We start from the raw sequence: 57671 nt of genomic DNA on the forward strand, positions 1-57671 counted from the left end.
ATCGTGACAGTGCATTGGAAGTCATAGAAACAGAAAATGGATATAGTTTGCAACTTCGTCCAGTTTTCAATGATCTTACCGATAATATAATTCCTGCTGAATTAGGAAAAGCAGTTTTGAGAACTTTAGCAGCAATTGCTCTTAAAAACCCTATTATCCAAACTGAATTAATTGAGCTAAGAGGAAGTAGTGCTTATCAACATGTACAAGAATTAGTAGAGTTAGGTTTTGTTCGAAAATATCGTCAAAAAACCGGACGTTCATATCTTTTAGAAATTACTTCTCAATTCCATCAGTATTTTGAAATTGATCAGCTTCCAAAATCAATGAACTAAATCTTTAGCTATTTTTTCCAGTAAGGTTTATATTGTAATAACACATAAAAACAACAAAAATATAAGTAAATTAAACTCAAATTTGGAGTTATAGTGAATGGTATTTAATTTTGATTTCCTCTCAGAAGAACAAGAGCCGAATCCCCTCATACAATACCTGAAACAACAGCAGCCTGAAACATTATCACGTATAGCGCAATCTGCTAGCCCAGAAATTCAGCAAATTATCACCAAAAATGTACAAGGATTACTGGGAATGCTTTCTTCTGGAGACTTTAATATACAAATAGCTACTGATCGAGAAAATTTAGCTAGTCTTCTTGCTTCTGCGATGATGACAGGATATTTCCTTAGTCAAATGGAACAACGGAAAAATCTAGAAGTTAATTTTTCTACTGCTGAATTCTTGAACTCGAATTCATCCTCTAATCAAGCAGAAACAAAAAAAGAAGAGGGGTAAGAGGAATCATAAAAGAACCGAGATATTAAATTCTCTTGCGATTTTTTTATGATTTCTCTTAATAAAATTTTATCCGCCTCTAGAAAAGCTCCCCATAACAAAAGCAGATAATAATATTCCTGGACTTAGTAAGGCAATTAATAGCAGTAATTGTTCGATAGTCATTTTAGTTCAGATTGTAATATCTTCCATTTGTTAAACTAACGCAATTTTTCTTAAATTTCGCTAAATTAACTAAATTTTAATATTATTCATTCATATTTTTATATGTAGCTACAGCCGAAGGAGAAATACGATTAAGATAGCGGAATATCCAATACTTAAGAACTGTATCTAAAATAACTGGAAATGTTGCGATAAAAAGAAAATTAAATTCTTGATTTTCTGGTAATCCAAAATGATGAGAGATTCCTTCTAAGATAACTTCCCATCCATGAGGAGAATGGAATCCAACAAACATATCTGTGAATAAAATAATTAGAAATGCCTTGGCTGGATCACTTAATCCATATAAAATCTCGTCTAGAAAAGCTTTTAGAATTTCTATCTCTTTTCTACTAAATCCAACAACTACCATAAAAGCAATTACAGAAAAAAGATCAGCAAAAACATTACCAACTGAATTTATACCCTGTGTCCGATATTGTTGTGTTATTTCTTGAGCTTTTTCTTTAACTTTTTCTTCAACTTTTTCTTCATTTAAGGGTTCTCTTAATCCTATCAAACCTTGGAATCTAAGAATTTCCTCATAATGGCTTAATTCTTCGAAAGCTTCTTCCTCTAAATCTTTATTGATAAATACTACTTGTCCATGATCCTGAAAATATTGACGAATTACTGGAGTTAATAAAAATGTCTTAGTGAGTTGGTGAGTTAATAAAGGAACTATTATTAGTAATAAGATAAATTTAATAGAAAGAGCAGTCCTCAGTCTAGATTTACGATGTTTATTCAGAACTTTTTCTTCGCTATCTTCTGATTTAGGATCTATTTCTTGTCTAAGTCTGTTTAGTGTATCAACAAAAGATCTTGGTAAAACACCTATATTTTTATTGCTCGATGCTAAGCGATAGTTATTCTTTTGAGATATATTTTCTGAATAGTATATATTCTCAGTTTCTTCTTTCTTTTTCGAAGCAGTTTCTTCTGAAATTATCGAGCTTTCAAGATTATCATTATCTTTTCTTAATTCATACTTAAATATAATTTTGTCAATAAATTTTAATTTTTCAAAAAAAATTGTGTTATTTATGAGACTATGTCGTCCTTTTTCACTTGATATTTTTTCATCATTAAGATCTTGTGAAATATTCATAACTTTTAAAAATAGTCGACTAGTTTTAAAAATATTTAACTCTAAATTGATCTTTTTAAGATAACTGTCAATTTCTGTCTTAAAATATGAGACAACGCTGCTGCCATAACTAGTATTATCTTGAGATATTATTTTTCCACCAAAATATTTATCTTCAATTTCTTTTATTTTTAAAGCCATTTTATAGGCGCGATCTAAAGATCTTTCTGGAGTTGATGTCAGCCAATCAAAAGTTTTTTTAATCGAGAACTGAATTTTCATAGTAACTAGTACGCTTATTTATAATAAAAAAATAAAGAATAAAAATATTTTAGGAATAATTGTATGTTAACTAATTTGATTGAGGAATGTTTGTGAAGTTAACCTCCTTATGGATTGAAGGAACCACTCATGCTGGAAAAACGACCCAGTTGGTTAAGAATTTTTTTCATTGGGTTGAAAATAGATGCTATAAACAAAGTTTATCTCCCATACAATCGATTACTCAAAATCTTGCTTCATCAGTATTAGTTTTATCTGCAAATGATGACAACCGTCGTAAACTATTTGATAAACTTTCTTCTGTAACTAGAGGAAAATATGCTATTCATTGTAAGACACCTTTAGGATTCATGAGAGATGAATTAAAGTTATTTTGGCCTCTTTTATTTGAAAGACTAAAGCTGAAAGAAGAATTTCCATTGTTCTTAAGAACTGAAACTGAGCAGGAATTTGCAACCAAACTATGGAAACCGTATCTGGAAAAGTACCAAATATCGTTTACTAAAAGTAACGAGTTTCGATTTATTCGTCAAACTCTAGATTTACTACAACTAGCTAGTGCTAGTGGAGTTATGGTTGAGGATATATCTTCTATCTTAGAGTATGGTTTACAAGAAGAATACTACTTTTTAAAAGAAATTCATAACTTTATTAATACTAAACAAACATTACCAAAACTGCAGCAAGAATTAATTACAGAATGGCAACAATGGTGCTTTAGCCGTGGCATAGTAACTTATGGACTTATTTATAATTTATATTGGCAATACTTATTGCCTAACTCTCAATACAGAGAATGTTTAATAAATCGTTATCATGGAGTTTTCGCAGACGATATTGATGATTATCCTGCTATAACTAAAGATTTATTTCAATTTTTTATAAATCATCAAAAATTTTGTGTCTTTACCTATAATCCATATGGTCAAGTTCGGCTAGGACTTAGTGCCGATCCCGATTATTTAAGGCTTATAAAACCTTATTGCAACACACTGATACTGCCTACATTCCCAAAACTTTTTGGTATCAGTAGTCAAATTATTTTAGAACAAATAGATAACCCTTTATCTTCAAAAAAACTTCCTTATTTTTTTACATCAATTGAGACCAGCTCAAGAGCTAAGCTTCTTAAAAAAACAGCAAATTTTATAATCAATGCTATCGAGAACCACCAAGTTACCCCTAAAGAAATTGTAATCATAGCACCTGGCTTGGATGAAATTGCTCGTTACACTCTAATTGAAACTCTATCAATAGCTAATATTCCTGTTAGACTTTTGAACGAACAACGTCCCCTTATAAGTTTTCCGATCATTCGTGCATTGTTAACCCTTTTAGGACTGGTTTTTCCTGGATTAGGGAAATTTGTCGAAATACATGATATCGCACAAATGTTAACTACTTTAAGTTATGATTACGAAAATCATATAATGACAATTGATCCTGTTAGAGCAGGAATTTTGGCCGACAATTGTTTTTATATGGATAAGCAGTATCCTAAGCTACTACCTTTGGAACAATATTCTAGATGGGATAGAATAGGAGCCCAGGCGGCTGAAGCTTATAAAAAGTTATATCTTTGGGTAAAAGAGACAAGGTATAAAATAGAAAAAGAACAACCTTCTAATCCTATAGAGATAATTGATTCAGCAATCAAAATATTTATAGAGTCTAGATATCAACTACCCCATGAACAATTGTTAGCTTTGCAAGAACTTACAGAAACTGTTCAACACTTTTGGGAAATAGATTATCGTTTACAAAAATATAATACAAACACGAAGTCTCTAACAAATAATTTAATTGATTTTATTCAATTACTTAAAAAAGGCATAGTTACAGCTAATCCTAAACCTGAGGATTATTTTAGCGAAAAAACTGACTATGTAACTTTAACTACAATTTTTCAATATCGTTCTTTAAGAAGTTCTCATAATTGGCATCTATGGTTAGATACATCGTCTCATCTATGGGAAACAGCTGGAGCATCAGTTTTGTTTTGTGCTCAATTATTTTTAAGGAATCAACTAAGTAACTTAGTTGAATCAGAAGAAAATAAGAAACGTTTAAAACGTATCCTTATGGATTTATTAGGAAGAGTAAACAATGAGGTTATTTTATGCCATAGTGATCTAAATATTAAAGGCATGTATCAATCTGGGCCATTGTCAAACCTTATTAATAATTCGAAGATAAGATAAAACTTTTATAGTTATCGTTTCAATCAATATGTTTCAGCTAATAATAAAAAAAACCCTAACTAAAATCTAAAGTTAGGGTCTTATTGACTATCTAAACTTGAATTAATCTTAGATAGTAGAAATTATATGGTTGTTTAAATTTGATATCTTATCAAACTTAATTTCGACGAGATCTTTGTCTTTGCCGAGTAGCTTCTTTTCGCTTACGCTTTTCTTCTGGCGTTTCGAAAAATTGATGCTTTTTATAGTCTGTATAAATTCCAACTCTAGCAACCTGTCTCTTAAATCGACGTAATGCAGATTCTATAGGTTCGCTTTGACCAACAACTACTTGAGTCATTATGAAAATTAACACCTCCTTTTTTGTTTGGTAAATTAATTATTTTTTATTAAAGCCTATTTAAGACCATTCTCTCAAGCTTAAAAGATATCTTTGTTATAAATTTAGACAAGTAGTAATGGAAATTTAATTAATAACATCAATTTCTTGAATTAGCCAACGATTATTTCTACGAAGCAAAGTATATTGTACTCTTAGAATATCATCATAAGAATAACTCATAGTACCTTGGTGATAGTATTGACCGGTTTCCTTGATGTCAGCTTCGCCAGTAACTTGATCTAAATTATTTTGATTAGATTTCAGAGAATTAACTGTAATGTTATGGCTATAAACCCAATAACTTTGACTCTGTTTTAGTTTTTGGGCATGATTACGCCATTTTGAAAGTAAAGGATCAACTAAAATTTTATTTAATGAATCAATATCATGATTTTCTCCAAATGCTTTAGATTTACTTGATAACCATACCTTAATTAATTGATGAAAACCTCTTGGTGTCAATACACCTGTTGTCTTGACAATTTGTTTATTAGCCAGAGGTATATTAATCAAAGGTTGGATAAGAGATACTTTGTATTGATTCCTCTCTAAAGCAAACAATGGAGAATTTATCTTATATGCTAAAACTAGACAAGTACTTGTTAAACTCACTCCACCCAAAATAATTAAAATATTTTTTCTAGATTTCAGGATAAAGTAACAACTCTCAACATAATTATTTTTGAGTAGTATTTTTAAAAGTTGAGTAGTAGATAGAACTCCTTTATTAAACTGAACTCTAATAACTTTTTTTGTAAAGTTTCGTACGTAGTTTTTAACGTTTGATACGGAAAGGTTATTTTGTACCTTATAAGTTTTTTTAGTTTTTGAAGATAAAGGAATAGTGGGATTTTCCGTGGATAGAGAGTTCGGGAATGAAGTTAGGCTAGTTGGTTGAAATTTCTGTAAATTTTGTCTGTAGTTATAGTATTGGGAACTTTTTTTGAATGTATCAGTTGCAGGGGTTAAATCATCTTTTCTATCAAGCTTTACAAAACCATCTAAATAGGTTTGAACTTGCTTGTCAAGAAAGTACTCTTGTAAAGAAATTGGTAATTCTTTTAGGTCTCTAAAAGAATTATAAACTTCAGTTTTTAACCATATTTCACTGTAAAGACATAAACCAGGTAATAAATCAGGAGAACCTTGAGAGTTGACTCTAATAAAATTTAAGATTGGCTCGTTTTTTACCTTATTCAATAAAATTTTCTCAGCCAATTGCGTCTGCCCTAATAGTAGAGCTACAACAGTTTGTTCTATAGCAACTTTTTGATGAGATTCTAGATTCTCAAGTATCGTTTGAGCTTCTAAAATTAAAAAAGGTTTTTTTCTAAAAAATCCAAGGGCTATTAAGATATATACTTTTAAGTAAGATGCTACAAGAGAAGAAGAGTTTTTATAAGTATCTACAAAAATTTGTTTTTGTTCATCAATGGTCAAATGAATTCTAATTTGTTGAAGAAAGCTTAAAAAATCATTGGTTTTAAGATTAGAAAGGCTTTTGGTTTGTTCATTAATTTTATGCCGATCTTCGAGCATACTTTTTAATAAATTAATTCCTTTTTGCCTGAGAGTTTGATAATGAATAGGGTAAGCTAGCAACTCTAAGATGCGATAAGGTCGTAGCTTATTAAGCTCTGAACAAATTTCTTCTTGTATAGACAAGAAAAAGCGATTTTTTTCTAAAAATGCTAATCCTTTTAATCCAGCAGCAGCAGCTTTTTCATATGTCTTATCATGCCAAAGCTGCCGAGTAATTTCTAAATAAGCTAAAGAAATACTAAGGATTACATCCATTTTAATACTCTTTAAGCCACTGTCTTCTACATTCTTGGGGAAAGATTGAAGATGATTCTCTCCGTATTGTATGACCAATTCATATTCGCTTAGTTCATAAAGTATTAAAAGAGCTCCAGAAAAATAATCTTCATGAATGTCAATACTTGAACTTTTTATAGAATTTTGTTCCTGGGTTACTATGTCTGATTGTTTATGATCAGGTACGAAGCTTTTATTGGTACTAGAGAAAACTAGTTTTAAAAAATTTGACTCGTAATCCGTTCTTGTAATTGGATCAGATAGAACTTGATAAGCTTCGTTTAATAAACTTATACGTTTTTGAATTACATCCTCACTATATTCACAGTGAGGAAGTTGTGTAGTTCTATCTTGATAAGCTTGATGAAGTTGCTCATCTATTGTATCTGGAGAAACTCCTAATATTCTGTAATAGTCTAAAGGTATATGCACGTTTGATTTCCTCAAATCAAAGTAGTCCAAATTAATACTTGATAGTTAAATGTGAATATAGGCAATAAAATTTCTATTAGAAAGTACTGCTTTTCTTAAATCTTTTATGGCTATTCAAGTATAATAAAAGTTTTAAAAATTGTAACTAAAATTATAACTATAGTATAGGTTTCTCCAATATAGCAATTGTATCTACATAACATTAAAATATTTGTTGAGATCAAACTATGACTAAATAGAGTTTATTGATTGTTTAGTTAATTAAAATAACTTATCTTAGTATGAATATAACAATATTCTTAAGTCTCATCATTTGAGTTGTTTACTTATCCCATTATTCAATTTATTTTAGCTATTATGGTATCTGAACGTATTTTACCTACATTTGATACAATGTCTATACAACTGAGCAAAGATGAAGGATTGATGCTCTATGAAGATATGATTTTAGGCCGTTTGTTTGAAGACAAATGTGCTGAAATGTACTATAGAGGAAAAATGTTCGGATTTGTTCACCTTTATAATGGTCAAGAAGCTATCTCTACAGGCATTATCAAAGCTTTACGTTCTGGTGAAGACTATATCGCTAGTACCTATAGGGATCATGTTCATGCTTTAAGTTGTGGAATTCCTCCTCGTGAAATTATGGCAGAATTATTTGGTAAGGAAACAGGATGCAGCAAAGGTAGAGGAGGCTCAATGCACTTGTTTTCGAAAAAACACCGCTTTTTAGGAGGATACGCCTTTGTCGCAGAAGGAATTCCTGTCGCTACAGGAGCTGCATTCCAAAATAAATATCGTCATCAAGTCATGGGTGATGATAATGCTGATCAGGTGACAGCTTGTTTTTTTGGAGATGGTGCAAGTAATAATGGCCAGTTTTATGAATGCTTAAACATGGCTGCACTTTGGAAATTACCGATTATTTATGTGGTAGAAAATAATAAATGGGCAATTGGAATGTCTCATGATCGTGCTACTTCGCAACCTGAAATTTATAAAAAAGCAAGTGTTTTTAACATGGTAGGAGTAGAAGTTGATGGAATGGATGTTTTAGCAGTAAGACAAGTAGCAAAAGAAGCTGTTGCCCGTGCTCGCGCAGGGGAAGGTCCTACTTTAATTGAAGCTTTGACTTATCGTTTTCGAGGACATTCTCTAGCTGACCCAGATGAATTAAGAAAATTAGATGAGAAAAAATTCTGGGAACAAAAGGATCCTATTCAAAAACTAAGTAATTATTTAATTAATCAAAATATAGCTAGTCAAACTGAATTAGATACTATTCAAGAGAAAGTTAAGATAATTATTGATGATGCAGTAGAGTTTGCTGAAAATAGTCCTGACCCCAAAACGAACGAACTTTACCGTTACGTTTTTACTCAAGACTAAAATCTTATAAGTTGTTGATTGATATTTACTAATTCATGTGATTTAAATCTAAAAATTTATAAAATTAGTTTTTCTCATACATTAAATAAATCGTTAATATGTTTAAAGAACACTCTAAATGAACCTATAGTGTTTAGTAAGTAATACAAACCATTTAGTATCACTTCATTCCTTCTTATTAAAAAAAGGAAATTGTTTTATGTTTAATTAATTGTGGAGAATAAAATATTTTTTAGTATTTCTTCCGACTTTTCTTTAATCTTTAAAAATAAGTAGGAAAAATGTTTAAGCCATAATAAGCTTTATTCGTACTACTTAAATACAAATTAAAATTTATATTTAACAAAATGTCTACCTTTATAAATCTTTCAAATTATTTTGAATGGTCTTTGCTAATTACAATTATTTCACTTTTACTTGTAATTTTATCTTTTATATTAAGTTGGAAAAATCGTTTTAGATTGGTTGGAATTTCAGGGTTCATGATAGTCCTAACTGTAGGATTGTTTGGACTAAATATAGGTTTGCTCAATCGTCATAGAATTATCACATCAAGCTCATCATCTCGTGTATACGATAATGCTAGCGATCAAATAGTAATTTCTGTTGAACCCTCTATCACCGAAGAAGAATTATTCATGGCATTAAGAGAAGCAGCTCAAAATTATTTTGTTTACGGAAGATCTGCAGGGAAAGATAATCAGTTAACCTTGAGAGCACGAGTCCTTCTACATGTAAATGAAAAAGAAGATCTTCCTTTGTATCTTGGAAAAGCTGAGCAAAAACTAAATTTTCACAATGACAATCATCCAGAGATAAATATTCAAATCGATAAAAATGCATTTCAAACTTTATCTCAATATCTAAATAATATGAATTTATCTTAAATATATTTTTTAGCTATACTTTGCGTTATTGTTATTGAATAATTGAACTAGGTATATTGATGAGCCAGGACTTATTTTTAAACCATCCTATTACAACTAAAAGCTTTGCTATTATTGATCAAGAAATAGGTCAACATGACTTCGATGCATTAGAGTATAAGGTTGTTCGTCGTGTTATTCACTCTACAGCTGACTTTGAACTTATTAATTCACTAAGTTTTAGTCCGAACGCAATTAAAAAAGGTATTAATGCGCTTAAAAAGAAGACTCCCATAGTGACAGATGTCACTATGGTAAAACAAGGAGTTCTTAGTTTGGTGAACAAAACTTTTAAAAACCTAGTTATTGCTTCAGTTAATCAAACATCAGGTTCTAATCCTGGTAAAACTCTTACGGAAACAGGACTATTAAAATGCTGCAATACTTATCCTAGAGGAATTTATGTAATAGGCAACGCTCCAACTGCGTTACTTACTTTATGTCAGCAAATCCTTTTGAATAAGATACAACCAAGTTTAATTATTGGTGCACCAGTAGGTTTTGTTTCTGTTTTAGAAGCCAAACAAGCTTTAAAAAGGGTTAATGTTCCCAAGATTATTGTACAAGGGAGAAAAGGTGGTTCTCCTGTTGCAGCTTCTATATTGAATGCTTTAATTACTTTGGCTTACAAAAACGAATTACCATAGCTTATAAACATACTTTTTAAATACAATAATGATTAGGGTTGTAGGAATTGGATTAAACGGGAAGGATAGCTTAACCATAGAAGTTAAAAGTATTGTGGAAAATGCTTCTATACTAATGGGTAGCCAGAGACATCTTAAATATTTCCCTGACTACCTTGGAGTTGCAATAACTTTAGAAAATTTTATTAAAGATATAAAAAATTTAAAAGAACTCAATAAAGATAATAAATCTATCGTTATTTTAGTTAGTGGAGATCCTCTTTTTTTTGGTTTAGGTCGTTTATTACTGCAAGAAATAAATAATAAAGACTTAGAATTTTATCCGAATCTTACATCAATTCAACTAGCATTTAGTTATATAAAAGTTCCTTGGCATGATGCTCACTTTATTAGTATTCACGGCCGTAATTTAGATGAGTTAATACTTAGCTTTAGAAAAGGAGAGAAAAAAATTGCTATTCTTACCGATAGTTATAATAGTCCACAAGTAATTGCAAATATTTATTTAAGTTTAAATCTCTCTAAAAATTATGATATTTGGGTATGCGAAAATTTAGGTAAGATTGATCAAAAAATTAATTGTTTTTCTCCTCAAAAACTAATCAATCTTGAACAGTACGAATTTTCATCTTTAAATGTTGTTATTTTCATAGAAAATAATAATGTTATTTTAAACAAACAAGAATACAAACAATTACCTATTCTAGGTATTGAGGATAAATATTTTTTAACATTCAAAGATCGCCCTGGACTTATGACAAAGCGAGAAGTCCGAATAGCCATATTAGGAGAATTAAATTTACAACCTAAGCAAATTATTTGGGATATTGGTGCAGGAACAGGATCAGTCTCTATAGAAATATCTCGTTTGTCAAATACATCAAAAGTCTATGCAATTGAAAAAACCGCAGTAGGTATTAATATAATTACTCAAAATTGTAAAAGATTCCGAACTCATAATGTTATACCTATGCCATTAATGAGTCTTGAAGAATTATATGAACTTCCAAGCCCTGACAGGATTTTCATAGGAGGTAGTGGAGGAAAGTTAATTGATATTTTAGAGATTTGTCAACAAAAGTTAAGAAAAAAAGGTTGTTTAGTTATTTCTTTAGCAACTATAGAAAACCTCGGAATAAGTATAAATTGGTTTAAAAATAATTCTTGGTACTATAGTCTTTTTAGTATTCAGGTATCTAGATCTTTAGCTATTGCAAATTTAACTCGTTTATATCCTACAAATCCAGTTTTTTTATTAAAAGCTAGTCGCAAATATGAGTAGTTACCAAAAAACTGTAAGATCTATATTACTGATTTAAACTAGAGTATTTTAGCGATCAAATCCAAAATATTGCTATTCGTTCACATTTAATGTAGTGTCGATAATTATTCATACTACCAATTAAAATTCATATGAAACAAAATGGCGTAACTATCTGGTTGACAGGATTAAGCGGAGCTGGAAAATCTACCATTTCTGATGCTTTAGGAAAAAAAATCAAAAATTTTGGTTATTCATTAGAAGTGTTAGATGGTGATGTAGTAAGAACTAATCTAACAAAAGGATTAGGATTTTCTAAAGAAGATCGAGATACTAATATCCGTCGTATTGGTTTTGTTTGCCAATTATTAACACGTAATAATGTAATAGTTTTAGTTGCTGCTATTTCTCCTTACAGAGATATTCGTAATGAAGTTAGAGAAAAGATCGGAAATTTCATGGAAGTATACATTAATGCACCATTAACGATTTGTGAAACAAGAGATGTAAAAGGTTTATATAAAAAGGCTAGGTCTGGTGAAATTAAATCGTTTACTGGAATTGATGATCCTTATGAAGCTCCTATAAATCCTGAAGTTGAGTGTCGTACAGACATTGAAACACTTGAAGAGAGTGTCGATAAGATTTTAAGAAAACTCAAGGAAATGAACTATATAGAATAATAAACTTATAGGAATCATGTTAGATATGTTGCTTTTTTAGTAGTATTTTTTAAGAGCTGTACTGTATTACTTAGTGGCACTTAAACAATGCCACTTTTGGAAATCAAACAATTATTAACTTGCTTCCATAAATCTAAATAGTCAATATGATTAGTCTTTCATTAACTTTTTGATAAAGATTATAATTATCAAATATGAAATGTCAGGAGAATAAGAATGAAATGGCTTAATAAAATTAATCGTAATATAAGAAAGAAGCTAGATCGGTGGGTGAATAAATCAAATAGTCCTGAAAAAATTCTAGAGATAGCAACTACACAGATAGAGAATGAATTGATTAACATGAGAGGAGCATTGGCAGAAGCAATTGCTAGCCACAAATTTTCAGAACGTCAATTATTACACTATGAAAGCTTATCTGATAAATTATATCAAAAAGCCGAATTAGCCATATCTCAGAATAACGATTCTTTAGCAAGAAAATCATTGATGAATCGCCAATCTTATCAGAAACAAGCTTATGACATTAAAACTGAACTAGAAAGTCAACAGATAATGATTCAAGAGCTTAAAAGAAAATTACGAGTATTAGAAAGTAAAGGACAAGAAGTAAAAACAAAGAAAAATATCTATCTTGCACGGTTACGTTCAGCGACTGCAAAGCAAAAACTTAATGAAATACTAAATGACTTTGAAGAAGACAGCTCTAATAATTTATTTGAAATAATTGACAATAAAATTATGGAATTATCGATACAGCCGGAAGCTATAAGTATAAAAAAGGAACCTAATATTTTAGAAAGTCACTCTACCAAGCTAGAAAGTAAAAATTCCCAAGCACGATTACCTCATACTAAATCAAATATAGAAAATTTAGACTAGTTTGGACTTTACTTTCTACTTTACTAGAGTTAGAACTATAAAAGATTTATATAGTTTTCTATTTACGCTGAATTAAATAAAAAGACTATAACTGAGTTACCTAATTGAGTTAGTACTGTTGGTAATAGTCTATTTTTACAAACTTTTTCATAGCAATTAATTGTTTCTCGTTATACAAAATAATTATTACGTAATTACTTTTAAGTATAGTAAGTAAAATTATTTAACTAAATTATTTTTTCTAGTATTCTAGTGGTAATATGGATGCTAGATATATAATCTTAGTCAAAGAGTTCAGTCTTGTGTTATCTACTATAGTTACTGATTTTCGTATAATTTTTGATCGAGACCCTGCAGCTCGTAATTGGCTAGAAGTTCTTTTCTGCTACCCTGGTTTACAAGCTATTATTTTATATCGTTTTGCTCATTGGCTAAATAAATTAAATATTCGATTTTTACCAAGACTGATTTCCCATTTTGCACGTTTTTTTACTGGAATTGAGATTCACCCAGCAGCTCAAATCGGTACTGGAGTATTTATCGATCATGGGATGGGTGTAGTTATTGGAGAAACAGCAAAGATAGGAGACTATAGTTTAATTTATCAAGGTGTTACTCTTGGAGGAACAGGGAAAGGAAGCGGTAAAAGGCATCCAACAATTGGAAAAAATGTGGTTATAGGAGCAGGAGCAAAAGTTCTTGGAAATCTAAACATAGGTAATAATGTTCGCATAGGAGCTGGTTCTGTTTTACTTCGTGATGTACCTTCAAACTGCACTGTTGTTGGTATTCCCGGAAAAATAGTTTACCAATCAGGAGTAAGGGTTAATCCTCTCGAACATGGAAACTTACCTGATTCAGAAGCTAAAGTTATTAGATTATTATTAGATAGAATTGACTTGTTAGAAAAACAGTTTCAACTGTTAAAAAGTAACAAGTCAGAAGAGTGGGAGTTTATAAAAGAACCTGACGAAATATTGCACTTAAAATCAACTTATAACAATAAATAAGTCTTAAATATTAAAAAACAGACTAAAACAAAACTTCTGTAACCTTTTGACTTTATTTACGAATTAAAAAATAGAAATACGTTTAAAAGGAGAAAAACGAAAAATGGCACGTCCAATAATATTTTTTTCTGACAAAAAACCCCATACATGAGAATCATTACTATTATTTCGATTATCTCCCATAACAAAAAGATATCCTTTTGGCACTGTAATTGGTTGCAAATTATAATATGGCTTCTGTAAAATGTAATCTTCTTCTAGTAAAATATCATTAACATATACTTTTCCGTCTTTGACTGCAACAGTCTCTCCACTGATTGCAATTATTCTTTTAATAAAAGCCTGGTTATTTTTATAGCCCTGTAGTTTTAATTGGATTGGGGGTTTAAACACGACTATATCTTTTGCTTTAGAAGTATAAAAATAGCGAGAAACCTTTTCGATAATTAATCGATCACCTGTTTGCAAAGTAGGATGCATAGATTCAGAAGGAATATAGCGAGGTTCAGCGATAAATGTACGAATAAAAAAAGCTAAAGCAATAGCAATTAATAAAATTTGCATATTTTCCCAAATAACTGCTAACAAACTTTTATATGGATTAGATTTATTAAAAAAATTATACTTATTCAGGTTCCAGGACATACACAATTGTCATTTAATTTATAAATTACTGTAAATAATTAATTGCTTAAACTATATTTTACTTAAGAATGCAAATATATTAATCTAAGACAATCATATAAATTCTAAAATAATTTTTGCTTAATATTTGTATGATTTCAAATACTGTACGTAACTAACTATGATTAAACAGCTATTGATTAACTAATACTACTTTAAAAAGGTTAAGAAGTGATATATATCTATAGTAATTAAACTATTTAATTTAAAAGCCTATTTACATTATTGTTAAATGCATATTTAAAATTATTTATTAGAAATCAATAGTATATTCTATTAGCAACAAAAAAATTTTTAATAATGGCATAGTTGCCATACAGCTTAATATAATTATTAACCAATTCCCCATTCTTACATATAAAGTTTGTGTATTTCTCGCATAGATTATTCCTTTATGTATTTCGTACATATTCATTTTAGATATCCATAAAGTATCTCCATTAGGGTTGATAATAGCAGAATAACCTGTGTTGGTTACTTTAGCCATCCATCTATCAGTCTCGATTGCGCGAATTACATCCTGAGAATGATGCTGGCTAGGCATAATTCTAGTAAAATGGGCATTATTAGAAGCCGTGACTATATATTCTCCACCTAAACTTGCTTGATATCGAAAATGTTCACTAAATGCAGATTCATAGCAAATACCCACGATGGCTTGGCTTACAGAAGTGTCAAAAACTTGTTTATTTTTTCCTGTAATTAAATGATTTTCTAACGGAGATAAATAATTAATAAGTTTTCCAAAAATATTTTCTAAAGGAATATATTCTCCCAAAGGAACTAATTTAACCTTGTCAAAACGACTTAATATTTTCCCAGTATCCGTTATTGTAAAAAGACTATTTGTATATCCATTTTTTTGGTCACCTAATGCACCTAAGATAATGGGGACTTTATATTTCATGATTTTCTGAGATAAAGCACTATTATCAAGTACATATTGTATGTTAAAAGGTAAGGCAACTTCTGGGGTTATTATTAAATCAACTTTTTGTTTCGCTAGAACCTCGTAACCATAACTATAATTCTTAAGAGCTCTAACTTTTCCCTCAGGGCTTAATTTAATAGTATTAGGGATATTCCCTTGTATCATTCCAATTTTTATTTTTTTATCATTAGAATCTAAAGCCCTGTGGTTATACAAAAATAAACCATATAAATGTGAAAATAATATAGTGATTATACTTAAAAAATTTAATAAAAAGAATTGCTTTCTATTCTTATTAATTATTAATATTGATTCTGATATCAAACCGTTAATTGCGACAATTAGTGCTGTTACTGTGGAATAGCCAGAAAGTTTTGTTAGTTGTAGAATCGCTAAGTTGCTTGGACTTTGTGTATAAGATAGAGAAGTCCACCATAAAGGACTTTGGCTCCAAATCATTTCTAAAATACACCAAATCGCAATTCCAAAAATAATTCTCTTAAGAGACTGGAATAATGAAGATGCCAGAAATGTATTACTTTCTATACATTTACTGGTTATTTTTTTATAATTAATCTCTTTTGTTTGGTTAACAGTAAAACAACACATCAGGAATGACCAAATAAGTACTAAGACAATTCCCCAACATGTTACAAATAGCCAACAAAAAGTTGTAATTATAAAACTTGATATCCAAGAAATTCCTATCCATGTCATAGGATGTAAACTTGTTACCCAAAATAAGCTAAAACCATGATAAGAAAAGCCCCAAACTATTGCTATTAGGGTTTTCTCGTTAATTTTCCTTCTAAGCTTTAACTTATTCTTTTTATTTTTAAATTTTTTATGTGTTATATGTTTAGTTGTTTCGGATACCAGAAATACCCACAATGGAACTAATGCTATCCATGCAAAATAAAAGTTGGAAAATGGGGCAGTAGATAATCCCATTAACAAGCCACCAAACCCTACTAATAAAATTCTCATATGAACGTTTTAATTTTTATATCGAGATATTTTCAAACAGGAAAATTATATTTAAAACATATTTTCTGCTGTTAAACAAATAGACATTGCCTTAATATGAGTAATATTTTCTACTTCTTTTATTGTAGCAATCACGCATTCAGAATAAAGTTTTGGGTTTAAACTAGAACGACAAGAATCTAATAAGGTTAATGAATTTGTTTTATTTATGTCTAAGTTAGTATTAATATACGTTTGACTAGGGAATATTTGATAAATATTAGCAACACAATTTCCTAAATCTACAGGCCTTCTTACTTGAAAACATGCTCTTAAAGAATCATTTCCGTTGATTTGTGTTGTATTTCCTATAATACTGACACATTTAGACAATTCTTTCGGAATAAGTGCATCAGAGCAAGCAGTTGCTGCATCTTCTCCTTCTATTTCAAATTTTTTTAATTGATTAATACAAACACTGTATTGATTCCAAGAATTTTGTGCGTTTGTATAAATATTCAACGGAATAATATAGAGATTAATGATTAACGATCCAATACAAACTTTTAATAGATTAAATTTATGTTTAAGAAGAATCATCAGGAAAAAATGAAAAATATTTGTATTTAATAAATCCTAATATTTAAAAAAAATTAAATCAACTTATTTGTTTGAATTTAAAAGAATTTTTTAAGTAATAATAAATTACATAAACAATCTTACGGAATATTATTAATCAATATAATGTAATGAAACCTAATAAATATTCTTTTTATTGAATTTTGTATGTAAATGATTCAAGAAATTTTTAATTTAAAATAATATTTCTTTTTTCCATCTTAAAATATGATTATTAAATAAAAAAATAAATTTCATAGTAGTGGATCAAGACGGAAAAAAGTAGCAACTTTTAACATATTGTTATTAATATGTAACTCTAAAATTCTTGCCACTATTCCTTGCTTTTCAAGATTTTTTAAGTTCAATTTTTCATTAATTCCTATTGTCAAAAAGTTTAAAAAACGTTTTGATAATTTTCTCTTGTTAAGAGTAGCACTCAAATTTGTTAATTTTACTAAATATCCTTTTTCAACATTAAAACCAACTTCTGTTGTAATTATTAGTTCATTTTTTGTTTTCTTAGAAGTTGAATCTTCTTCTAATTCAACTTCTAAACCTAGATAGTTCTCCCTTACAAAATTTACACGTAATGCGATGATTTTGAACTTAGGAGCTTGACGAGGTAATAAATCATTTATTAATTCTTGTAATTTAGATTTAATATTCTGTGATTCCAATGCTTCATTAAAATTTTCTTCTTTTATTGTTATTTTAAAAGCACCTTGAAATGGTTTGTTTAAAAATGACCTTAAATTTTTAGCTTTTTCTAATTGCTGAATCTTTTTAATATCAATATCAACTGAATCAGTTTCTAGTTCAAAAGAATCTATTGTAAGATTTTTGATAACTTCAACCTTGCGACTTGCAATATAAATATGATCAACTTTACCGTTCACGATTTTATAGCTTGGCGTATTATCAATACGAACTAGTAATTTTTCTGCATTTACAACTTGAGAGCGTAATTCATTTTCAATAACATTATCAACAATAAGTCCAATAGGCGAAATAGTAGTAATCAAACCCGATAAAAAAATAGTGAACCATTCCATAAAATAATGACTTTATTAGATATATTTAAATAAAAATAAATTAGTCGTCTAAAATCCATTCAGAGTCTTTATCTCTAAAGCTTAAAGGTATGCTAACAGGCTTTCCTAAACGAGGTCTTTCTTTAGTAGCTTGTAAATATGCAATAATTTCTTGTTCACTGTTCCAAGTGGTTATGTAATTAGCTACAGCATCAAGATGCTTAAAGTATTCTTGTTCTGTCATGGGGAACGATGCTTGCTCTAAGTATTTCCACATTATTTGACAAAAAAATTGCTCTTTAACTTTTTTTAACTGTATGTCATAGGATTTACTCCATTTACTATAAATTAATTCATATAATTCTTTCCCAATCATATTTTTCAGCACCCCCTAACTAAAGACCTTTCTAATAGGTTATAACAAAAGTTTAGAAAACGTGGTTAATATACATTCTAAATTATTTGATTAAACAAACTACATATAAAATAATTTTAGATGTAACCAATAATTTTTCATTAATCTTATAACTAAGTTCTAGTTTGTCGTTATTTATGCATATTAAAGTTTAACTAAAATACTTACAGATCTGTTCAACTAATGATTTCAGTTTAACAGAGTTAGAAGCCTTGAAAAGTATACGATCCCCTTCCGAAATATCATTAATTAACTGTTCAAATAATTTTTCTGGACTTAAACAACAAATTACTTTAATGTTTCTAACTCCATCAATATTTTTAATCCCATTAGGAATAGCTCGAGCTTCTTCATCTCTTATTAGTATGTATAGTACATCAATTCCTAATGCTTGGGCTGTTTCCCCAACTTCACGATGAAATTGAGAAGAATTTACGCCCAATTCTTTCATCGCTCCTAAAACAGCAATATGCCTTTTCCCCGGAGTATCTTTAAGCATATTTAAGGCTGCTTTCATTGATTCCAGTCCAGCATTGTATGTTTCATCTAATAAAATGATATCTCCTGGTAAATAATTTTTTTGTGATCGTCCTTGGGGCATCTCAACTTTAATTTGTTTTGTAAATTTTTTCCAATCTAAATTTAAACTTTTGGTTACTGCTAAGGCTGCTAAATAATTAATTGCATTATGACGACCAGATAAAGGTAAAGGAAAATTTAAACCTTCAACTCTTAAAGTTCTATCATTAATCAATTTCCCAATAATATCTCCTTTATTTAAACCATAAGTAATTGTTTTACCTTTCCATATTCGCATTGCTGTTTTCATCAGTAATTCATCATCATTGTTAAGAATAGCTATGCTATCAAGTGACATTTCGGATAATAATTCACATTTTGCTTGAGCAATAGCCTCCTTAGAGCCTAATCTTCCAATATGGGCTGTTCCAATATTAGTAATAATACCAATAGTAGGCTGAATAATTTTTGTTAATAAACGAATCTCTTCTAAGTCTCTCATGCCCATTTCAATTACAGCATAGTCATGATGTTTAGATAATTTCAGAAGAGTACGAGGTACACCAATTTCATTATTATAATTATCATAAGTCTTATGAACTTGTCCGTACATACCTAGAGAGGCAGCTATTAACTCTTTTGTGGTAGTTTTTCCAACTGATCCAGTAATAGCAATAATAGGAATTTTATATTTGTTTCTCCACCAATTCGCTATCTGTTGATAGGCTTTTAATGCGCTGCCAACAACTATATGTGAAACCTTATATGTAGAATTTACCAGAGCTTCCTGTTCAAGAATAACAATGCTTGCCCCTTTCTCTATAGCTTCTCTAATAAATAAATGTCCATCGAAGTTCTTCCCACTCAATGCTATAAATACATCACCTTTTTGAATCTCACGAGTGTCTGTATTAATTACTTTGATATCATCAAACGATGATAAGTTAAAATAGGATTTTTGTTTTTGAAAATTACTCCCTAAAACAGTAACAAGCTCATTAACATTCATCTAATAGTCCTAAATATTTTGATTATGATTATTAATATTTTTATTCTTAAAAAAACAAGTAAATTTTATAGTCATCATATATCTTGGTTTAAAAGATATCAACATTTAAATAAGGATATATAAAAATATTAGTTTTCCTTCTACTTTTAAATACTGCATTTATGTTTTATAAATTCTAACTAATTATTGTTACGTTTAATAAAAGACTACATGTTTAATATATGGTTCTTTGTATCTTTTATCTTAGGAATAATATCGATTTTTTAATTCACAATACTTGAATAATTTTTCCACCAGGATCCTATTGAAATTTATATGGAAGAATTATTGACTTTGATATATATGTAGAAACTTAAAAAGTTAGTAATAGTCTAATATGTACATATTATAAACTTCAAATAAATAATTATGGTAAAACTTTACGAACTATTGAAAAAGGTTCCTAGTATTATCGAAATACCAACACATAAAGCTTTAAACGAAGAAGTTAAAGGAATTTCTACCAATTCTCACTCTTGTAAGCAAGAAGAAATTTTTATTGGTATGCCAGGAACTCGTGTAGATGGAGGTGAGTTTTGGCAAAGTGCGATAAAAGCTGGTGCTGTTGCAGTTGTAATTAGTCCTCAAGCAGCCATTAAATTTCCCATAAATGATCTTCATTGTGTAATTATTGTTGAAGATGTAATACTTACGGCGTCCGAAATTGCTACAGCTTTTTATTCTTATCCTTCTGAAGATATAAAAATGATAGGAGTAACGGGTACGAATGGTAAAACCACTACTACACACTTAATTGAATATTTTTTAACTGAATGTAAAAAAAATACTGCTCTTATCGGGACTTTGTATTCTCGTTGGAACGGTTTTAAGCAAACTTCAATTCATACCACTCCCTTTTCTCCTGAATTGCAAGCACAACTATCTCAAGCAGTAATTGATAAAAATGAATACTGCGTAATTGAAGTCAGCTCTCATGCCTTAGTTCAAGGGAGAGTTAAAGGATGTGGTTTCAATGTAAGTATATTCACTAATTTGACACAGGATCATCTAGATTTTCATAAAAATCTAGAAAATTACTTCCTTGCAAAGCAATTATTATTTAGTCCAGAATATTTACAAGGAAAGGCAGTTGTTAATATAGATGATTCCTATGGAGAGAGGTTGATTCAGTACCTAGGCCCTCAGAAGGTATACAGCTATAGTATTGAAAATACTATGGCTGATTTTCATACAACTAATCTTAATTACAAACATGACCGAATTGAAGGGATCTTAAAAACACCTGGTGGAAATTTTGAATTTCAGTCTCCTTTAGTCGGTAAATTTAATTTATCAAATTTACTAGCTGCGATCGCAACATTGTTTCATTTAAATATTGACTTAGAAACAGTTATTAACAAATTACCTCAATTTCCTGGTGTTCCTGGAAGAGTGGAAAAAATAGAAGTTAGCGAAGTACAAGATATTAGCGTAATTGTTGACTATGCCCATACCCCAGATAGTTTGGAAAATCTTTTGAAAGCTACTCGCCCTTTCATTAGTGGAAAAGTGATATGTGTTTTTGGATGTGGCGGTGATCGTGATAGAAGTAAGCGTTCAATAATGGGAAAAATATGTGCAAAATTAGCTGATATTTCAGTTTTAACTTCCGATAATCCCAGGACTGAGGAACCTGAACAAATCTTGTCCGATATATTAGAAGGCGTGCCTAAGAATGCTAACTTTTGGGTAATTAGTAATCGTACTGAAGCTATCAAAACAGCTATTTTAAAAGCTGATCCAGGAGATGGAGTTTTAATTGTAGGTAAAGGACATGAAAACTATCAAATCTTGGGTACAGAAAAAATTTATTTTGACGATAGAGAACAAGCAAAAGAATCATTAAAAATTAGATTTCAGTAAGGTATAGTAATCATGATTGAGTAGGCTATGGTTATTATATTTTACCTGCAACCTTAAAGATATATAAACCTATAGAGGTGAAAGCTTTAAACCACCAAATATTTCTTTTTATCTAAGGAAATATTTGGTAATAATAAAATCTTTTGTTTTTTATTCAGCAGGCTATTAAGTAAAGCTTCATCTGTTTGATATAGTTATTTTGTAAATATCATATATCTAGATTTATTGCCTGGTATTTTGTACATCTCATGCCTTATAAATTATGAGTGTTAAAGATAATATTATGACATCTCTTGATATTCTGGTCTTTCTTCAGCTATGATGGCACCTTTTACAGGACAGACTTGCAAACATATTCCACAATCAATACAAACTGAGAAATCAATCCAATACCAAGAAGTTCCTTTAAGATTTTTACCTGGACCTTCATGAATACAGGCAACGGGACAAGCCTCTGCACAATCAGCAACTCCTTCACAAACTTTAGTAACAATAGTATGAGACAAAATCGAACTCCTTTTCATCATGTTGATGATAATTTTAAACTATTTTATAACTATATGTTCTTAGCCTTGTTTAAATTATTTTTCATAAAACTTTGACTAATAAAATCGATTAATACATGATGTCCAAAAAAAATATAAACGTATTATCTTCAGAATTTTTAAGTTTTGTCTTTACTTTAATTGTAGTGATTTTAGTTGCGACATATCTTTACTTTATTAAATTTGACCATAACATTACAGGATTTTTTCGTATTGGTTCTGTTTTACCTATCTCTCCCTATCTTCACAACACAAAATTATTTATTTATCAAAAAGAAATTGGCTATGATGGTCAACAATTTTTAAATTTAGCTCTTGATCCATTTTTAAATCATCCAGAAACACTCAATTCGCTTGACCATCCAGTCTATCGTTATCGAAGAATTTTATATCCATTAATAAGTTATTTATTCTCATTAGGGAATAAATTTTTAATTCCTTACATAATGATTGGAATTAATATTATTTCAATAAGTCTGATAGTCTATATCATGGGCTTGCACTATAAAAAAAATGAGTTTATATCTCCATATAATTCTTTATTAACTTTATGTGTTCCAAGTATTTGGATAGTACTATCTCTGGGAACATCTGACTTGCTCAGTAGCTTATTTTTAGTTACTTCTTTTTATTACTATCATAGAAATAATTATAAGCTCACAGCTTTGATGATTTCACTTGGTTGCCTAACTAGAGAAACTTTATTGATCGCTTGGTTCTCACTCTTCATATCAAGCCTTGTAGAGAATAAACACAAACAAATACGATATTTATTGTATGGAATAATTCCTCCTACTTTATGGACATTCTATATAACATTGTTAGATCTACCCGGGAAAACAAGAATTGATGATAATTTTGGTATTCCTTTTTTAGGTATTTTCCATAAACTTGTTAATATCCTGACAAATGGAGTTAATGTAAGTAATTTATTTGAGCTCTATATGTTTGTTGTATTACTTGCAAGTTTTATCATTATTCCTTTATCAACGATTAAAAATAATAAGAATAATTTATTAATACAAATTTGTAATATTTTTTATGGAATAGTCTTTATGTTTAGTAGCTTCACAGTACTTGGTTATTATTTAGATTATTCAAGGGTTTTTATGGATATTTATTTTTTAATGCTATTTAATCTAAATAGTATCGAAATCTATAGAAGAAATTTTTTAATTTCTTCTATAGGTCTAGGAAGTTCTTTATTTTTAATATTTTATTCTTGATTTAGCAAATAACTTAACTGGAATCTACTTTAATAAGGTACCTTTATCGGTAAAAATTTCCTGATATGAGTAATTTTTATGTTTGAAAAATAAGACTCTAATTGTTAAGTTAGTCTGTAATTTATTGTGATTCTTTCAAGATATGTGTATGATTATTGATAATTTTTATCTTTTTAATAGAAATTACAACCTTTTTAGAGATAGATCACATCTTCCATGAAGTTGTTATTCTATATTTTTATATGACTCTCCACTATACTAGGACTTAATTTATAGATACAAAAATTAAGTTTTGTGTCTAAATTTCTATTCTTTTTTAATTAGGAATAAAAACTTTATTAATTTTTTTAAGTTTATTGTTTCCTATAAACTTAAGTAATAGTTTTAAAGGTTTATTCATAATTCAACTAATGAATATAAATACTTATTAATTAATGTTTAGCCTACATTGGAATTCTTCGCTCTTTGCCTCATAATTTGATTAACAAGATTTATGCATTTGCTCTTTTTTAGAGTATTAGATTTAAGATCTTATTTCATCGATAATAACAGGAGATTTAATTAATGACTTTAACGCTTGCAGTTTATGGAAAAGGTGGTATTGGAAAATCAACAACAAGCTGTAATATTTCTACAGCACTAGCTAAAAGGGGGAAAAAGGTATTGCAAATAGGTTGTGATCCAAAACATGATAGTACTTTTACTTTAACTGGATTTTTAATACCAACTATTATTGATACTTTGCAAGAAAAAGATTTTCATTATGAAGATATTTGGCCTGAAGATGTTATTTACAAAGGATATGCCGGGGTAGATTGTGTAGAGGCGGGAGGGCCTCCTGCAGGAGCAGGCTGTGGTGGTTATGTTGTTGGTGAAACAGTAAAGCTACTTAAAGAATTAAATGCTTTTGATGAATATGATGTCATCTTATTTGATGTTTTAGGTGATGTAGTATGCGGAGGATTCGCAGCACCTTTAAATTACTCAGATTACTGTTTAATAGTAACAGACAATGGTTTTGATGCTTTATTCGCGGCAAATCGTATTGCAGCATCTGTTAGAGAGAAAGCAAGAACTCATCCATTACGTTTAGCTGGTTTAATAGGAAATCGTACTTCTCAACGTGACTTAATTGATAAATATATAGAATCAGTACCAATTCCTGTATTAGAAATACTTCCACTTATTGAAGAAATTCGAGTATCTCGTGTTAAGGGAAAGACCTTGTTTGAAATGGCCGATAAAGATCCTTCACTTGAGTATGTTTGTGAATTTTATTTAAATATTGCAGATCAGTTGTTAGCAATGCCTGAAGGAGTCATTCCTAACGATGCTCAAGATAGAGAGTTATTTACTTTATTATCTGATTTTTACCTTAATCCTCCGGAATCTTCTTCGGGTACCCAAGATCAGGAATTAGATTTAATGATGGTTTAGACTTAAAAGTGCACTTTATTATTTACTAAGTATTTTCTGAAAGATCTCAAAGTGCACATTTTAGATATTAATAAAAAATTTATAGAGATATTTTGTAAGATTATCTTTAACTTTAATCAGAGTACTTTTTATTTTATATAAAACTTAAAAATAGGAGAAATGTAAATAATGACTTCTGTAACAGAAACAACATCAATACAGTTTGAATGCGAGACAGGCAACTATCATACCTTTTGTCCTATTAGTTGTGTTGCTTGGTTATACCAAAAAATAGAGGATAGTTTTTTTCTAGTAATAGGAACCAAAACCTGTGGTTATTTTTTGCAAAATGCTATGGGAGTAATGATTTTTGCTGAACCTCGTTACGCTATGGCAGAATTAGAAGAAGGAGATATTTCTGCTCAATTAAAAGATTATGAAGAACTTAAAAGGCTATGTTTACAAATTAAACGAGACAGAAATCCTAGTGTAATTGTTTGGATTGGTACTTGTACAACTGAAATTATTAAAATGGATTTAGAAGGATTGGCACCACAATTAGAAGCAGATTTGGGCATTCCTATCGTAACGGCAAGAGCTAATGGATTAGACTATGCTTTTACGCAAGGTGAAGATACTGTTTTAGCTGCCATGGCTCATAAATGTCCCAGAGTTGTAAAAGAAGAAGAAAAAGAAGAAAGAAACTCTATTTATAAATTATTAAATTTTGGAAAGAAGAAAGAAGCGATAGTATTAGAAGATTCTGAATATGCTGAACATCATCCTTTAGTCTTATTTGGATCCTTGCCTGATCCTGTAGTTACTTCTTTAACTTTAGAATTGAAGAAGCAAGGTATTAAAATTTCTGGATGGTTACCATCTAAACGATATACAGAATTACCTGTTATTAATGAAGGATATTATGTATGTGGTATTAATCCCTTCTTGTCAAGAACTGCTACCACTCTTATGCGCCGTCGCAAATGTAAATTAATCGGTGCTCCTTTTCCTATAGGACCAGATGGAACTCGTGCATGGGTTGAAAAAATTTGTTCTGTATTTAATATTGAGCCAAAGGGATTAGAGGAAAGAGAAGCACAAAATTGGAAAAATTTAGAAGACTATACTAAATTAATTAGAGGTAAATCAGTCTTCTTCATGGGAGATAATTTATTAGAAATTTCTTTGGCAAGATTTTTAATACGCTGCGGTATGAACTGTCAGGAAATTGGTATACCTTACATGGATAAGCGCTATCAAAAAGCAGAATTAGATTTTCTTGAACAAACTTGTAAAGAAATGGGAGTTTCTGTTCCAAGAATAGTTGAAAAACCTGATAACTACAATCAAGTCCAACGTATTTATAAACTAAAGCCTGATTTGGTTATTACTGGAATGGCTCATGCGAATCCATTAGAGGCAAGAGGAATTAATACAAAATGGTCAGTTGAATTTACTTTTGCACAAATCCACGGATTTGCTAATACTAGAGATGTTTTAGAGCTGGTAACTCGCCCACTACGCCGTAATAATAATTTAAAAGATCTTGGATGGGAGAAATTAGTTAAAGAAGAGGTGAAAATATAAGTTTATAAAGTGGTTTTATTTATAAATATTAAATCTTTACAAATAAAATTTTAATTAATATTCTGAAATTATAAAGAAATAAAAAGCGTGATAAAACTATATCTTTTATAGAAAAGTAAAAGATATAGTTTTATTTTTGAATTGAGTATTTATGCATATGTATTAAAATCTTAGATTATGTATCCAGAAGAATCGTATTAAATATTACCATCCTATATCAGTATATAAATTGATATTTACATATTTACTCCCTGAAGGTATTGCACTAATACAAGCGCAAATACTTTCACCTTCGTCCAACTCTACTTCACATGCATGACAATATCCCATCAAACATCCCGTAGGAATGCTAATACCAGCTCGCTTTGCCACCTCAAGTATTGGCTCTCCAATTTCAGCTTCAACAATAATATTATCAGGTAAAAAACTAACTTGAACTTTCATAAAGTATTTTTTAGGTAGCTATTTTAATAGTGGTGTTAAATCTACGAAATCTTCAACTAAATTTGCTATGTTATCAAGTTCTTTTTCACGTTGTTCTAGATGATTTACAACCTCTGTTGAAAGAGGAGGTAAGCGTTTTTTCCTCCTTAAATTATTTAACCACATTCTTCTCCACGTACCATTTTCAAAGATTCCGTGCAAATAACATCCCCATATAGTCAGGTTTTTATTGACAACTCCTAATGTAGAATCATCAAATAAATAATATAATTGACTATCCTGAGTAGTTTCTAAATCTTTTGAAAAACTTGTAACTCCTTGATGTATTTCATATCCCATAGCACTAAAGCCTGCATAGGGATAATTTGAAAAAGTTTCTCGTTTACATACTATTTTCTTGGAAGTTATTTCAGTCTCCATAGGCAATAGTTCTAGTCCTGAGCATATTTTATATTCTCCTTCGATCTTATTAGGATCGAAAATTGCTTCTCCCAACATTTGAAATCCTCCACAGATTCCTAGGATAACTCCTCCCCTCTTCAAATATTCTTTTATTTGTATAGCCATTCTGCTTTCATGAAGAGCCATTAAATCACTGATAGTAGTTTTTGAACCTGGAATAATGAGAACATCAGGATTGCCTATATTTTGATTCAAATCTAGATATTTTACTTCAACAGACCTTTCATATTCTAGAGGCTCAAAATCCGTAAAATTAGCTATATGAGGTAGTTTTAGGATTGTAACACTAATATCTTTTGAACTGTTTTCTGGAACCCTATTTAATAGATCAAGAGAATCTTCAGAAGGAAACATAATATCTTTCCAAGGAATTACTCCTAAAACAGGAATTTTAGTATAATTTTCTAACCATTTAATTCCTGAATTTAAAAGTCGTCTTTGACCTCGAAATTTATTAATAATAATACCTTTAATGAGCGAACGTTCAGTTTTATCTAATAATTGTAATGTTCCTACAACATGAGCAAATGCTCCCCCTCTATCAATATCTACTATTAGTACAGTACTAGCGTGCAAATATTTAGCAATCCTCATATTTGTTAAGTCTCTATACTTCAAGTTAATTTCTGCTGGGCTTCCTGCACCTTCACATACACAAAAATCAAATTCTGATTGTAAACTTCTCAAAGATGTTTTAATAGCTTTCCACCCTACTTTGAAATAATTTTGGTAGTAGTCTTCTGCTGAGGTTACTCCAACTACTTCACCATTAAGAATAACTTGTGATGTCATATTTCCTTGTGGCTTTAGTAAAATTGGATTATTTTCCACCCTAGGTTCAATTTTTGCAGCCCAAGCCTGTACTGCTTGAGCATAACCAATTTCTTTCCCATCTTGGGTGACATAGGCATTAAGTGCCATGTTTTGTCCCTTAAATGGCGAAACTTTCCATCCTTGACGAACTAAAATTCTACAAAGAGCAGTAGTGAGAAAAGATTTACCTGCATGAGACGTAGTTCCTACAACCATGATGGTTTTCATTGCAAACTCTTAGCTCCGTAATTGAAATTATTATTTTTCATTTTAAATATTAAATAAAAGAGTTTAAATAATATAGAAACTTATCAGACATTTGATCCAGTAGCGATAGTTTAGGTATATTTGTGCTCTTAGTTTGCCATTTTTCCACTATTTTTTTTCCTAGAGGAGTTAGACGAAAACTATCTGTGATACCTTGTCCATCAACCTCTCTTCTCAAGATACCTACTTTTATTAACCATATTAACTTTTGTTCTATCTTTTGTTCAGATAAGAATTTTAAAGTTTGTCTTTCTTTTGTTTTTCTTGTATTAACAATTTTAGAGAAGGAAACACTTTCTTTTTTCATTGTTATAAATAAGTCTAGAGAAAAAGGAGAACATAATAATGCTCTTTCTGCTCGAAATATTGAACCCTTGGTATCAAAATTACTAAAAAATAAGGTCACAATCTTTATAATTATTAATTTGGAAGAGATTCTTTATTATGAAAGGTTTTCTATCTTCATGTAAAGTTTTATATTTAAACTAATAACTTTATTGTTTATGAAAAAATATTATGACTTTATCTGTTAAAACCATTGCACCCGATTTTGTTGCTTTTGATGAGGAAGGAAAAAGAGTTTGCTTATCAGAATACAAGGGTAAAAACATTGTTCTGTATTTTTATCCAAAAGATGATACTCCTGGTTGTACGCAAGAGGCTCAAAGTTTTCGGGATAATTATAAGAAATATGAAGATAAAAATATAATTATTTTTGGTGTAAGTATGGATAATCAAAAATCTCATAAAGCTTTTAAGGAAAAACTCAATTTACCTTTTCAACTTTTAGTAGATGAGCAAGGAAAATTAACTGATCTTTATGATGTTGCGGGAGGGGATTATTCTAAGCGAGTTACATATATTATTGATAAAGAAGGAGTAATTTGCCATATTGATGACAAAGTTATTACTAATACTCATGCCCAAGATATTTTAGAGAAAATGAGCTAGATCAGGCAGTTTTAGATTAGCTTTTTTCATAAAAACCATCTCTAAGTTAATACTGTAGATAGTATTTCTAAAAAGTAATATCTATAGTATTGAGAATATCTATAAAACTTTATATCTAAGTTTATTATTTTTGGCTTATGAGAAATTTATATTTTAGACAATTGATTTATTTTTAATCCTTGCAAATTCAACTAATATATGAGATTATAATGGCTTGTGTATAAATATAAACCAATAGCTTAAGTTGTTAGGTTAAATTATGGCTAGTAAAAAAGGTGTTCGACTTATTATCACTCTTGAGTGTACAGAATGTCGGACGAATACAACAAAGCGTTCATCTGGAGTTAACCGTTATACTACCAGTAAAAATCGTCGTAATACTACTGCACGGTTAGAACTTAAGAAGTTTTGTCCCCATTGCAACAAACATACTACTCATAAAGAAATTAAGTAGTATCTTAATAAAAAATATAAAGAAAGTTAAGCATGAGCTATTATCGTAAACGTCTATCCCCTATACCTCCTAAACAACCAATAGATTATAAAGATACTGAATTGCTTAGGAAGTTTATTACTGAACGAGGCAAAATTCTTCCTCGACGCATTACGGGTCTGACAGCAAAACAACAGAGAGCGTTAACGACAGCAGTTAAACGAGCAAGAATTCTTGCCTTATTGCCTTTTGTTAATAAGGAAGCCTAATTTATCTCTCTTTTAGATATCAAGGGGTTGATATTTCAGAATATTTCTTCAAAAATTAACCCCTTAAATATCAGAATAAGTCTAAAAAACTAATTAAAGACATGAAGCTATAGACAATTAAAGACAAATATTAAAAAAATTAAGGCACGAAGCGGGTGGAAAAAGGTAAGCTAATTGAGTTTAGGATCAACGGAGAACGTCGCTTAGCTGTCGTTGATCGTCCAGAAGGAAAAAAAGATTGGATTGTAATTGATAGTGAAGGAAGTTCATACAAATTAAGGCAACAAAAAATAGAATACGAAGTGATAGGTGGACCTTATATTGCTAGTCAAATTCTTGAATTTATTGAAGATGCTAACTCTTATCTAGATCCATCCAGCCTAGAAGTAGCGTGGGAGTTACTAGTAGAGGAGAAAAGAACTTTTACATCAGAAGAAATGGCAAATTTTCTTTTTTCTGTACATTCTTCTGAGGCTTGCTATGCCGCTTATTGCTTACTTTCTGACGATAAGATTTATTTTAAAAAGAAAGGGGAGGTCTATGAAGCTCGCTCTCCTGGACAAGTTGAAGAAATCAAACACCAAATTGAGATCGAGAATCAACGTCAGCGAGATAAAGAGGTCTTTTTTAATAACATCCATCGCAGAATAGCTGGGGAAGAAATAAAATGGACTGAAAAAGATTGTAGTAAGCTAGAACTATTAGAAAAATTTGTTCTACAGCCTGATCAAAATCATCGAAATGCGCAAGATCTTCTTAAGGAGTTAGGACAAATTATTAGTCCAAATGCTGCATTTGATTTTTTAGTAAGTATTGGGTGGTGGAGTCCAAATGAAAATTTATTCTTAAAGCGTAGCTCTTATCCTATTAATTTCCCTAAAAAGGTACTAGACGTGGCTTCTTCTTCTCTAGAAAATCTACCCTTAAATTTTAACAATGAACGTATAGATTTGACCCATTTGAAAGTCTATACTATAGATGACGAAAGTACTGAAGAAATTGATGATGGACTAAGTGTGGAAGTCTTAGAAAATAATATTATCAAGTTATGGATACATATAGCTGATCCTACTTACTTAATCAGTCCAGGAGACGAACTCGATTTAGAAGCGAGAAAACGAAGTACAACTTTATATTTGCCAACAGGGACAATTTCTATGTTTCCGACAGAATTAGCAACTGGTCCTATGAGTTTAAGACAAGGTCAATTATGTCCTTCATTAAGTTTTGGGGTCATTCTGGATGAAAATGGTGCTGTTCTTGACTACTCTATTAATACTAGCTTTATTAAGCCCACTTATCGTTTAACCTATAATGACGTTAATGAAATATTGCAATTAGGTATAACTGCTGAACCAGAATTAGCCATTTTAGCTAAAGCATCAAAACAAAGATATTGTTGGAGAAAATCTCAAGGATCAATTACTATTAAAATGCCAGAGGCATCTATTAAAGTTAAGTCTGAAGATGAAATTATAATTGATTTATTAGAAACATCTGTTTCTCGGCAGCTAGTGGCAGAAATGATGATTCTTGCTGGTGAAGTAGCTGGAGATTATTGTAAAAAAAATAATATTCCTGTCCCTTTTAGAGGACAGCCACAGCCGGAGTTACCTTCAGAAGAGGAACTGTTACTATTGCCTGCTGGGCCAGTTAGATCATGCGCATTACGCCGTTGTATGCCTAAAGGAGAGATGGCAACTATCCCATATCGTCATTCAAGCTTAGGGTTAGATTATTATACTCAAGTAACTTCTCCTATACGACGCTATACAGATTTGTTAACCCATTTCCAGATAAAAGCTCATCTTAGCAATCAATCATTACCATTTACACTAGATATGATGCAAAACATACTATATAGTGTTACTCTTTCTGCACAAGAAGCATCATTTGTTGAAAGGCAAACTAACAGATATTGGGGATTAGAATTTCTACGCCGTAATACTGATCAGGTATGGCAGGGATTAGTACTACGCTGGCTAAGAGAGGACGAAGGCTTAGGAATAATTCTCTTAGAAGAATTAGGATTAGAATTACCTCATTATTTTGAGCGATCAGTTCAGTTAGGTGACCATATTAATGTGCAAGTAAGTCGTTCTGATCCATATCGAGATGAAATCCGTTTCCGCGAAGTATTCAAAGATGAAGTTGAAATGCAAAAAATTTAATACTATATGACTAGAACCAATTAATGTTTTCTTAAATAAGTTTAAAAAAACAATTTCTAATGTAATTTTTATGAATAAAAGTTTATCTCAATCAAGAATAGTAATGATTTTAGAAGAGATAAAGAGGAAATCAAGACTTTCCATGTTTCGTCTTGGTTTCCTCTTCTAATTCACTCTTCACACCATGTATTAGTTTATATGAAAATTTTAATGTTGAAGTATTACTTAAGTCTTTTTTAATTTTAGAAGCAACTACAAAGCATATTTTAAATTTTATTAGAATATAATTGCTGCAATAGATCTTTTACCATAGCCACTAAATTTAATCTTGCTTGAGATTTTTTTATGTCTTCCAATTTGTTATACGAGAAAATACGACAAGAACGCTCAAATTCTAAAAAATAATAACTAAGTATTAGTGTTTGTTTAATGTTATTTTTTTTATGTTCATCTGTCTTAGAGTCTAGCATTATGAAAATTTGAGAAATCAATTGCCTCTCTGCAAAAGAATTTAATAATAATTCTTTAGACTCTATATCATGAACAAAAGTATACTCTTTATCATTTGAATTCGAAAATTCAATATTTGCTTTTACTATTATTTCTTGCTCTTGTGCCAAATGTATCAAGTTACAACAACGCATATAGGCATATTGAATAATATACAAAGAATTATATAGTTCATTATTGTGAATAGTCTGTTTTGTTGATATTTGAGAAATATAATTATTTTTTAGCCATGAGAATAAACATTCATCATCTAATGTGAATTCTAAAAAACCCGGTTCAATTAGTTTTAAAATAAATTTCAGATATAGTGAACTTAGAGTATGGCCTATATATTTTTGCTCTTTCTTTACTAAGGTATAGGAATTCTCTATCCATTCAAAAATTTCTTCAGCTAGTACTATTGGCGGATAAGATGATTTATTGGTTAGGTGAAAAGCTATAGTACAATGATATGTTATTGAGTAAGGATAAGATGAAAAAGAATAATTGAAGCGGTTGATAGGAATAGACCTTTTTAAGTGAATAACATCAATATCTTTTATTTTTTCAAGTTTTACTAGCTGTGAATATACGAAAAATCTGAGATGTTGTTGAATTGAAATATTAGTTTGTTTGATAAGTATAGGATAAATAGCTCTTATAACTTTATCATTTTTCATATATGTTATGAGGTAATTAATGTAGTTAAAGAATTGATATAAATATCTTCCATAATTATCAAATAATATTTATATTAGTAATTTATTTTGCCCTTAAAAACACTAATATGCAGTTATGTTATAGTAGATATTGTGAATCTATTATGTAAATGAGACTGATCATAGTAGAGTAATGTTTTCGAGCAAAAAATCTATCAACTAAATTAGCAACTGTTCTGAAAAGTAATTATTTAATAGGAGAATTTCATCTGATGGATTACCTAAAAGAAATTATAGAAAAGCTTAAAGAATTAGCACAAAAATTAATAGAAACACTTTTAGAACCTAATAAAGAACCAGAAATAGAACTCATACCAATACCAGTTAATGATCCTCAAGATTATTATGGTAATTAGCAATTCAAAAAAAACTAGCATACTAGTACTTCATGGACCTAATTTAAATTTACTAGGAAAGCGTGAGCCTAAAGTTTATGGTTCTACTTCTTTAAAAGAAATTAATACTTTACTAAATAAAAGAGCTTTATCTTTAGGCGTAAAAATATCTATATTCCAATCTAATTACGAAGGCACTATTGTTGAACTAATACATCAATCTTTGGGGAAACACCAAGGAATATTAATTAATGCTGGGGCATACACACATAGCAGCCTTGCAATAGCTGATTCTCTTCTTGCTGTTGAGATTCCAGCGATAGAAGTACATTTAAGTAATATATACAAAAGAGAAAATATACGTCATTGTTCTCATATCGCTCCTATCGCTATAGGACAAATAGTTGGATTTGGTGCTAACAGTTATTTACTAGGTTTAAATGCCTTGTGCGATCATATCTCTCAATAGATTTTCACCTTTTACAAATAAAATTAAATCTCTAATCAACCTTTAGAAAATATTTTTGATTTTTACTGAAAGTATTATAGTATTTTCAGTTATTTTCCATAAATGGTTCTGCTCTACAAACTATTTCAATAATTTGAAACTCGAATCATTTTTTATTCAGATTATGACTAAAAATCATTATGATTAGAAATAGTTTCCAGAATGCTTTTCATAAAATCATTAATAGGCATTAAACCTAATTCTCCTGATTTTCGAGTGCGAATATTCAAGGAGTTAGTTTCCATTTCTTTTGATCCTATAATTGCCATAACAGGAATCTTTTCTTTTTCTCCTTTTCGAATCATCTTCCCAAGCCTTTCTCCCGAAGTATCAACTTCTGCCCTTATTTTTGACATAAGCATTGTTTGCATTACACCCTTAGCATAGTCAAGATATAAATCACTTACAGGTAAAATACGAACCTGAACTGGAGATAACCATAAAGGAAAGTCACCAACGTATTCTTCAATTAGAATGCCAATCAGACGTTCTAAAGAACCAAAAGGAGCTCTGTGAATCATGATGGGTCTATGTTTATCACCCTTTTCTCCTATATACTCTAAATTAAATCTTTCCGGTAAGTTGTAATCCACTTGAACGGTTCCTAGTTGCCATTCTCTATCTAAGGCATCTTGGAAAATAAAATCTAGTTTTGGACCATAAAATGCTGCCTCTCCTTCTGCCTCAAAATAGTCAATATTTAACATCTTAACTGCGCGATATATAGCATTCTGTGACTTTTCCCATACTTCGTCACTGCCAATATATTTATTAGAACTAGGATCTCGAAAACTTAATCTTGCCTTAAAATTCTTAAGTTGTAAATTCTCAAAAACTGAAAGAATTAAATTTACAACATTAAGAAATTCATCATCTAATTGATCGGGGGTAACAAATAAATGAGAATCATCAACAGTAAAACCTCTTACACGAGTTAAACCACCTAGTTCACCTGATTTTTCATAGCGATAGACAGTACCAAATTCTGCTAATCGAACAGGTAAATCGCGATAAGATTTTAAGTCACTTTTATAAATTTGAATATGGAAAGGACAATTCATAGGTTTTAAAACAAATCCTATTTCTTCACCTCTAGCGACTTCGTTGTCACTCATTAAAGGAAACATGTCTTCCTTATAGTTCTGCCAATGGCCAGAAGTTTTAAATAAGTCTACTTTACCAATGTGAGGAGTTACCACTGGAAGATATCCTCGTTTCAATTGTTCTTCTCTTAAAAAATTTTCTAAAACAGATCTTATTATAGTTCCTTTTGGAGTCCATAATGGTAATCCAGGTCCTACAGAATTCGAAAAAATAAACAAACCTAATTCTTTACCTAATTTGCGATGATCCCTTTTCAAAGCTTCTTCTTTGCGCTTTTTATACTCTACTAATTGCGCAGGGGTTTCCCAAGCAGTTCCATAAATGCGTTGTAATTGAGCTTTAGTCTCATCTCCTCTCCAGTATGCCCCAGCAACTGATTCTATTTCAAACGCTTTAGGATGCAAATTTGCAGTACTTTCTAAGTGAGGACCGCTACACAAGTCCCACCATTCCGATCCTAAATGATACAGAGTAATAGGTGGTTGAAGATTTTCAAGTATTTCTAATTTATAGGGTTCCTGAATTTGAGCAATACGCTTTTTAGCTTCTTCTAGTGTAATTTCTTCTTTTATAACTGGAAGTTTAGATTTAATGATTTTAATCATTTCTTTTTTAATATTCTTTAAATCTTGATCTAAAAAAGGTTTGGAAATATCAAAATCATAATAAAATCCTGTCTCTGTCCATGGGCCAATTGTAACTTTAGCTTGAGGAAAAAGTCTCTGTACAGCCATAGCCATAACATGGGAAGCAGTATGACGAATACATTTTAGTTTATGAGATTCACTAGTACGTAGTAGCTTTATATCTTGCTGTTCTGATACTTCAGTTAATGTAGATTTTTTAACCATTCACACCTGTTATTTAAATTTTTTATTCGGTTTATTATTTAGTAGAAGAGTAAAGAGAAGATTCTGACATAATCGGTATAGTAATTAACTATAGTTTAAGTATAAAAAATAGATTTTTTTAAATATAGAAATTTTTTATACTTTATGCCATAAAATCAGCTATTCTAGCAGGAAGAGTTTTTATAATTAGAATTATACTATCCGTGTTAGATCTTAAAAAAATACGAGAAAATCCAGAAATCATACAAACACTGCTTAATAGTCGGGAGCCTTACCCGAAACATGATCTTAAACCTATTTTAAATTATGACAGACAACAAAGAGAATTAGAAGTTCTTCGCACTGAACTACAAACAAAAAGTAATGAGATTAGTAAATTAATTGGACAAAAAATAAAGAATGGACTGGATCCAACAGTAAAAGAAATTAGTAATCTTAGAGAACAAGGAAATAGCCTAAAGAAAAAGCTTTTTGAGCTAGAGCCAGAAGAAAAAAAGATAAAAGAAAAACTCGAAAATTTACTATTACAACTTCCTAACTTACCTGTTTCTTCTGCACCTATTGGAAAAGATGAAACAGAAAATATAGAGGTAAAATCCTGGGGAGAAGAATATTTACCCAAAATAGAAGTATTACCTCATTGGGAAATCGCTGAAAAACTTGGTATTTTAGAGGTAGAAAAGGCTGTTAAAATAGCACGGAGTCGTTTTGTAGCACTATTTGGAGTAGGAGCTGCTTTAGAAAGAGCTCTAATCAGTTATATGCTTGATCAGCATATAGCTTCAGGATATATAGAAGTTATGCCTCCTATCTTAGTTAATAGTAATGCTTTAAGGGGAACAGGACAGTTGCCTAAATTTGCTGAAGAGAGTTTTTTTTGTCGTGAAGACGATTTATGGTTATCGCCTACCGCAGAAGTTCCTGTGATGAACCTCTACAGTAATGAAATTTTAGAAAAAGAAGCATTATCTATCAGACACTGTGCTTTTACTCCTTGTTTCCGTAGAGAAGCAGGAAGTTATGGAAAAGATACAAGAGGTCTTATCAGGCTTCATCAATTTAATAAAGTTGAACTAGTAAAAATTGTTCATCCTCAAGACTCAGAGATAGAACATCAACGGCTAGTAGAAAATGTTGAATCTATTTTACAAAATTTAAAACTTCCGTATCGAATCTTAGAGTTATGTACAGGAGATTTAGGCTTCGGTGCGGCAAAATGTTATGATTTGGAGGTGTGGCTTCCTTCTTCTAATTCTTATAGAGAAATTTCAAGCTGCTCTAACTGTTGGGACTTTCAAGCAAGACGAGCGAACATACGCTTTAGGGAAAAAGGACAAAAAGGTACTAAATATGTACATTCCCTAAATGGTTCAGGACTAGCTGTAGGAAGGACTATGGCAGCTATTCTGGAGAATTACCAACAAGCTGATGGAACAATTAAGGTGCCTGAAGTTTTGCAACCATATCTAAAGCAAGATACTCTATAAAAACTAAATTATTTGATTTGATTAACACATGTCTTAAAAATTAGTTGCAAAAATATACATGGTTTAAGTACTAATTGCTTATTAATTTTTTGAAAAAATTATCTTTTAAGATAAGTATATTGGCTTAATTCTACATATTTAATAAGTAAAGTCTCAATTTTAGTAGCTATTTCACAGAAAGTTCTTGTAATTTTTCTAAAACAATTTCACCGTGGTTTTTAACTTTTACATTAAACCAAATGAAACTAATACTCTTGCTTAAATTAATTAAAAAAGTAGAACGAACAATGCCCATATATTCCCTTCCCATAAATTTTTTCAATTTCCAAACATCATACTTCTTTGCGACTTCATGATTGTGATCAGATAATAACTCTATAGTTAGATCATGTTTGTTAATAAATTTAATATGTGACTTTTCAGAATCTGGGCTAATGCCAATAATTTTAGCCCCAAAAGATTCAAATTGAGGCATTAGTTCTGTAAACTCTTTAGCTTCTTTTGTACAACCAGATGTATTGTCTTTAGGATAAAAATATACAATTAACCATTTATTGGATATGCTCCCTAAACAAAATTCTTTACCATCTTGGTTGTTAATTTTAAAATCAGGAGCAGGATCTCCAATGCTTAATAAATTTTCCATACAAAAAAATAAATGTATTAATAAATAATACTTAAGAATATTACATAAATATGCCTTTGCATAATAATCTTATTAAAATATCACTTTTTAATTTTATTTAAGGAATAACACAATCTCATAATGACTTAGTTTTATAAAAAATTTTAATAAAGCACACTATAGTCTTTTTCTTTGTCTATGTTTAGATACTGATTCTACTAATCCTAATGCTATAAAATTAGTTAATAGAGCTGATTTTCCATAGCTAAGCCAAGGCAGAGGAATTCCCGTAATAGGTGCCAACCCTACTGTCATACAAATATTAATAATTACCTGAAAGGATGTCATTGATAAGACCCCTATAACTAATAAAGAGCCAAAATTTTCTTTTGCTTTAGATGCGACTACAACATATCTAAAACATATTAACCAAAATATTATCAGAATTACTATGGAGCCAATAAATCCAAATTCCTCGCCTATCACTGAAAAGATAAAGTCTGTATGCTGTTCCGGAACAAAGTCTAACTGAGTTTGAGTTCCTTGAAATAAGCCTCTTCCCCATAGTTCACCTGAGCCAATTGCAATACGGGATTGTATTAATTGGTAGCCACCGCCTAAAGGATTTTTTTCAGGTTCTAAAAATAAAGTCAAACGATCTTTTTGATAATCTCTTAATAATTCCCAAAAAATATTACTTAGTTTGCCTACTGTAAAATTTATAGTCATAATCCCTATTGTAGAGATAAAACGATAAGGTAAAGTAACCCAAGAAATAATACCCATCACTATTGTCCAAACAATCCAGGCAATAAAAAAAATGTTGAATAGAATAGTTGAAATAATAGGAGAAACCAGTAAAATTAACAAACCTGTATGTATGTTTGCCCAATAAAGCATTCCTAGTGTAATTGCTCCAAACACAAGTCCTGTACCCAAATCAGGCTGACACATTATTAAAACCCAAGGGATAAATGTTATTCCTAAAATTTGTAATACTGATACGATTTTAGTTCCATCGTTCTTATGTAACAACGCTGCTAAAGTAATTATTAATCCAATTTTTGCAAATTCTGAAGGTTGTATATTAAACCCCCAAATTTCGATCCAACTTTGAGCTCCATTAGCAGTTACTCCAAAAACAATAACTGCTATTAATACAACATTTGTCAGACAGTAAATTAGCCAATGCCATATCATTAAATTTTTATAATTAAATCTAGCTATTGAAAGCATTATGACAAAACCAATACTTCCTGATAACAAGTGCTGTAGATAGTTAGTAGAAGTTTCATTGATCTCTGTACTTTTAATAGTTAGTCCTCCTAAACTAGTTAAACTAACTATAAGTATTAATAATAACCAATCAATTTCAAAAAAAATAGATAAACATGAAGAAAGAAAGTGTTTATATTTTTTTTGAAAATTGTATCTTTGTGGCCTTGGCATAATAATTACAATAATTACTTACATAAATAATATATTTTTCTAAGTCAAAAATTTGAAAGTTCAGATAGAATAAAATATTGTTATTTAATTTACGCTAAAGCCATCATTGATACTTTGCCAGCAATTTTTTGAGCAATAAGTTTCAAAGCTTTGGCCGACGCTGATTGTGGATGTGATATTAAAATAGGTACTCCATTATCTCCACCTTGTCTAAGAGAAATTTCTAAGGGGATAAGTCCTAACAAAGGAATTTGTAGTTCCTGTGATGCTTTCATCCCTCCACCAGATCCAAAAATATCATAAGAATGATCAGGTAAATCTGGAGGGATAAAATAACTCATGTTTTCTACAATACCTAAAATATTGGTTTTAAGCTGTTCAAACATTTTAATTCCACGATATGCATCTATCAAAGAGACATTTTGTGGTGTAGTAACAATAACGACCCCAGCCATAGGAACTGATTGTGCTAAAGTTAATTGAACATCTCCTGTTCCAGGAGGCATATCAACAATTAAGTAGTCAAGTGATCCCCAATTGACTTGATGTAAAAATTGACGAATAATTCCGGTTAACATAGGACCACGCCAGATTACTGGCTGACCAGGATTAATTAAAAAACCCATTGATACCATTTTTATGCCATTACTTAAAACAGGTTCTAAGATATCCCCTTCTGGTCTCTTTTCAACTGTAACCTGATAGTCTTCTACTCCGAGCATAGTAGGTGCATTAGGTCCATAAATATCAGCATCAAGTAAGCCAACTTTAGCTCCCATTTGCGCTAAAGCAACTGCAGTGTTAACAGCTACAGTACTTTTGCCAACACCTCCTTTCCCACTAGAAACAGCAATTATATTTTTTACATTTGGTATAGACTGTTGGGTAGGCAAAGCTTTTTGCACTGGAGTTTCTGATGTTACGTTTATTTTAACCTCTTGAACTTCTGGTAATTCTTTTAATGCTTTTTCACAATCTTGAATAATTAGTTCTTTTAAAGGGCACGCTGGAGTGGTTAATACTAAGGTAAATTCAACCGTACTATCTTTTATTGAGACATTGCGAATCATATTAAGAGTTACTAAACTCTTTTTTAACTCCGGATCTTGAACAGGTTGTAAAGCATTTAAAATTGATTGATGGTCAAGCATAATGATTCATTAATTTTTTATAAATTAAAAGCTAGTTGTTGCATTTATTTATTAAATGTTAACTGGTTTCTATTTTATATGTTATTTTCCATGTTTTTGGAAACGATAATATACTTGGAACATATAAAGTCGATAAAAATATAAGCAACAGTAACTATTGTTATTAATATTTATCTGTCTAGCCGCTGTAACTATTTGGTCCTAAATTAGATAACTACTTGACAATTAGATATATTTTTATTCTCATCTTTTTTAAATAGGAATATTTAAAAAATCTATTAAAAATAATAATATAAGATTCACTTAGTAAAAGTCTAAAACTTCATTAACAAGTCATTGTTTTTCAATAACAGAGATAATAAATATATTCAAAAAATATATTATGTTAAATAGATTACTCTCTATTTTGAAGTCAGCTATCAAAAAAATGATAACTGACAGAATTTCAATAACCAGGATATAATTTAATGTGAAGCCATTATTAAAAAATTTATCAAATGAATAATTCTGTTCTTAATGCCTTTTTCCTAGGTCGAGCATTTGCTGAAGTACTTAGTGAAAAAATTGAAGAATCTTTAACTAATACGCTTAGTGAGCTAAGCAAATTAAATGCTGAACAAAAAGAGATTTTAAATGATTTTGTTCAAGAAGTACAAACTCGTGCAAAAACAAATTTCACGCAAGATGATTTTAGTAATGCCACTGTAAATGATTTTTCATCAATAGATCTTCAAGAAACTATTGATGATCTAAGGGCAGAAATTGCTCGTCTTAAAGTTGAATTAAAAAATTATCAAAATTAAAAACTTTAATTTTCAGAATTCTTACATGTAAAACTAAATATAAAATAAATTGAGTGTCTGCCTTACCTACAAAAGCTAGTTCTATACATATAAAGTTATCTACGAAAAGAAAAAAATACCATTGGAATAGTAATAATTATTCTAGTAACCGCCGTCGTTTAGATATTTGGTTATTTTTCTTATCTTTCATGTTTAAACTGTGGCTTAATAAGAAAAAAATTAGCTATAGAGGAGGATGGACCCAAGAAAAATTAATTAAGAGAAAAAAAATATTAGCAATTTGGATACGAGAAAAATTACTAGATCTAGGTCCAACTTTTATTAAAATCGGACAGCTTTTTTCAACGCGTGCTGATCTCTTTTCTTCTGAATATGTAGAAGAATTATCAAAGCTCCAAGATGAAGTTCCTGCTTTTGACTATGATGAAGTAAAAAAAATTATTGAAAATGATCTAGGAAAGCCTTTATCTCAGATCTTTTATTACTTTGATGCTCTTCCTATAGCAGCTGCAAGCCTTGGACAAGTTCATAAAGCCATATTATATTCAGGAGAAGAAGTTGTTGTTAAAGTACAACGTCCTGGTCTTACAAAGTTATTTACTATTGATTTAGCAATCCTTAAAAAAATTACCTATTATTTTCAAAATCATCCTAGCTGGGGTCGAGGAAGAGATTGGATTGGTATTTATAATGAATGTTATAAAATTCTTTGGCTAGAAACAGAATATCTTAAGGAAGGAAGAAATGCAGACACTTTTCGACGTAACTTTCGTAATAGAAATTGGGTAAAAGTACCACGAGTTTATTGGAGATACACTGCTTCTCGTGTTTTAACATTAGAGTATCTTCCTGGAATCAAAATTAATAACTATAAAGAATTAGAAGCTTTAAGGTTGGAGCGCAAAATATTAGCTAGATTAAATGCAGAAGCTTATTTATATCAGATACTTAAGGATGGATTTTTTCATGCCGATCCTCATCCTGGAAATATTGCAATTAGTAAAGACGGAGCCTTAATCTTCTATGATTTTGGAATGATGGGGACTATTGAGCCTGATCTTAATAAAAAATTAATGAATACGTTTATTGCTATCACTCAAAAAAATAGTGACAAAATAATCTTTTCTTTAATTGAATTAAATATATTAGACCCCAAAGTTGATATTGGTCCAATTCGCCGCTCTATACAGTTCATGCTAGATAATTTCATGAATAAATCTATGCAAGAACAATCTATCAGTGCTATAGGTGACGACTTGTATGAAATTGCTTATAACCAATCTTTAAGATTTCCTGCTACATTTACTTTTGTTATCCGAGCTTTTTCCATGTTAGAAGGTGTTGGGAAAGGATTAGACCCTGACTTTGACTTTATGGAAATTGCCAAGCCCTTTATTTTAGATTTGATAAATTCTTCTAGTCAAAACACTAATAATCACTTACTAAATCAATTTTCTAGCCAAATGATAGAACTTGGTAACGAGACTTTAGGTTTACCAAATCATATTAATACTACACTTAAAAAGTTAGATCAAGGTGATATAAAATTAGAAGTTCGTTCAGCTGAATCAAATAGAATTTTGCGTCAACTTAAGATGATACAAATTGCAACTATTTTTGGAATTTTTACTAGTTCATTATTAATTTGCACGACTCTCTTGTTTATTAATAATTATTTTAATCTAGCCTTGGCAACTATACTAATAGCATTGATACCACTATGGGTGGTGATTAGGATTGTATATAGAACTAAACGCTTTGACAAGCATTTTTAAATATTAGATATTCGTTCAAGACATAGTACTTAGAAAAATTAATCATATATGCTTTTTACTGGATGTATATAAGTGAAAATATATTAATAATAAAAAATTAATTCATAAAGAATTTACTCTTTAATTTTTTATTATTAAATTAAATGAGACTTTATAATATATTTTAAATTTAAGGTAAGATTACATGTTAAGAACATTAACTTAGGTTAAAGCAGATTGTTTTTTAATTAATAATACTTAGAATAAACTATGAAGATCAATACCGATGATAAAACTATTGTTAAAAACTATTTTAACGCTATAGGATTTGACAGATGGCAGAATATTTACGGCAATGGGAAGGTCAATAAAGTCCAAGAAGACATTCGCTTTGGACATCAACAAACTATTGACACAGTATTAAAATGGCTAAAATCGGATGGTGATTTATCTGGACTAGTAATTTGTGATGCTGGATGTGGTGTAGGTAGTTTAAGTATACCTTTAGTAAAAGAAGGTGCGATAGTTAGTGCTAGTGATATTTCAGAAAAAATGGTTACGGAAGCGAGAAAAAGAGCAAATGATATATTAGAAAACACTGATACCATTAACTTTTATGTTCAAGATTTAGAAACATTAAAGGGCAACTTTCATACAACAATTTGTCTTGATGTTCTAATTCATTATCCTTCTGATAATGCAGCTAAAATGATTAATCACCTAGCTTCGCTAACTAATTCTAGAATAATTTTAAGTTTTGCTCCTAAAACTTTTTACTTAACTGTTCTTAAAAAAATTGGTGAGTTTTTTCCTGGCCCTAGTAAAACAACTCGTGCATACCAGCACAATAAAGATATGATAATACAGACTTTAAAACAAAACGGTTTTAAGATTCAACGAACAGGAATGACTAGTACTAAATTTTATTATTCTCAAATTATTGAAGCAATAAAAGAATAAATATAATATGTTTATTTTATTTAATTCTTTGAGAAAGATATAAGTATTCTGCATCAACGAATTATTGGTAATAATTGATATAACAAAAAAATTAAGATGATTTTTGTATAAAAATAAGCTATGTAACTTTATTCTCAATAAATGTAAGTAAAATTTTTTAGATCAGTTATCATAGTATTTCATATTGTAAAAATTGAATATATTAAAAGTAACCTTACAAAATAATTTAAAATACTACAAGTTATATTAATTACTTATTTTGTTATATCACTGTTCCACTTTGAATAACTGCATTTTTAATAATTACAACAATTCCGTCACAAATATAAAATCCTTCATCTTCACGACTAGACTCTTGTATATCATTTTTATTTAAAATAATTACATTCTCACCAATACGTGCATTTTTATCAATAATTGCATGTTTAATCAAACTATTTTTACCTATACCTATAGGAATTTCCTTAGGACTACTATACGAACTATTAACAGTTGAAGATTCATAAAAATCTGCTCCCATTATCATCGTGTCTTCAATATGGCAATTCATTTCGATACGACTTCTAATTCCTAATATGGAATTATGAATACGACATTTTTTGATAATACATCCCTCGCTAATCATTGACTTTGTAATATGAGAATCAAAAACTTTAGTAGGAGGTAGGTAACGTGCATGGGTATATATAGGAGATTGTTCGTTATAAAAACTAAACGCAGGATTTGGCTGATGATTAAGAGCTAAATTAGCTTCATAAAAAGCTTGGACAGTTCCGATATCTTCCCAGTACCCATCAAATAAGTACGCTTGAAGATTGTATTGTACTGCGGCATTCGGAATAACTTCTTTTCCAAAATCAGTTTGTTCTGGATTATTTTCAAGAAGCTGTGTTAACACCTTTTTATTAAATACATAAATTCCCATTGATGCCATGTAAGGTTTTTTTATTGCTTGCTCTTTACTTAGACCTAAAATTGAAGATTTACATTGCATTTGATTTAATTCATTTTCCGAAGGTTTTTCAAAAAAACGAATGACTTTACCTTGATTGTTAATTTTTGTCAGGCCAAGACAAGAAGCTCTTGTTTTATTTACAGGAACTACAGCTAAAGTAATATCAGCGCCAGTGATTCTATGCTGTTTGATGAAATCATCATAATCCATACGATAAAGATGATCTCCAGATAATATTAAATATTCATCGACATCCCATTCATTAAATAACCAAAGATATTGACGTACAGCATCAGCTGTTCCTTGAAACCAACTTGGATTTTCTTTTGTTTGTTGTGCTGCTAAGACTTCTACAAATCCACCACTAAAAGGACCAAAGTTATATGTATGGGTTAAATGATGATTTAATGAAGCAGAATTAAACTGAGTTAGAACGTAAATTTTTTGTATTTTTGCATTAATACAATTGCTAATTGGTATATCAATTAAACGATATTTTCCTGCAAGAGGAACAGCTGGTTTTGCTCTTAACTTAGTCAAAGGATATAGACGAGTACCTGCACCACCTCCTAATATAATTGCCAATACTTTCTTCACACACACCTCACAATCATCTCTTAAATAAAGTGTAGAGCTAAGGAGGAAATCTGAAAAGTGATATAAAAAAGTATAAGATTAAATTATCTCTAGATATTAATTTTAATTATATAAATAATAAAAACTAAATATCTTCTCACAATCTTTATTCTTACAATAAAAAAAGAAAATTTTTTTATCAAAAAAGAGTATTAAAAAATATTAACAATAGTTATAATAGATTAGTGGCTATTCAATAATTAGTAGATTACGATATTAATGTTTCTATGTTTCAGTTAAAGGCACCTTTTAAGCCAACAGGAGATCAGCCTAGGGCTATTGAAGAATTAATATTATCCTTAAAGGAAGGAAATAAATTTCAGACCTTGCTAGGAGCAACTGGAACAGGTAAAACATTTTCCATTGCTTCAGTAATCGACAAAATCAAAAAACCGACCTTGATCCTAGCTCATAATAAAACCTTGGCTGCCCAATTATGTAATGAATTAAGAAATTTTTTCCCTAATAATGCTGTGGAATATTTTATTAGTTATTATGACTATTATCAACCTGAAGCTTATATTCCTCTCAGTGACACTTATATTGAAAAAAGTGCCTCAATTAATGACGAGATAGATATGTTAAGACATTCAGCTACTCGCTCATTATTTGAGCGACAAGATGTCATTATTATCGCATCTATTAGTTGTATTTATGGATTAGGAATGCCCTCTGAATATCTAAAAGCCTCTATTCCCCTAGAAGTAGGAAGAGAGATTAATCAACGTCAACTTCTCAGAGACTTGGTTAATGTTCAATATTCCAGAAATGACATGGAGTTGAAAAGAGGACGATTTAGAGTTAAAGGAGATATTTTGGAAATTGTTCCTGCTTATGAAGATCGAGTTATTAGAATCGAATTTTTCGGAGATGAAGTTGATAGTATTCGATACTTACATCCAGTTTCAGGAGATATTTTAGAAGATCTTAAAAAGATTAATATTTATCCGGCACGTCATTTTGTTACGCGAAAAGATAGACTAGATGCCTCTTGTAAAGCTATTGCTGAAGAATTAGAACAACAAATTGTTAATTTTGAACAAGCCGGGAAATTATTAGAATCACAACGTATAAGTCAAAGAACACGCTATGACTTAGAACTTTTACGTGAAGTAGGATATTGTAATGGTGTTGAAAATTATTCTCGCCACTTAGCAGGAAGAGAATCGGGAGAATCTCCAGAATGTTTAATTGATTATTTACCCAAAGATTGGTTATTAGTCGTAGATGAATCTCATGTAACAATACCGCAAATTAGAGGGATGTATAATGGCGATCAAGCAAGAAAAAAAGTTTTAATAGATCATGGTTTTCGTCTTCCAAGTGCAGCTGACAATCGCCCTCTTAAATCAGATGAATTTTGGAGTAAAGTTAATCAGTGTATTTTTGTCTCTGCTACCCCTGGTGAATGGGAGCTTGAAAAGTCAGAGGATAAAGTCATTCAACAGGTAATTAGACCAACAGGTATACTTGATCCAAAGATATCTGTAAGACCTACAAAAAATCAAGTGGATGATTTATTAGGAGAAATTAAAGATAGAGTACAGAGACAGGAAAGAATTCTAGTTACCACTTTAACAAAACGTATGGCAGAAGACCTAACTGAATATTTTCAAGAAAGAGAAGTTAAAGTTAGATATCTACACTCTGAAATCAAATCTATTGAACGTATTGAAATTTTACAAGATTTAAGAAACGGAGAATTTGATGTTTTAATTGGGGTTAATTTGCTTAGGGAAGGGCTAGATTTACCAGAAGTTTCTTTAGTAGCTATATTAGATGCAGATAAGGAAGGCTTTTTAAGAGGTGAAAAATCTTTAATCCAGATTATTGGACGTGCAGCTCGACATATTAATGGTCAAGCTATTTTATACGGGGACAAACTTACAGATAGTATGATTAAAGCTATAGAAGAAACGGAAAGAAGAAGACACATACAATCATCATACAATGATAAAAATAATATTATCCCTAAATCTATAATTAGCGAGCGCAATAATTCTATCTTAAACTACCTTGATATTTCTCGCAGTTTAGATACCGAGAAACTTGAAGAAATCTGTGATCATATAGAAGAAATATCTTTAGATAAAATACCTGAGTTAATCAAACAGTTAGAATCTAAAATGGAAAAATCTGCAAATCAATTAGACTTTGAATTAGCAGCAAAATACAGAGATCAGATTAAACATTTTAGAGATAAGATGTTAGGACGCCTATAAGTTGACTCATAAGTCTATATTTATAATCTCTGAATGTTTGAATTTGTTGAATTCTTTTAATGTATTCTTAGTACTAGAATATTGAAAAGCTTTATGCGGATAGCGAGATTTGAACTCGCATGGCCTAAGCCACACGCCCCTCAAGCGTGCGTGTCTACCGTTCCACCATATCCGCAGAGATTTCATCGTAGCACAAATAACAGAAAAAGGGCTATGGTTTATAGTGCGTTGATAATTATTTGTCTTTAGACTACTTAATAAAGTCAGTATATCAAGTAATTAAATTGTAAAGAAGTCTATAATCAAAGCAAAGCCATGAGATTTTGTTAAACTTTCTTTGCTATTAAATAGTTTAGAATATTTGAAATTATAACTTCTTCTTTAACAGGTTAAATTCTACCGTAGTAAGCAATTTTTCTATTAGATTGCCAGGCCCACATCTGATCTCCAAGAGAAAAATGCCACCATTCATTCGGATGTCGTACAAATCCATAATTACTCATAATCTTGTTTAATATTTCTCTTCTCTCGTTATAAGCTATTTCCATAGAACTTTTACTGTGAAAATAATAGAAAGGATGTGATTTTTTAGATAAATCATCAATTTCACACCCCATATCTAGTAAACATCCTTTAGAATTAACTAAGGTTAAATCGATTGCTGCTCCAGTACTGTGCGGTGGTGGAGAAGTATATTTTTTAGAGGGAACAGCCCAAATTTTATAAACTTGGTTAAGAAGATTTCTTTTTTCTAAAATAGATAGTTTCTTGGAATTTAGTCCTTGTTCTCTTGTTAAGTGAGAAAAAGTATAATCCACCATAAACTGTTGTACGTTTATGGGGCGATAAGCATCAAAAATGTGAAGCTTCCATCCTTCATACTTATTTTGTAAATAGTTTTGTGCACTTTTTAAAGATTCTAAAACCATGGAGCGCAAATAATAAGGTGATTTACCTCCATATATGGCTCCTAATTTTTTGTAAGGATGTGGATCTTGGACGGAAAAATACTCTAAAGGAATGGGAACAAGCTCATCCTTACAATCTTGGATTACAATTTTGCTATAGTTTTTCATTAATTTTATATTTTATATAAGTCGATATATACACAGTAAAGTAAAACTGAAATAATTTAAATTATGGTCAAAAGTTAATTACTTTTTTAGAATATGGTCCTGTAAAAAACAATCAAATATTACTTATATATTAGCTTGCGAATGAAAAATCATTTCACCACTTTTTCAATCTTAGAGCGAGTAATTTTCCAAAATGGAAATGTTTGATTCAAATTAAAAATTGTTCCATTAATATCATTTTGAATAAATGCATATTCTTTAGTTTGCCAAAGAGGTATGTAAGGAACGTCTTCTGCTAGGATTTTTTGAATTTTAACAAAAATTTCTTCTCTTTCTGTCGAGTTTAACGTTTTTCTTTGCTGAGTAATTAATTGGTTAATTTTTTCATTATGATAAAAAGAGCCTTGGACTTGAGAACTCCCTTCTATGCAATTTTGCGTTGCTGTACCTTTAATGCAATTTAAAAACGGATAAATATAGTTATCTGCATCTAAAAAGTCTGGGTACCAATTAGAGAGAATTGATTGGTAAGAACCTAAACTTAAGTTTTTAAAGAAAGCTACTGAAGATATATTGTTAGGAATAAATTTTAGCAATCCTCCAAAATCTCTTTTAGCTAAGCTCTTTAGAATAGCAGCTGCTTGGCTCATTTCTGCTGAATCAGAAGAATACCATATTTCAATGGTGGCAGGATTTTTCCTAGAGAATCCTGCTTCAATCAAAAGTTGTTTTGCTTCAGCTACATTATTATATATATCTTTAAAGACAGGTCGGGAAACATTAAAAGATTTTGGTATCATGGTGTATGAAAGTTCGCTTTGTCCTTTGAAAATACGTTCATTAAATAGCTCGCGATCTATCAATGTTGCAATTGCCTTTCTAATAACCTTTTGACTAGTAAATTCTGAGTTAACGTTTAGGGCCATAAAAGTAATATTTGTACTTATATTTTCGATAACTTTACCCTTTCCAGCACGAGATTCCTTTATTAAATTTTCAACTTGTTCTGGAGTTAAAGACTGATAAGCAATATCAATACTTTTAGTACGAAAAGCATTAAAAAGATTCGCTGCATTATTAGAATATATTTGTAAATTAATACCTTGATTTTTAGGCTTTTCTCCCCAGTAGTTATCAAAAGTATCTAATTGTAATAAACCAGTATGAAATTTTTTTAATTTATATGGCCCCGTTCCAACAAAATTGTTTGGAACAAATTTTCCTTTACCTATTTGATAAGCTTGTGGAGATACTGCGCAAATTCCAGGAAAAGCCAAAAGAGCAGGAAAAGCAGAAAAAGGCTCTTTTAATGTAATGATCAATTCATACTTTCCATTAGTTTCTATTTTTTCAATAGTATTAGTTAATAAAAAAGAAGGTTTTCCTCCATTAGCCATAAACCTTTCCAGTGAAAAAGCCATTGCTTCTGAATTAAAGGCTGTACCATCATGAAATTTAACTCCTTTCCTGAGGCGGATAGTATAAACAAGACCATTTTTACTTATAGTGGGCATCTTTGTAGCTAATTGCGGCTTTAACTTAGTAGTGCCTACTTCATAAGTATAAAGAGTATCACTTAGATTATAGATAATCATCATTCCAGATAATTCATAATTATCTGCTGGATCTATTGTACGAGGCTGGGAAATTGTGCCAATAGTTATACGATCACTATTATTTTCAGATGCAGAAGAAGATGTTAATTCTGATTGTTTATTACAACCTGTGATTAATACCAAATAAGTACTGAGAAATGATAGGGTTATTAGCTTTCTTGCTTGATATGACCTTTTCCAAAACCCTTGTATAATCATATTCTATATTTTTTGTAGGTAGATTTATCTTCTTTATACTAAAGAGAAACACTTTTTTTAAATCTTCAATGATAAAGCCTGATGTTTTAATTATAAATATTTAATATTAGTTTGAACAAGGTTTTAATAAATTTTTAAAAAGTAAAAATCAACAACATTATGAAGTTAGAAACTTATTTATATCAGCTAAATAAAGTAATATAATTTTCACTATATTACTTTATTTAGCTGATATAAGCCAAAGATTCTCAGAGCCTGTTAGGATAGACTTTGTAAGTTAAATTCTAATTTTGAAAATGACACAAGTAAGCATTATTTTACCTCATGGTGGTCAATTAATTGATTGCATTGCACCTTTAAACAAAAGAGAAGAGTTTTTATCCCAACAAAATAACTTACCAAAACTACTATTAGATGAGCGTGCTGTCTCTGATCTCGTTATGATAGCAATTGGAGGATTTAGCCCTCTCACAGGTTTCATGGAAGAAGAAGATTATCGATCAGTAGTTGAAAATATGCATTTAAGTAACGGAACTCCTTGGTCAATTCCAATCACTTTACCTGTTAAAGAAGAAGTTGCAAATTGTTTTAGAGAAGGAGACCTGATTAGATTAGATAATTCAGATGGTGAATTTATTGGAGTTTTAGAATTAACTCAAAAATATAAATATCAGAAAAGTAAAGAAGCAATAAAAGTTTATAAAACTGAAGACGAGAAACATCCTGGAGTTCAGGTATTATATGGACAAGGAGAAATTAATTTAGCTGGACCTGTATGGTTATTAAAAAGAAATAGCCATAAACTTTTTCCAAAGTATCAGATCGATCCTAAAGAATCTAGAAAATTATTCCAAGAAAAAAAATGGTCTACTATCGTTGGATTTCAAACACGTAATCCAATTCATCGAGCTCATGAATATATTCAAAAATGTGCTTTAGAAGTAGTGGATGGTTTGTTTTTACATCCTCTGGTTGGTGCTACAAAGAGTGATGATATTCCTGCAGATGTACGAATGAAATGTTATGAAATCATGATAGATAATTATTTCCCTCAAGAAAGAGTTACTTTAGCTATTAATCCATCAGCTATGCGATATGCAGGACCTAGAGAAGCTATATTTCACGCAATTATACGCAAAAATTATGGTTGTACTCACTTTATAGTAGGTCGAGACCATGCAGGTGTTGGTGATTACTATGGTACTTATGATGCTCAAGAGATTTTCAACGAGTTTGATTCAAGCGCCTTAGGTATTCTTCCTATGAAATTCGAACATGCTTTTTATTGTAAAAAGACTCAACAAATGGCTACTAGCAAGACAAGTCCAAGTAAAGAAGAAGATCGAGTTCATTTATCAGGAACTAAAGTTAGAGAAATGTTAAGGAAAGGAAATATGCCACCTATAGAGTTTTCCCGTCCTGAAGTTGCTAAAGAACTTATAAAAGCAATGAAAAATTAATATGAGTAGTTTAAGGAAATTAAAATAAAGATTATTATTAATTTTTCAATTGATTCCTTAAAAACGCTATAATTACAATATGTAATTCAATCCATACATTTTAGAGTAATTTTTATAGCATTATTTCCCCAAGAGAGCAAATAGAAACCATGAAATGGGATCGACGAACTTTTTTACAGACCTTACTCACCTGGGGAATTGCTCAGGGAAGTATTATATGGCCAAGCTACAATAGTAGACTTTATAAGTACCACAAGGTACTGGCAGAACCCACAGATCGTAAGTTAGCTTTATTAATAGGTATTAATACTTATACTAAAAATCTTGGATTAAAAGGTTGTTTAACTGATATTGAAAGGCAAAAAGATTTGTTGATTAATCGCTTTGGCTTTCATCCAAAAAACATTCTTATCCTATCTAATGAACAAGCAACCCGCCAAGGTATTAAAAATGCTTTCCTAGAACATCTAGTAAATCAAGCTAAGCCAGGTGATGTTGCTTTAGTTCATTTTAGTGGCTATGGTGCACAAGTTAAAATTCCTTCAAATTCCCCTAATACGATACCTGGTGTTGCCAACTATCCAATTTTAGCTCAAGGAATTATTCCTAGTGAAGATAATCAATCAAATAAAAATATAACTATCACAAATAATATTCTTGAAGAAACATTATTTTTACTAGGAAAACTGATAGATACAGAAAAACTAACTATGGTTTTTGATACTAGTTACTGTAGTACTGGAGAGATTAATCAAGGAAGTTTAAGAGTACGTTCTCTGCCATATAAGTTTCCGGAAGCCAATATAGATGAGTTAGTTTGGCAAGCAGAATTAAAAAATAAAATTCAAAATAGTAAAATTTCAGCTAATTATGGAACTATTTTGTCTGCTGCTAGGAAGGGGCAAATTGCTACAGAAATTAAAGGGGGAAATTTTAGCGTAGGACTTTTTACGTACGCATTGACTCAATATTTGTGGTCAGTTACCCCCGCTAGTCGGATTAATATAGTTTTAAATAAAGCTACAGAGGAAATTCTTCCAATTATGGGAGAAAATCAGCAGCCAGAACAACAAAGTAATATTAAGCAATCTCTATTTGCATATTATCTTTTGCCAACCAACCTTCAAGGAGCAGAGGTTCTGGTTAGTTCCGCTGAAGATCTTGATAATATTCAAGTTATTTTTACTGGATTCTCAGTAAACATCTTGAGGCATTATGGATTAAATTCTATTTTTCATAATATTTCTTCCACTTCATCGTCTTTTTTTCAACTACATTCTCGTGATGGTTTGAAAGGAAAAGTACGGCAGATCTTTAAAGGAACAACAAGTCGTCAAACTGACTTAACAGGTAAATTCCTACAGGAATCAGTTCGTTGCTTACCAAAAATAATAGGATTAACTGTTGCCCTTGATCCAAAGTTACAAAGAATTGAAAGAGTAGATGCCACTAGTGCTTTTTCTGCAATTGACACAGTTGCAGGCATAGCCAGTGATGAGGAGCCAGTTGATTGTATTTTAGGATTACTGGCTTCATTTACTTCTTCATCTTCTAATCTAACTACTTTAAATTCATCAGAAAAGTCAAAGTATGGACTTTTCTTACCAGGTGGTGTTCAGATACCTAATACTTCAGGAAAGACTGGAGAAGCTATAAAATCTTCTGTTGAAAGGCTACGTCCAAATTTAGAAAATCTTCTAGCAGTTAAGCTACTAAGATTGACTGTTAATGAAAACTCTTCAAAGTTACTTTTTTCTATTAATCTCGAGGGACTTAATCCTGATCCTTATCCAATAGATAGACGAGAAACCAATAGAAATAAAACGTTTACTTCTCAAATAGACAAAATTGAGAACAATTCTCATGAGGTATATAATCTCCAAGGGCTGCCTAAAATTGCTAGAGGTACTCGTTTACGTTGTTGTATACAAAACCAAGGCAATAAGACTCTTGACTTTATAATTATCGGAATTAGTAGTAATGGTAAAGTAACCGCTTATATTCCTGCCCATGAAAAAGAAATAGAATGCGATACTCAAGATGCAAGTTTTTTAGAACCTGGAATGAAAAATATTATTCCTTCTAGTTCTAGCGGTCTAACCTGGACAACTTCTAGTACTAGAGGATGGGAACAAATTTTATCAATTTCTTCAATATATCCTTTCTATAATACTTGGCAAGCTTTAAAAAAAATACCAGAATTTAAAAGCCAAAAAGATCAAATGATTATTCTTGATGATCCACTAAGCATAGCCAAAGCACTTTTAGAGGATTTGAATACAGCTAGCTTGAAAATAAATAAGATGATCACGTCAAATTCTGATACCTATAATCTTGATGTCCAAGTCTGGTCTACTTTAAGTTTTACTTATCAAATTATTTAAATTTTTTATATTTAGAAGTTTTAAGATATGTTAAGGTCAGAAATTTCAATTTTTTAAAAAATACAACCGTACCGTTTTACTGAAAATTTTATAAGGCAATTATTTGTTTTACAAATATTAAAAAAGTTGACTATACGTATACTATTTTCACAAGAATGAATACTATATTCATTTTTTAAGTAACTAATTTTGTCCATTTTGTTACTTAATTTCCTTTTTTAACTGAAAAGACTTTGAATAAGATCTGATTTTAGGTTAGTTTAAACAAGGTTGTGTTAACTTAGATGGGTAAAACGTATAAGAATGAGACATAGTCTGCTCCTACTCATCTCCTCTTATCACGCTGCAAGTACTTGGTTCCTAAACCCTTGAGCTTGATATTATCAATTAAGATGCTTTCATTTGTTCCACCACCTAATCTACCAATCCAATCCCAATCAATTGTTACTCATGCAGAGAAGCAATTCGAGCCATTTTTGAATATCGACCCACTGTTAATTGATTCAAAAAAATATAGCTCTAAGCCAGTTAATTTAAATGGTTTAGAGGGTACAACGGTTTTTGAAACGGACTTTAATGGCTTTAGAAGTCAATCGTTCGATCTGCAAAACTTTTCTGATTCAAAAAATTCTTTATTATCCTTATCAATAGAAAAAGATATTGACAATTTAGATAAAATTACTCAAAGAAAAAAAATTATCCCTCCACAATCACTTAGAAAGAGTGCTGATGGATTACGGAAAAAACAAACTTTTAATGTAAATAAAAATCTTGATGAACAAGAAAAATTTCCATTTTTAAATTTTCGTTCAAAAAATTATCAATCAGAGCAGTTAAATCTTAATTCGCCTATAAAAAATAAATTATATATAGCCCAACAAATTAAAACTATATCTAAACCTGTTCCCCAAAAAATAATTGGAGTAATAGAACTAATCGCAGATCGGCAGGAATATGACTCTGAGAAAGAAGTAGTATATGCAGAAGGGAAAGTCATCATGCGCTTTACCAATGGAGTCTTGTTGGCTGATAGGTTGTGGATAAATCTTCCTAACAGGTTTGCCGTGGCTGAAGGCAATGTAGTACTAGATCGAGGGGAGCAGACATTAAGAGGAGAAAGGTTTGAATATTATTTTGTTCAAGATAGTGGAGTCGTTATTAATGCGAGTGGCCAAATATATCAACCTACTACAGGGCAAGATTTCACTCCTACTTTACCTACTGCCGCTGATAGTAATTTAATTCCTAATCAAATTCTGAATGAAAGATTAGCCCTCGAACAACCGTTGCAAAAAATTACCAGAGCAGAAGGAATAAGTTATTCGTTCGGATTATCATTAGAAGAAGATAATATTCAAAATATGGGGGCTAATGTAGGACGTCGGAATGGAGGACAAGTTAATAGAATCCGTTTTCAAGCAGAACGAATAGAATTTGATGCTGATGGCTGGCAAGCTATGAATGCTAGATTAACTAATGACCCATTTTCTCCTCCTGAAGTTGAAGTCCGTGCTGAAACGGCTACTTATAGAAACATAGCTCCTCTGGTAGATGAAGTAAAACTTACTAATTCAAGAGTTGTTCTTGATCAAACCAACTCTTTTCCAACTCAAGACCGTCTCATATTTGATCATAGAGATCGCCAACCAGGAGTTCTCTCTTTTGGTTTTGATGACCGGGATAGAGGAGGACTATTCGTAGAGAGAGGATTTAATATTATCGATACAGATACAGTAAACTGGGAAGTGACACCTCAATACTATATTCAAAAAGGAGCTTTTCCTAGAGGATTAACTGTTGATGATCAGAACACAGATTTATTTCAGGAAGATAAAGATGATATTGATATAGTAAGTCCTCCTGCTTTCGGTTTTGTTAATGAAATTAATGCTAATTTAAATGAAAAAACTACATTCTTTGCCAGAACTTCTCTTACAAGCCTAGAGTTTGATGATATAGAGGATCGCCTAAGAGTTAAAAGTTTTGCACAATATAGGATTGGCAATCAAAATAGTCCTCATGATTTGAGGTTTGAATATAATTATCGTGAACGTCTCTTTAATGGATCTTTAGGATTTCAAACAGTTAGAAGTAGTGCTGGAATCCTTCTCGTTTCCCCTGATATTGCTTTAGATAGTTCAGGCCTGAGGTTAAGCTATCAAGGATCATTTCAAACTGTTAACGCCGATACAGATAGATTTAGTTTGTTAGGGCATAATTCTAGT

General features: G+C 30.4%; 49 protein-coding genes and 1 tRNA gene (2 of these 50 running past the window's edge). 28 read left to right on the forward strand and 22 right to left on the reverse strand.

Going from position 1 to position 57671, the window contains the following annotated elements:
- Window positions 1-335, forward strand: the 3' portion of a protein-coding gene (gene scpB, locus UCYN_RS03560) for an SMC-Scp complex subunit ScpB (RefSeq protein WP_012954138.1). The gene continues 142 nt to the left of window position 1, outside the view; only the last 335 of its 477 coding nucleotides appear in the window; its start codon lies off the left edge, out of view; its stop codon occupies window positions 333-335.
- A 97-nt stretch (window positions 336-432) separates the two neighbouring features.
- The gene (locus UCYN_RS03565; protein WP_012954139.1) at window positions 433-795 is read left to right on the forward strand and encodes a DUF760 domain-containing protein; all 363 of its coding nucleotides are present in this window, start codon (window positions 433-435) and stop codon (window positions 793-795) included.
- Between the two features lie 247 nt (window positions 796-1042).
- Here UCYN_RS03565 and UCYN_RS03570 read toward each other — a convergent pair whose 3' ends face one another.
- The gene (locus UCYN_RS03570; protein WP_012954141.1) at window positions 1043-2371 is read right to left on the reverse strand and encodes a proton extrusion protein PcxA; all 1329 of its coding nucleotides are present in this window, start codon (window positions 2369-2371) and stop codon (window positions 1043-1045) included.
- Between the two features lie 92 nt (window positions 2372-2463).
- Between UCYN_RS03570 and UCYN_RS03575 the strand changes: the two genes are divergently transcribed.
- The gene (locus UCYN_RS03575; RefSeq protein WP_012954142.1) at window positions 2464-4572 is read left to right on the forward strand and encodes a hypothetical protein; all 2109 of its coding nucleotides are present in this window, start codon (window positions 2464-2466) and stop codon (window positions 4570-4572) included.
- 157 nt (window positions 4573-4729) lie between these two features.
- Here UCYN_RS03575 and rpsU read toward each other — a convergent pair whose 3' ends face one another.
- Together rpsU and UCYN_RS03585 are read right to left on the reverse strand one after the other, a co-directional pair.
- Complete coding sequence (rpsU, locus tag UCYN_RS03580; RefSeq protein WP_012954143.1) at window positions 4730-4912, reverse strand: 30S ribosomal protein S21; 183 nt, start codon at window positions 4910-4912, stop codon at window positions 4730-4732.
- A gap of 126 nt (window positions 4913-5038) precedes the next feature.
- Window positions 5039-7204, reverse strand: a complete 2166-nt coding sequence (locus UCYN_RS03585; RefSeq protein ID WP_012954144.1) for an IMS domain-containing protein — start codon at window positions 7202-7204, stop codon at window positions 5039-5041.
- 357 nt (window positions 7205-7561) lie between these two features.
- On the opposite strand from UCYN_RS03585, the gene pdhA reads away from it, so the two are divergent.
- From pdhA to cysE, 7 genes are all read left to right on the forward strand, one after another.
- Complete coding sequence (gene pdhA / locus UCYN_RS03590; RefSeq protein ID WP_012954145.1) at window positions 7562-8593, forward strand: pyruvate dehydrogenase (acetyl-transferring) E1 component subunit alpha; 1032 nt, start codon at window positions 7562-7564, stop codon at window positions 8591-8593.
- Window positions 8594-8940: 347 nt separating this feature from the next.
- On the forward strand, window positions 8941-9480 hold the full coding sequence (locus UCYN_RS03595; protein ID WP_012954146.1) for a Ycf51 family protein: 540 nt from the start codon (window positions 8941-8943) through the stop codon (window positions 9478-9480).
- Between the two features lie 59 nt (window positions 9481-9539).
- Window positions 9540-10166, forward strand: coding sequence for a cobalt-precorrin-8X methylmutase (locus UCYN_RS03600; RefSeq protein ID WP_012954147.1), 627 nt, complete (start codon window positions 9540-9542; stop codon window positions 10164-10166).
- Between the two features lie 28 nt (window positions 10167-10194).
- Window positions 10195-11448: a bifunctional cobalt-precorrin-7 (C(5))-methyltransferase/cobalt-precorrin-6B (C(15))-methyltransferase gene (locus tag UCYN_RS03605; protein WP_012954148.1), complete on the forward strand. Its 1254-nt coding sequence runs from the start codon at window positions 10195-10197 to the stop codon at window positions 11446-11448.
- 131 nt (window positions 11449-11579) lie between these two features.
- Window positions 11580-12110 carry an adenylyl-sulfate kinase gene (gene cysC / locus UCYN_RS03610; protein ID WP_012954149.1) on the forward strand — a complete coding sequence of 177 codons (531 nt, stop codon included), beginning with the start codon at window positions 11580-11582 and terminating at the stop codon, window positions 12108-12110.
- A gap of 216 nt (window positions 12111-12326) precedes the next feature.
- A complete protein-coding gene (locus tag UCYN_RS03615; RefSeq protein ID WP_012954150.1) occupies window positions 12327-12992 on the forward strand; it encodes a PspA/IM30 family protein in 666 nt (221 codons plus the stop codon).
- A gap of 260 nt (window positions 12993-13252) precedes the next feature.
- Window positions 13253-14002 (forward strand): serine O-acetyltransferase, encoded by a 750-nt coding sequence (gene cysE / locus UCYN_RS03620; RefSeq protein ID WP_012954151.1) that lies wholly within the window; start codon window positions 13253-13255, stop codon window positions 14000-14002.
- A 63-nt stretch (window positions 14003-14065) separates the two neighbouring features.
- Here cysE and lepB read toward each other — a convergent pair whose 3' ends face one another.
- The 6 genes from lepB to UCYN_RS03650 all read right to left on the reverse strand — a co-directional run bounded on the left by lepB (window position 14066) and on the right by UCYN_RS03650 (window position 20178).
- Window positions 14066-14647, reverse strand: coding sequence for a signal peptidase I (gene lepB / locus UCYN_RS03625; protein ID WP_012954152.1), 582 nt, complete (start codon window positions 14645-14647; stop codon window positions 14066-14068).
- Window positions 14648-14939: 292 nt separating this feature from the next.
- Window positions 14940-16604, reverse strand: coding sequence for an apolipoprotein N-acyltransferase (gene lnt / locus UCYN_RS03630; RefSeq protein ID WP_012954153.1), 1665 nt, complete (start codon window positions 16602-16604; stop codon window positions 14940-14942).
- A gap of 51 nt (window positions 16605-16655) precedes the next feature.
- Entirely contained in the window at window positions 16656-17105 is a 450-nt protein-coding gene (locus UCYN_RS03635) for a hypothetical protein (RefSeq protein ID WP_236608125.1), read from the reverse strand.
- A gap of 350 nt (window positions 17106-17455) precedes the next feature.
- Entirely contained in the window at window positions 17456-18256 is an 801-nt protein-coding gene (locus tag UCYN_RS03640) for an LmeA family phospholipid-binding protein (protein ID WP_012954155.1), read from the reverse strand.
- Between the two features lie 40 nt (window positions 18257-18296).
- A complete protein-coding gene (locus UCYN_RS03645) occupies window positions 18297-18611 on the reverse strand; it encodes a DUF3067 family protein (RefSeq protein ID WP_012954156.1) in 315 nt (104 codons plus the stop codon).
- A gap of 190 nt (window positions 18612-18801) precedes the next feature.
- Complete coding sequence (locus UCYN_RS03650) at window positions 18802-20178, reverse strand: UDP-N-acetylmuramoyl-tripeptide--D-alanyl-D-alanine ligase (protein ID WP_012954157.1); 1377 nt, start codon at window positions 20176-20178, stop codon at window positions 18802-18804.
- A 408-nt stretch (window positions 20179-20586) separates the two neighbouring features.
- On the opposite strand from UCYN_RS03650, the gene UCYN_RS03655 reads away from it, so the two are divergent.
- Entirely contained in the window at window positions 20587-22080 is a 1494-nt protein-coding gene (locus UCYN_RS03655; protein WP_012954158.1) for a UDP-N-acetylmuramoyl-L-alanyl-D-glutamate--2,6-diaminopimelate ligase, read from the forward strand.
- A 281-nt stretch (window positions 22081-22361) separates the two neighbouring features.
- Here UCYN_RS03655 and UCYN_RS03660 read toward each other — a convergent pair whose 3' ends face one another.
- Entirely contained in the window at window positions 22362-22586 is a 225-nt protein-coding gene (locus tag UCYN_RS03660; protein WP_041487858.1) for a ferredoxin family protein, read from the reverse strand.
- Between the two features lie 116 nt (window positions 22587-22702).
- Here UCYN_RS03660 and UCYN_RS03665 point away from each other — a divergent pair, with 116 nt between their 5' ends.
- The 3 genes from UCYN_RS03665 to UCYN_RS03675 all read left to right on the forward strand — a co-directional run bounded on the left by UCYN_RS03665 (window position 22703) and on the right by UCYN_RS03675 (window position 26854).
- Window positions 22703-23851 carry an AZOBR_p60025 family cell surface glycopolymer formation protein gene (locus UCYN_RS03665; RefSeq protein WP_041487752.1) on the forward strand — a complete coding sequence of 383 codons (1149 nt, stop codon included), beginning with the start codon at window positions 22703-22705 and terminating at the stop codon, window positions 23849-23851.
- Window positions 23852-24415: 564 nt separating this feature from the next.
- Window positions 24416-25288 carry a ferredoxin:protochlorophyllide reductase (ATP-dependent) iron-sulfur ATP-binding protein gene (bchL, locus tag UCYN_RS03670; RefSeq protein ID WP_012954161.1) on the forward strand — a complete coding sequence of 291 codons (873 nt, stop codon included), beginning with the start codon at window positions 24416-24418 and terminating at the stop codon, window positions 25286-25288.
- A gap of 168 nt (window positions 25289-25456) precedes the next feature.
- Entirely contained in the window at window positions 25457-26854 is a 1398-nt protein-coding gene (locus UCYN_RS03675; RefSeq protein WP_012954162.1) for a ferredoxin:protochlorophyllide reductase (ATP-dependent) subunit N, read from the forward strand.
- 204 nt (window positions 26855-27058) lie between these two features.
- Here UCYN_RS03675 and UCYN_RS03680 read toward each other — a convergent pair whose 3' ends face one another.
- From UCYN_RS03680 to UCYN_RS03690, 3 genes are read right to left on the reverse strand one after another with little or no spacing between them, the layout of a single operon-like run.
- A complete protein-coding gene (locus UCYN_RS03680; protein ID WP_012954163.1) occupies window positions 27059-27298 on the reverse strand; it encodes a 2Fe-2S iron-sulfur cluster-binding protein in 240 nt (79 codons plus the stop codon).
- Between the two features lie 18 nt (window positions 27299-27316).
- The gene (gene cobQ, locus UCYN_RS03685; protein WP_041487753.1) at window positions 27317-28801 is read right to left on the reverse strand and encodes a cobyric acid synthase CobQ; all 1485 of its coding nucleotides are present in this window, start codon (window positions 28799-28801) and stop codon (window positions 27317-27319) included.
- A gap of 49 nt (window positions 28802-28850) precedes the next feature.
- Window positions 28851-29246: an Npun_F0494 family protein gene (locus tag UCYN_RS03690; protein WP_012954165.1), complete on the reverse strand. Its 396-nt coding sequence runs from the start codon at window positions 29244-29246 to the stop codon at window positions 28851-28853.
- 110 nt (window positions 29247-29356) lie between these two features.
- On the opposite strand from UCYN_RS03690, the gene UCYN_RS03695 reads away from it, so the two are divergent.
- The 4 genes from UCYN_RS03695 (at window position 29357) to UCYN_RS03705 (ending at window position 32664) form a co-directional block, all read left to right on the forward strand.
- The gene (locus UCYN_RS03695) at window positions 29357-29791 is read left to right on the forward strand and encodes a peroxiredoxin (protein WP_012954166.1); all 435 of its coding nucleotides are present in this window, start codon (window positions 29357-29359) and stop codon (window positions 29789-29791) included.
- Between the two features lie 259 nt (window positions 29792-30050).
- On the forward strand, window positions 30051-30245 hold the full coding sequence (gene rpmG / locus UCYN_RS06120; protein ID WP_071813726.1) for a 50S ribosomal protein L33: 195 nt from the start codon (window positions 30051-30053) through the stop codon (window positions 30243-30245).
- 32 nt (window positions 30246-30277) lie between these two features.
- Window positions 30278-30493 carry a 30S ribosomal protein S18 gene (gene rpsR / locus UCYN_RS03700; RefSeq protein ID WP_012954167.1) on the forward strand — a complete coding sequence of 72 codons (216 nt, stop codon included), beginning with the start codon at window positions 30278-30280 and terminating at the stop codon, window positions 30491-30493.
- Window positions 30494-30648: 155 nt separating this feature from the next.
- Window positions 30649-32664 carry a ribonuclease catalytic domain-containing protein gene (locus UCYN_RS03705; protein ID WP_012954168.1) on the forward strand — a complete coding sequence of 672 codons (2016 nt, stop codon included), beginning with the start codon at window positions 30649-30651 and terminating at the stop codon, window positions 32662-32664.
- 266 nt (window positions 32665-32930) lie between these two features.
- Here UCYN_RS03705 and UCYN_RS03710 read toward each other — a convergent pair whose 3' ends face one another.
- Window positions 32931-33833, reverse strand: coding sequence for a hypothetical protein (locus UCYN_RS03710; protein ID WP_012954169.1), 903 nt, complete (start codon window positions 33831-33833; stop codon window positions 32931-32933).
- 251 nt (window positions 33834-34084) lie between these two features.
- Here UCYN_RS03710 and UCYN_RS06195 point away from each other — a divergent pair, with 251 nt between their 5' ends.
- Together UCYN_RS06195 and aroQ are read left to right on the forward strand one after the other, a co-directional pair.
- Entirely contained in the window at window positions 34085-34228 is a 144-nt protein-coding gene (locus tag UCYN_RS06195; protein ID WP_012954170.1) for a hypothetical protein, read from the forward strand.
- Entirely contained in the window at window positions 34218-34676 is a 459-nt protein-coding gene (gene aroQ, locus UCYN_RS03720) for a type II 3-dehydroquinate dehydratase (RefSeq protein WP_012954171.1), read from the forward strand. The genes UCYN_RS06195 and aroQ overlap by 11 nt, the downstream gene beginning before the upstream one ends.
- A gap of 167 nt (window positions 34677-34843) precedes the next feature.
- Here the strand turns inward: aroQ and thrS are convergent, their stop codons facing one another.
- Complete coding sequence (gene thrS, locus UCYN_RS03725; protein ID WP_012954172.1) at window positions 34844-36670, reverse strand: threonine--tRNA ligase; 1827 nt, start codon at window positions 36668-36670, stop codon at window positions 34844-34846.
- 203 nt (window positions 36671-36873) lie between these two features.
- On the opposite strand from thrS, the gene serS reads away from it, so the two are divergent.
- A complete protein-coding gene (serS, locus tag UCYN_RS03730) occupies window positions 36874-38157 on the forward strand; it encodes a serine--tRNA ligase (protein WP_012954173.1) in 1284 nt (427 codons plus the stop codon).
- 166 nt (window positions 38158-38323) lie between these two features.
- Here the strand turns inward: serS and bcp are convergent, their stop codons facing one another.
- The 3 genes from bcp to UCYN_RS03745 form a co-directional block, all read right to left on the reverse strand.
- A complete protein-coding gene (bcp, locus tag UCYN_RS03735; RefSeq protein WP_012954174.1) occupies window positions 38324-38803 on the reverse strand; it encodes a thioredoxin-dependent thiol peroxidase in 480 nt (159 codons plus the stop codon).
- Window positions 38804-38959: 156 nt separating this feature from the next.
- The gene (rodA, locus tag UCYN_RS03740; protein ID WP_012954175.1) at window positions 38960-40231 is read right to left on the reverse strand and encodes a rod shape-determining protein RodA; all 1272 of its coding nucleotides are present in this window, start codon (window positions 40229-40231) and stop codon (window positions 38960-38962) included.
- 89 nt (window positions 40232-40320) lie between these two features.
- Window positions 40321-41382: an Mrp/NBP35 family ATP-binding protein gene (locus tag UCYN_RS03745; RefSeq protein WP_012954176.1), complete on the reverse strand. Its 1062-nt coding sequence runs from the start codon at window positions 41380-41382 to the stop codon at window positions 40321-40323.
- A 497-nt stretch (window positions 41383-41879) separates the two neighbouring features.
- Here UCYN_RS03745 and UCYN_RS03750 point away from each other — a divergent pair, with 497 nt between their 5' ends.
- The 3 genes from UCYN_RS03750 (at window position 41880) to bchM (ending at window position 44899) form a co-directional block, all read left to right on the forward strand.
- On the forward strand, window positions 41880-42185 hold the full coding sequence (locus UCYN_RS03750) for a DUF6825 family protein (protein ID WP_012954177.1): 306 nt from the start codon (window positions 41880-41882) through the stop codon (window positions 42183-42185).
- A gap of 53 nt (window positions 42186-42238) precedes the next feature.
- A complete protein-coding gene (locus UCYN_RS03755; RefSeq protein ID WP_012954178.1) occupies window positions 42239-43960 on the forward strand; it encodes an ABC1 kinase family protein in 1722 nt (573 codons plus the stop codon).
- A 249-nt stretch (window positions 43961-44209) separates the two neighbouring features.
- Entirely contained in the window at window positions 44210-44899 is a 690-nt protein-coding gene (bchM, locus tag UCYN_RS03760; RefSeq protein ID WP_012954179.1) for a magnesium protoporphyrin IX methyltransferase, read from the forward strand.
- A 262-nt stretch (window positions 44900-45161) separates the two neighbouring features.
- Here the strand turns inward: bchM and UCYN_RS03765 are convergent, their stop codons facing one another.
- Window positions 45162-46451 (reverse strand): glucose-1-phosphate adenylyltransferase, encoded by a 1290-nt coding sequence (locus UCYN_RS03765; protein WP_012954180.1) that lies wholly within the window; start codon window positions 46449-46451, stop codon window positions 45162-45164.
- A 266-nt stretch (window positions 46452-46717) separates the two neighbouring features.
- On the opposite strand from UCYN_RS03765, the gene uvrB reads away from it, so the two are divergent.
- Window positions 46718-48712, forward strand: a complete 1995-nt coding sequence (gene uvrB / locus UCYN_RS03770; RefSeq protein WP_012954181.1) for an excinuclease ABC subunit UvrB — start codon at window positions 46718-46720, stop codon at window positions 48710-48712.
- Between the two features lie 94 nt (window positions 48713-48806).
- On the opposite strand, the gene UCYN_RS03775 is transcribed toward uvrB, so the two are convergent.
- The 3 genes from UCYN_RS03775 to UCYN_RS03785 form a co-directional block, all read right to left on the reverse strand.
- A tRNA-Leu gene (locus UCYN_RS03775) sits at window positions 48807-48887 on the reverse strand.
- Between the two features lie 214 nt (window positions 48888-49101).
- Window positions 49102-49788 (reverse strand): M15 family metallopeptidase, encoded by a 687-nt coding sequence (locus UCYN_RS03780; protein WP_012954182.1) that lies wholly within the window; start codon window positions 49786-49788, stop codon window positions 49102-49104.
- A 149-nt stretch (window positions 49789-49937) separates the two neighbouring features.
- Window positions 49938-51602: an ABC transporter substrate-binding protein gene (locus UCYN_RS03785; protein ID WP_012954183.1), complete on the reverse strand. Its 1665-nt coding sequence runs from the start codon at window positions 51600-51602 to the stop codon at window positions 49938-49940.
- A 296-nt stretch (window positions 51603-51898) separates the two neighbouring features.
- On the opposite strand from UCYN_RS03785, the gene sat reads away from it, so the two are divergent.
- From sat to UCYN_RS03800, 3 genes are all read left to right on the forward strand, one after another.
- Window positions 51899-53062, forward strand: a complete 1164-nt coding sequence (gene sat, locus UCYN_RS03790; RefSeq protein ID WP_012954184.1) for a sulfate adenylyltransferase — start codon at window positions 51899-51901, stop codon at window positions 53060-53062.
- A gap of 149 nt (window positions 53063-53211) precedes the next feature.
- Window positions 53212-55446 (forward strand): caspase family protein, encoded by a 2235-nt coding sequence (locus UCYN_RS03795; protein ID WP_012954185.1) that lies wholly within the window; start codon window positions 53212-53214, stop codon window positions 55444-55446.
- 392 nt (window positions 55447-55838) lie between these two features.
- A protein-coding gene (locus UCYN_RS03800; protein WP_012954186.1) for a DUF3769 domain-containing protein crosses the window boundary here: on the forward strand, window positions 55839-57671 show its 5' portion. Its footprint extends 612 nt past the window's final position; the window shows 1833 of its 2445 coding nt (coding positions 1-1833); its start codon is at window positions 55839-55841; its stop codon lies beyond the right edge, outside the window.

The sequence above is a fragment of the Candidatus Atelocyanobacterium thalassa isolate ALOHA genome (assembly GCF_000025125.1).
Classification (GTDB): Bacteria; Cyanobacteriota; Cyanobacteriia; order Cyanobacteriales; family Microcystaceae; genus Atelocyanobacterium; species Atelocyanobacterium thalassae.

Excerpts from the sequence above, each read along its gene's own strand:
- UCYN_RS03695 (WP_012954166.1), top strand. The coding sequence starts at position 29,357 with ATGACTTTATCTGTTAAAACCATTGCACCCGATTTTGTTGCTTTTGAT.
- UCYN_RS03710 (WP_012954169.1), bottom strand. The coding sequence starts at position 33,833 with ATGAAAAATGATAAAGTTATAAGAGCTATTTATCCTATACTTATCAAA.
- UCYN_RS03615 (WP_012954150.1), top strand. The coding sequence starts at position 12,327 with ATGAAATGGCTTAATAAAATTAATCGTAATATAAGAAAGAAGCTAGAT.
- bchM (WP_012954179.1), top strand. The coding sequence starts at position 44,210 with ATGAAGATCAATACCGATGATAAAACTATTGTTAAAAACTATTTTAAC.
- cysC (WP_012954149.1), top strand. The coding sequence starts at position 11,580 with ATGAAACAAAATGGCGTAACTATCTGGTTGACAGGATTAAGCGGAGCT.
- UCYN_RS03745 (WP_012954176.1), bottom strand. The coding sequence starts at position 41,382 with ATGCTTGACCATCAATCAATTTTAAATGCTTTACAACCTGTTCAAGAT.
- UCYN_RS03595 (WP_012954146.1), top strand. The coding sequence starts at position 8,941 with ATGTCTACCTTTATAAATCTTTCAAATTATTTTGAATGGTCTTTGCTA.
- UCYN_RS03750 (WP_012954177.1), top strand. The coding sequence starts at position 41,880 with ATGAATAATTCTGTTCTTAATGCCTTTTTCCTAGGTCGAGCATTTGCT.
- UCYN_RS03680 (WP_012954163.1), bottom strand. The coding sequence starts at position 27,298 with ATGAAAGTTCAAGTTAGTTTTTTACCTGATAATATTATTGTTGAAGCT.
- UCYN_RS03650 (WP_012954157.1), bottom strand. The coding sequence starts at position 20,178 with ATGAATGTTAATGAGCTTGTTACTGTTTTAGGGAGTAATTTTCAAAAA.
- pdhA (WP_012954145.1), top strand. The coding sequence starts at position 7,562 with ATGGTATCTGAACGTATTTTACCTACATTTGATACAATGTCTATACAA.
- cysE (WP_012954151.1), top strand. The coding sequence starts at position 13,253 with ATGGATGCTAGATATATAATCTTAGTCAAAGAGTTCAGTCTTGTGTTA.
- UCYN_RS03570 (WP_012954141.1), bottom strand. The coding sequence starts at position 2,371 with ATGAAAATTCAGTTCTCGATTAAAAAAACTTTTGATTGGCTGACATCA.
- rpsU (WP_012954143.1), bottom strand. The coding sequence starts at position 4,912 with ATGACTCAAGTAGTTGTTGGTCAAAGCGAACCTATAGAATCTGCATTA.
- bchL (WP_012954161.1), top strand. The coding sequence starts at position 24,416 with ATGACTTTAACGCTTGCAGTTTATGGAAAAGGTGGTATTGGAAAATCA.
- UCYN_RS03795 (WP_012954185.1), top strand. The coding sequence starts at position 53,212 with ATGAAATGGGATCGACGAACTTTTTTACAGACCTTACTCACCTGGGGA.
- UCYN_RS03565 (WP_012954139.1), top strand. The coding sequence starts at position 433 with ATGGTATTTAATTTTGATTTCCTCTCAGAAGAACAAGAGCCGAATCCC.
- UCYN_RS03640 (WP_012954155.1), bottom strand. The coding sequence starts at position 18,256 with ATGGAATGGTTCACTATTTTTTTATCGGGTTTGATTACTACTATTTCG.
- UCYN_RS03605 (WP_012954148.1), top strand. The coding sequence starts at position 10,195 with ATGATTAGGGTTGTAGGAATTGGATTAAACGGGAAGGATAGCTTAACC.
- UCYN_RS03665 (WP_041487752.1), top strand. The coding sequence starts at position 22,703 with ATGATGTCCAAAAAAAATATAAACGTATTATCTTCAGAATTTTTAAGT.
- lepB (WP_012954152.1), bottom strand. The coding sequence starts at position 14,647 with ATGTCCTGGAACCTGAATAAGTATAATTTTTTTAATAAATCTAATCCA.
- thrS (WP_012954172.1), bottom strand. The coding sequence starts at position 36,670 with ATGGTTAAAAAATCTACATTAACTGAAGTATCAGAACAGCAAGATATA.
- UCYN_RS03655 (WP_012954158.1), top strand. The coding sequence starts at position 20,587 with ATGGTAAAACTTTACGAACTATTGAAAAAGGTTCCTAGTATTATCGAA.
- rpsR (WP_012954167.1), top strand. The coding sequence starts at position 30,278 with ATGAGCTATTATCGTAAACGTCTATCCCCTATACCTCCTAAACAACCA.
- sat (WP_012954184.1), top strand. The coding sequence starts at position 51,899 with ATGACACAAGTAAGCATTATTTTACCTCATGGTGGTCAATTAATTGAT.
- aroQ (WP_012954171.1), top strand. The coding sequence starts at position 34,218 with ATGGTAATTAGCAATTCAAAAAAAACTAGCATACTAGTACTTCATGGA.
- UCYN_RS03785 (WP_012954183.1), bottom strand. The coding sequence starts at position 51,602 with ATGATTATACAAGGGTTTTGGAAAAGGTCATATCAAGCAAGAAAGCTA.
- UCYN_RS06195 (WP_012954170.1), top strand. The coding sequence starts at position 34,085 with ATGGATTACCTAAAAGAAATTATAGAAAAGCTTAAAGAATTAGCACAA.
- cobQ (WP_041487753.1), bottom strand. The coding sequence starts at position 28,801 with ATGAAAACCATCATGGTTGTAGGAACTACGTCTCATGCAGGTAAATCT.
- UCYN_RS03675 (WP_012954162.1), top strand. The coding sequence starts at position 25,457 with ATGACTTCTGTAACAGAAACAACATCAATACAGTTTGAATGCGAGACA.
- UCYN_RS03645 (WP_012954156.1), bottom strand. The coding sequence starts at position 18,611 with ATGATTGGGAAAGAATTATATGAATTAATTTATAGTAAATGGAGTAAA.
- rpmG (WP_071813726.1), top strand. The coding sequence starts at position 30,051 with ATGGCTAGTAAAAAAGGTGTTCGACTTATTATCACTCTTGAGTGTACA.
- UCYN_RS03600 (WP_012954147.1), top strand. The coding sequence starts at position 9,540 with ATGAGCCAGGACTTATTTTTAAACCATCCTATTACAACTAAAAGCTTT.
- UCYN_RS03780 (WP_012954182.1), bottom strand. The coding sequence starts at position 49,788 with ATGAAAAACTATAGCAAAATTGTAATCCAAGATTGTAAGGATGAGCTT.
- bcp (WP_012954174.1), bottom strand. The coding sequence starts at position 38,803 with ATGGAAAATTTATTAAGCATTGGAGATCCTGCTCCTGATTTTAAAATT.
- rodA (WP_012954175.1), bottom strand. The coding sequence starts at position 40,231 with ATGCCAAGGCCACAAAGATACAATTTTCAAAAAAAATATAAACACTTT.
- uvrB (WP_012954181.1), top strand. The coding sequence starts at position 46,718 with ATGTTTCAGTTAAAGGCACCTTTTAAGCCAACAGGAGATCAGCCTAGG.
- lnt (WP_012954153.1), bottom strand. The coding sequence starts at position 16,604 with ATGAGAATTTTATTAGTAGGGTTTGGTGGCTTGTTAATGGGATTATCT.